This is a genomic window from Paenibacillus taichungensis, from assembly GCF_047302525.1.
GTDB classification, from domain to species: Bacteria; Bacillota; Bacilli; order Paenibacillales; family Paenibacillaceae; genus Paenibacillus; species Paenibacillus taichungensis_B.
In genome coordinates, this window is the sequence record NZ_CP168020.1 from 4,204,933 (window position 1) to 4,262,603 (window position 57,671).

Annotated in this window: 60 protein-coding genes, 1 riboswitch and 1 other annotated feature (2 of these 62 only partly in view); of the genes, 5 read left to right on the top strand and 55 right to left on the bottom strand. The window is 46.9% G+C overall.

Annotated elements, in window-relative coordinates; translation table 11 throughout:
* From rpsA to ACDJ58_RS18795, 10 genes are all read right to left on the bottom strand, one after another.
* Nucleotides 1-415: the 5' end (the start) of a 30S ribosomal protein S1 gene (gene rpsA / locus ACDJ58_RS18750; RefSeq protein ID WP_413372360.1), read on the bottom strand. 800 nt of this gene lie to the left of the window's left edge; only the first 415 of its 1,215 coding nucleotides appear in the window; it begins with the start codon at nucleotides 413-415; its stop codon lies off the left edge, out of view.
* A 144-nt stretch (nucleotides 416-559) separates the two neighbouring features.
* Complete coding sequence (locus ACDJ58_RS18755) at nucleotides 560-1,147, bottom strand: lysophospholipid acyltransferase family protein (protein ID WP_090807401.1); 588 nt, start codon at nucleotides 1,145-1,147, stop codon at nucleotides 560-562.
* Nucleotides 1,144-1,848 (bottom strand): (d)CMP kinase, encoded by a 705-nt coding sequence (gene cmk / locus ACDJ58_RS18760; protein ID WP_063566751.1) that lies wholly within the window; start codon nucleotides 1,846-1,848, stop codon nucleotides 1,144-1,146. The genes ACDJ58_RS18755 and cmk overlap by 4 nt, the downstream gene beginning before the upstream one ends.
* 112 nt (nucleotides 1,849-1,960) lie before the next feature.
* The gene (locus ACDJ58_RS18765; RefSeq protein WP_413372361.1) at nucleotides 1,961-2,176 is read right to left on the bottom strand and encodes a hypothetical protein; all 216 of its coding nucleotides are present in this window, start codon (nucleotides 2,174-2,176) and stop codon (nucleotides 1,961-1,963) included.
* Nucleotides 2,177-2,245: 69 nt separating this feature from the next.
* Nucleotides 2,246-2,899, bottom strand: a complete 654-nt coding sequence (locus tag ACDJ58_RS18770; RefSeq protein WP_413372362.1) for a flagellar brake protein — start codon at nucleotides 2,897-2,899, stop codon at nucleotides 2,246-2,248.
* A gap of 154 nt (nucleotides 2,900-3,053) precedes the next feature.
* Nucleotides 3,054-4,400 carry a germination protein YpeB gene (gene ypeB, locus ACDJ58_RS18775; RefSeq protein ID WP_413372363.1) on the bottom strand — a complete coding sequence of 449 codons (1,347 nt, stop codon included), beginning with the start codon at nucleotides 4,398-4,400 and terminating at the stop codon, nucleotides 3,054-3,056.
* A gap of 121 nt (nucleotides 4,401-4,521) precedes the next feature.
* Nucleotides 4,522-4,692, bottom strand: coding sequence for a hypothetical protein (locus ACDJ58_RS18780; protein WP_167666101.1), 171 nt, complete (start codon nucleotides 4,690-4,692; stop codon nucleotides 4,522-4,524).
* A gap of 117 nt (nucleotides 4,693-4,809) precedes the next feature.
* Nucleotides 4,810-5,505 (bottom strand): glutamic-type intramembrane protease PrsW, encoded by a 696-nt coding sequence (gene prsW, locus ACDJ58_RS18785; RefSeq protein ID WP_413372364.1) that lies wholly within the window; start codon nucleotides 5,503-5,505, stop codon nucleotides 4,810-4,812.
* Nucleotides 5,506-5,548: 43 nt separating this feature from the next.
* Nucleotides 5,549-6,163: a genetic competence negative regulator gene (locus tag ACDJ58_RS18790; protein ID WP_413372365.1), complete on the bottom strand. Its 615-nt coding sequence runs from the start codon at nucleotides 6,161-6,163 to the stop codon at nucleotides 5,549-5,551.
* A gap of 186 nt (nucleotides 6,164-6,349) precedes the next feature.
* Entirely contained in the window at nucleotides 6,350-6,706 is a 357-nt protein-coding gene (locus tag ACDJ58_RS18795; RefSeq protein ID WP_413372366.1) for a hypothetical protein, read from the bottom strand.
* A gap of 94 nt (nucleotides 6,707-6,800) precedes the next feature.
* On the opposite strand from ACDJ58_RS18795, the gene ACDJ58_RS18800 reads away from it, so the two are divergent.
* Nucleotides 6,801-7,736 (top strand): polysaccharide deacetylase family protein, encoded by a 936-nt coding sequence (locus tag ACDJ58_RS18800; protein ID WP_413372367.1) that lies wholly within the window; start codon nucleotides 6,801-6,803, stop codon nucleotides 7,734-7,736.
* Nucleotides 7,737-7,858: 122 nt separating this feature from the next.
* Here the strand turns inward: ACDJ58_RS18800 and ACDJ58_RS18805 are convergent, their stop codons facing one another.
* Genes ACDJ58_RS18805 through ACDJ58_RS18815 form a run of 3 tightly spaced genes read right to left on the bottom strand, consistent with a single transcriptional unit; the run spans nucleotide 7,859 to nucleotide 9,698 of the window.
* Complete coding sequence (locus ACDJ58_RS18805) at nucleotides 7,859-8,668, bottom strand: metallophosphoesterase (protein ID WP_413372368.1); 810 nt, start codon at nucleotides 8,666-8,668, stop codon at nucleotides 7,859-7,861.
* Entirely contained in the window at nucleotides 8,656-9,108 is a 453-nt protein-coding gene (locus ACDJ58_RS18810; RefSeq protein WP_413372369.1) for a hypothetical protein, read from the bottom strand. The genes ACDJ58_RS18805 and ACDJ58_RS18810 overlap by 13 nt, the downstream gene beginning before the upstream one ends.
* Nucleotides 9,105-9,698 carry a CPBP family intramembrane glutamic endopeptidase gene (locus ACDJ58_RS18815; RefSeq protein WP_064636826.1) on the bottom strand — a complete coding sequence of 198 codons (594 nt, stop codon included), beginning with the start codon at nucleotides 9,696-9,698 and terminating at the stop codon, nucleotides 9,105-9,107. Before ACDJ58_RS18815 ends, ACDJ58_RS18810 begins: the two co-directional genes overlap by 4 nt.
* Nucleotides 9,699-10,044: 346 nt before the next feature.
* Nucleotides 10,045-10,275 (top strand) — a binding site (T-box leader).
* Nucleotides 10,276-10,475: 200 nt separating this feature from the next.
* Here ACDJ58_RS18815 and serA point away from each other — a divergent pair.
* A complete protein-coding gene (serA, locus tag ACDJ58_RS18820; RefSeq protein ID WP_413372370.1) occupies nucleotides 10,476-12,071 on the top strand; it encodes a phosphoglycerate dehydrogenase in 1,596 nt (531 codons plus the stop codon).
* Between the two features lie 103 nt (nucleotides 12,072-12,174).
* Here the strand turns inward: serA and ACDJ58_RS18825 are convergent, their stop codons facing one another.
* The 25 genes from ACDJ58_RS18825 to ACDJ58_RS18945 form a co-directional block, all read right to left on the bottom strand.
* Nucleotides 12,175-16,596: a BclA C-terminal domain-containing protein gene (locus ACDJ58_RS18825; RefSeq protein WP_413372371.1), complete on the bottom strand. Its 4,422-nt coding sequence runs from the start codon at nucleotides 16,594-16,596 to the stop codon at nucleotides 12,175-12,177.
* A gap of 196 nt (nucleotides 16,597-16,792) precedes the next feature.
* On the bottom strand, nucleotides 16,793-18,190 hold the full coding sequence (locus tag ACDJ58_RS18830; protein ID WP_413379737.1) for an ATP-binding protein: 1,398 nt from the start codon (nucleotides 18,188-18,190) through the stop codon (nucleotides 16,793-16,795).
* A 55-nt stretch (nucleotides 18,191-18,245) separates the two neighbouring features.
* The gene (locus ACDJ58_RS18835) at nucleotides 18,246-18,962 is read right to left on the bottom strand and encodes a response regulator transcription factor (protein WP_017687664.1); all 717 of its coding nucleotides are present in this window, start codon (nucleotides 18,960-18,962) and stop codon (nucleotides 18,246-18,248) included.
* 143 nt (nucleotides 18,963-19,105) lie between these two features.
* Nucleotides 19,106-20,368 (bottom strand): cytochrome c biogenesis protein CcsA, encoded by a 1,263-nt coding sequence (gene ccsA, locus ACDJ58_RS18840; RefSeq protein WP_413372372.1) that lies wholly within the window; start codon nucleotides 20,366-20,368, stop codon nucleotides 19,106-19,108.
* A complete protein-coding gene (locus tag ACDJ58_RS18845) occupies nucleotides 20,365-22,038 on the bottom strand; it encodes a cytochrome c biogenesis protein ResB (RefSeq protein WP_413372373.1) in 1,674 nt (557 codons plus the stop codon). Before ACDJ58_RS18845 ends, ccsA begins: the two co-directional genes overlap by 4 nt.
* A gap of 14 nt (nucleotides 22,039-22,052) precedes the next feature.
* Entirely contained in the window at nucleotides 22,053-22,580 is a 528-nt protein-coding gene (locus ACDJ58_RS18850) for a redoxin domain-containing protein (RefSeq protein ID WP_063568320.1), read from the bottom strand.
* A gap of 131 nt (nucleotides 22,581-22,711) precedes the next feature.
* Entirely contained in the window at nucleotides 22,712-23,461 is a 750-nt protein-coding gene (locus tag ACDJ58_RS18855) for a pseudouridine synthase (protein ID WP_413372374.1), read from the bottom strand.
* 221 nt (nucleotides 23,462-23,682) lie between these two features.
* Nucleotides 23,683-24,501 (bottom strand): S1 family peptidase, encoded by an 819-nt coding sequence (locus ACDJ58_RS18860; protein ID WP_413372375.1) that lies wholly within the window; start codon nucleotides 24,499-24,501, stop codon nucleotides 23,683-23,685.
* Between the two features lie 64 nt (nucleotides 24,502-24,565).
* Nucleotides 24,566-25,099 carry a spore maturation protein gene (locus ACDJ58_RS18865; protein ID WP_413372376.1) on the bottom strand — a complete coding sequence of 178 codons (534 nt, stop codon included), beginning with the start codon at nucleotides 25,097-25,099 and terminating at the stop codon, nucleotides 24,566-24,568.
* Nucleotides 25,100-25,105: 6 nt separating this feature from the next.
* Nucleotides 25,106-25,732 (bottom strand): nucleoside recognition domain-containing protein, encoded by a 627-nt coding sequence (locus ACDJ58_RS18870; RefSeq protein WP_063568316.1) that lies wholly within the window; start codon nucleotides 25,730-25,732, stop codon nucleotides 25,106-25,108.
* Nucleotides 25,733-25,750: 18 nt separating this feature from the next.
* Nucleotides 25,751-26,938, bottom strand: coding sequence for a D-alanyl-D-alanine carboxypeptidase family protein (locus ACDJ58_RS18875; protein ID WP_413372377.1), 1,188 nt, complete (start codon nucleotides 26,936-26,938; stop codon nucleotides 25,751-25,753).
* A gap of 132 nt (nucleotides 26,939-27,070) precedes the next feature.
* Entirely contained in the window at nucleotides 27,071-27,556 is a 486-nt protein-coding gene (ytfJ, locus tag ACDJ58_RS18880) for a GerW family sporulation protein (protein WP_413372378.1), read from the bottom strand.
* A 278-nt stretch (nucleotides 27,557-27,834) separates the two neighbouring features.
* Entirely contained in the window at nucleotides 27,835-28,566 is a 732-nt protein-coding gene (locus tag ACDJ58_RS18885) for a DUF2953 domain-containing protein (protein WP_413372379.1), read from the bottom strand.
* A gap of 187 nt (nucleotides 28,567-28,753) precedes the next feature.
* Entirely contained in the window at nucleotides 28,754-29,416 is a 663-nt protein-coding gene (gene scpB / locus ACDJ58_RS18890; RefSeq protein ID WP_413372380.1) for an SMC-Scp complex subunit ScpB, read from the bottom strand.
* Nucleotides 29,385-30,185 (bottom strand): segregation and condensation protein A, encoded by an 801-nt coding sequence (locus ACDJ58_RS18895; protein WP_024630942.1) that lies wholly within the window; start codon nucleotides 30,183-30,185, stop codon nucleotides 29,385-29,387. The genes scpB and ACDJ58_RS18895 overlap by 32 nt, the downstream gene beginning before the upstream one ends.
* A 102-nt stretch (nucleotides 30,186-30,287) precedes the next feature.
* Complete coding sequence (gene ribE / locus ACDJ58_RS18900) at nucleotides 30,288-30,755, bottom strand: 6,7-dimethyl-8-ribityllumazine synthase (RefSeq protein ID WP_062324408.1); 468 nt, start codon at nucleotides 30,753-30,755, stop codon at nucleotides 30,288-30,290.
* A gap of 86 nt (nucleotides 30,756-30,841) precedes the next feature.
* Nucleotides 30,842-32,083, bottom strand: a complete 1,242-nt coding sequence (locus ACDJ58_RS18905; protein ID WP_413372381.1) for a bifunctional 3,4-dihydroxy-2-butanone-4-phosphate synthase/GTP cyclohydrolase II — start codon at nucleotides 32,081-32,083, stop codon at nucleotides 30,842-30,844.
* 51 nt (nucleotides 32,084-32,134) lie between these two features.
* On the bottom strand, nucleotides 32,135-32,803 hold the full coding sequence (gene ribE / locus ACDJ58_RS18910) for a riboflavin synthase (protein WP_413372382.1): 669 nt from the start codon (nucleotides 32,801-32,803) through the stop codon (nucleotides 32,135-32,137).
* Nucleotides 32,804-32,843: 40 nt separating this feature from the next.
* Nucleotides 32,844-33,947 (bottom strand): bifunctional diaminohydroxyphosphoribosylaminopyrimidine deaminase/5-amino-6-(5-phosphoribosylamino)uracil reductase RibD, encoded by a 1,104-nt coding sequence (gene ribD / locus ACDJ58_RS18915; protein ID WP_063565740.1) that lies wholly within the window; start codon nucleotides 33,945-33,947, stop codon nucleotides 32,844-32,846.
* Nucleotides 33,948-34,305: 358 nt separating this feature from the next.
* Nucleotides 34,306-34,469, bottom strand: a riboswitch (FMN riboswitch).
* 146 nt (nucleotides 34,470-34,615) lie between these two features.
* The gene (locus tag ACDJ58_RS18920; protein WP_301246431.1) at nucleotides 34,616-35,047 is read right to left on the bottom strand and encodes a peptidylprolyl isomerase; all 432 of its coding nucleotides are present in this window, start codon (nucleotides 35,045-35,047) and stop codon (nucleotides 34,616-34,618) included.
* Between the two features lie 222 nt (nucleotides 35,048-35,269).
* The gene (gene lysA, locus ACDJ58_RS18925) at nucleotides 35,270-36,601 is read right to left on the bottom strand and encodes a diaminopimelate decarboxylase (RefSeq protein WP_063565739.1); all 1,332 of its coding nucleotides are present in this window, start codon (nucleotides 36,599-36,601) and stop codon (nucleotides 35,270-35,272) included.
* 104 nt (nucleotides 36,602-36,705) lie between these two features.
* Nucleotides 36,706-38,316, bottom strand: coding sequence for a spore germination protein (locus ACDJ58_RS18930; protein WP_413379739.1), 1,611 nt, complete (start codon nucleotides 38,314-38,316; stop codon nucleotides 36,706-36,708).
* A gap of 82 nt (nucleotides 38,317-38,398) precedes the next feature.
* Nucleotides 38,399-38,821 carry a stage V sporulation protein AB gene (locus tag ACDJ58_RS18935; RefSeq protein WP_024630950.1) on the bottom strand — a complete coding sequence of 141 codons (423 nt, stop codon included), beginning with the start codon at nucleotides 38,819-38,821 and terminating at the stop codon, nucleotides 38,399-38,401.
* Nucleotides 38,808-39,464, bottom strand: coding sequence for a stage V sporulation protein AA (locus ACDJ58_RS18940; protein ID WP_413372384.1), 657 nt, complete (start codon nucleotides 39,462-39,464; stop codon nucleotides 38,808-38,810). The genes ACDJ58_RS18935 and ACDJ58_RS18940 overlap by 14 nt, the downstream gene beginning before the upstream one ends.
* A gap of 519 nt (nucleotides 39,465-39,983) precedes the next feature.
* Nucleotides 39,984-40,895 carry an AraC family transcriptional regulator gene (locus ACDJ58_RS18945; RefSeq protein WP_413372385.1) on the bottom strand — a complete coding sequence of 304 codons (912 nt, stop codon included), beginning with the start codon at nucleotides 40,893-40,895 and terminating at the stop codon, nucleotides 39,984-39,986.
* A gap of 110 nt (nucleotides 40,896-41,005) precedes the next feature.
* On the opposite strand from ACDJ58_RS18945, the gene ACDJ58_RS18950 reads away from it, so the two are divergent.
* Nucleotides 41,006-41,938, top strand: a complete 933-nt coding sequence (locus ACDJ58_RS18950; RefSeq protein ID WP_413372386.1) for a DMT family transporter — start codon at nucleotides 41,006-41,008, stop codon at nucleotides 41,936-41,938.
* 88 nt (nucleotides 41,939-42,026) lie between these two features.
* Here ACDJ58_RS18950 and sigF read toward each other — a convergent pair whose 3' ends face one another.
* The 11 genes from sigF to ACDJ58_RS19005 all read right to left on the bottom strand — a co-directional run bounded on the left by sigF (nucleotide 42,027) and on the right by ACDJ58_RS19005 (nucleotide 50,729).
* Nucleotides 42,027-42,782, bottom strand: a complete 756-nt coding sequence (gene sigF / locus ACDJ58_RS18955) for an RNA polymerase sporulation sigma factor SigF (RefSeq protein ID WP_024630954.1) — start codon at nucleotides 42,780-42,782, stop codon at nucleotides 42,027-42,029.
* Between the two features lie 14 nt (nucleotides 42,783-42,796).
* The gene (gene spoIIAB / locus ACDJ58_RS18960; RefSeq protein ID WP_053784445.1) at nucleotides 42,797-43,252 is read right to left on the bottom strand and encodes an anti-sigma F factor; all 456 of its coding nucleotides are present in this window, start codon (nucleotides 43,250-43,252) and stop codon (nucleotides 42,797-42,799) included.
* Nucleotides 43,249-43,602 (bottom strand): anti-sigma F factor antagonist, encoded by a 354-nt coding sequence (gene spoIIAA, locus ACDJ58_RS18965; protein ID WP_036663380.1) that lies wholly within the window; start codon nucleotides 43,600-43,602, stop codon nucleotides 43,249-43,251. The genes spoIIAB and spoIIAA overlap by 4 nt, the downstream gene beginning before the upstream one ends.
* A gap of 143 nt (nucleotides 43,603-43,745) precedes the next feature.
* Nucleotides 43,746-44,867 (bottom strand): D-alanyl-D-alanine carboxypeptidase family protein, encoded by a 1,122-nt coding sequence (locus tag ACDJ58_RS18970; protein ID WP_413379741.1) that lies wholly within the window; start codon nucleotides 44,865-44,867, stop codon nucleotides 43,746-43,748.
* A 304-nt stretch (nucleotides 44,868-45,171) separates the two neighbouring features.
* Nucleotides 45,172-45,996 (bottom strand): purine-nucleoside phosphorylase, encoded by an 825-nt coding sequence (locus tag ACDJ58_RS18975; RefSeq protein ID WP_090900713.1) that lies wholly within the window; start codon nucleotides 45,994-45,996, stop codon nucleotides 45,172-45,174.
* Between the two features lie 179 nt (nucleotides 45,997-46,175).
* Complete coding sequence (locus ACDJ58_RS18980; protein ID WP_413372387.1) at nucleotides 46,176-47,066, bottom strand: tyrosine recombinase; 891 nt, start codon at nucleotides 47,064-47,066, stop codon at nucleotides 46,176-46,178.
* Nucleotides 47,067-47,140: 74 nt separating this feature from the next.
* Nucleotides 47,141-47,383 carry a DUF4227 family protein gene (locus ACDJ58_RS18985; protein WP_024630960.1) on the bottom strand — a complete coding sequence of 81 codons (243 nt, stop codon included), beginning with the start codon at nucleotides 47,381-47,383 and terminating at the stop codon, nucleotides 47,141-47,143.
* 157 nt (nucleotides 47,384-47,540) lie between these two features.
* Nucleotides 47,541-48,008 (bottom strand): Fur family transcriptional regulator, encoded by a 468-nt coding sequence (locus ACDJ58_RS18990; RefSeq protein ID WP_063565729.1) that lies wholly within the window; start codon nucleotides 48,006-48,008, stop codon nucleotides 47,541-47,543.
* A 108-nt stretch (nucleotides 48,009-48,116) separates the two neighbouring features.
* The gene (spoIIM, locus tag ACDJ58_RS18995) at nucleotides 48,117-48,746 is read right to left on the bottom strand and encodes a stage II sporulation protein M (protein WP_076291903.1); all 630 of its coding nucleotides are present in this window, start codon (nucleotides 48,744-48,746) and stop codon (nucleotides 48,117-48,119) included.
* A 187-nt stretch (nucleotides 48,747-48,933) separates the two neighbouring features.
* Complete coding sequence (locus tag ACDJ58_RS19000; RefSeq protein ID WP_413372388.1) at nucleotides 48,934-50,154, bottom strand: endonuclease Q family protein; 1,221 nt, start codon at nucleotides 50,152-50,154, stop codon at nucleotides 48,934-48,936.
* Entirely contained in the window at nucleotides 50,154-50,729 is a 576-nt protein-coding gene (locus ACDJ58_RS19005; RefSeq protein WP_413372389.1) for an NUDIX domain-containing protein, read from the bottom strand. Before ACDJ58_RS19005 ends, ACDJ58_RS19000 begins: the two co-directional genes overlap by 1 nt.
* A gap of 121 nt (nucleotides 50,730-50,850) precedes the next feature.
* On the opposite strand from ACDJ58_RS19005, the gene ACDJ58_RS19010 reads away from it, so the two are divergent.
* Nucleotides 50,851-50,985, top strand: coding sequence for a Z-ring formation inhibitor MciZ (locus tag ACDJ58_RS19010; protein ID WP_090810664.1), 135 nt, complete (start codon nucleotides 50,851-50,853; stop codon nucleotides 50,983-50,985).
* Nucleotides 50,986-51,112: 127 nt separating this feature from the next.
* Here ACDJ58_RS19010 and ACDJ58_RS19015 read toward each other — a convergent pair whose 3' ends face one another.
* Entirely contained in the window at nucleotides 51,113-52,246 is a 1,134-nt protein-coding gene (locus tag ACDJ58_RS19015; protein WP_413372390.1) for a M20/M25/M40 family metallo-hydrolase, read from the bottom strand.
* 83 nt (nucleotides 52,247-52,329) lie between these two features.
* On the opposite strand from ACDJ58_RS19015, the gene prli42 reads away from it, so the two are divergent.
* Entirely contained in the window at nucleotides 52,330-52,431 is a 102-nt protein-coding gene (prli42, locus tag ACDJ58_RS19020; RefSeq protein WP_090810668.1) for a stressosome-associated protein Prli42, read from the top strand.
* Nucleotides 52,432-52,458: 27 nt separating this feature from the next.
* Here prli42 and lipB read toward each other — a convergent pair whose 3' ends face one another.
* From lipB to lpdA, 5 genes are all read right to left on the bottom strand, one after another.
* Nucleotides 52,459-53,166 (bottom strand): lipoyl(octanoyl) transferase LipB, encoded by a 708-nt coding sequence (gene lipB, locus ACDJ58_RS19025; RefSeq protein WP_413372391.1) that lies wholly within the window; start codon nucleotides 53,164-53,166, stop codon nucleotides 52,459-52,461.
* 160 nt (nucleotides 53,167-53,326) lie between these two features.
* On the bottom strand, nucleotides 53,327-54,781 hold the full coding sequence (locus ACDJ58_RS19030) for a dihydrolipoamide acetyltransferase family protein (RefSeq protein ID WP_413372392.1): 1,455 nt from the start codon (nucleotides 54,779-54,781) through the stop codon (nucleotides 53,327-53,329).
* A gap of 316 nt (nucleotides 54,782-55,097) precedes the next feature.
* Nucleotides 55,098-56,084, bottom strand: a complete 987-nt coding sequence (locus ACDJ58_RS19035) for an alpha-ketoacid dehydrogenase subunit beta (protein ID WP_024630968.1) — start codon at nucleotides 56,082-56,084, stop codon at nucleotides 55,098-55,100.
* Between the two features lie 2 nt (nucleotides 56,085-56,086).
* Nucleotides 56,087-57,115, bottom strand: coding sequence for a thiamine pyrophosphate-dependent dehydrogenase E1 component subunit alpha (locus tag ACDJ58_RS19040; protein ID WP_413372393.1), 1,029 nt, complete (start codon nucleotides 57,113-57,115; stop codon nucleotides 56,087-56,089).
* 140 nt (nucleotides 57,116-57,255) lie between these two features.
* On the bottom strand, nucleotides 57,256-57,671 hold the 3' portion of the coding sequence (gene lpdA, locus ACDJ58_RS19045; RefSeq protein WP_413372394.1) for a dihydrolipoyl dehydrogenase. The gene runs 1,009 nt beyond the window's last position; the window shows 416 of its 1,425 coding nt (coding positions 1,010-1,425); its start codon lies beyond the right edge, outside the window; its stop codon occupies nucleotides 57,256-57,258.

Sequence of the window (57,671 nt, forward strand, 5' to 3'; positions counted from 1 at the left end):
AAGCCGGGATAAATCCGCGTACGCCCACGTCTGCTACCAGACCGCCTTTAACAACGTCAGCTACAACAACTTCGAATACGTCTTGGTCTTCAAAATGCTTTTGCAATTGATCCCAAGCGTTTTCGCTGTCGATTGCACGTTTGGACAGAACGAGTTTTTCTTTCTCGTCGTCGATGCTAAGTACTTTAGCTTCAACTTCTTGTCCAACTTCAACTGCATCAGACGCGCTGTCTACGTGTAGGGAAGACAGTTCACGAATTGGAATTACACCGTCATATTTATATCCAATGCTCACATAGGCTTGGTTATCTTCCAATTTGACGATGGTTCCTTTTACGGTATCTCCTTTTTTCAAGGAAACGAATTGATCCAACTCATCTTGGGTTGCTTCTTGATTTTTCATTTCTTCCGACATGTCAAATACCCTCCTCAATTCAAAAACCCCATTATATTCAAACCTGCCTGTAGCAGAGTTCAAAACACTTTCAGAACTGAATGCATAGCTTAGCTTCCCTCAAAAAAATGGAAACATGCACTCAGTTGTCCGACGCCACCTTACTCACTTGCTCGGTACGCCTGTTTGCACCATTTCATTAATTTTGGACATAATCTTCTCCGTCGCTCTTTCCAGCGCATCGCCGGAAGGATCTTCCTTGAATTCGTCCAAATTCACTGGTGCTCCATACACAACTTTCATCTTACGAAAAACCTTGTAGTTACCGATAATAGCAGTAGGAATAACTGTAGCACCACTTCGGAGAGCGAAGCTCGCTGCTCCTTTTTTGCCGATGCCACCATCATTGTGTCGGCTTCCCGAAGGAAAAATGCCAAGCACTTCACCACCACGCAAAATGTTGAGTGAGGTCTTGATGGATTCCTTGCTGACGCCTCCACGTTTAACGGGGAAAGCGCCTACGGCTTTGATAATTCGGCCTAAGACCGGAATATCAAACAATTCGCTTTTGGCCATGAAACGCACCTGACGACGAATCTTGATACCAACCGTTGGAGGATCAAAGTTACTGATATGATTAGAACATAAAAGTACGCCGCCTTCTTTCGGGATGTTCTCCCGTCCAACTGCCTCCAGGCGGAAAAGAATGGTGTAAATGATCCGCAGTAATGTGCTGCAAAATGTGTAAATCATAGACCGATCTCTCCTCTGACCATTGTGCAATAAGACACGATTTTGTCAACCACTTCATGGATGCTCATCTCGGTTGTATCGAGCACAGTAGCGTCCTCAGCACAACGAAGCGGGGATATTTCCCGACTTTCATCCAGTTTGTCACGGGTGGCAATGTCTCGCTCAAGTTGCTGCAACGTCAGTCCTTCTGAGGGGTCCAGTTCTTTGAAGCGGCGAAGTGCACGCTCTTCCACACTGGCAGTCATGAAGATTTTCACTTCCGCGTCGGGCAATACTGTCGTTCCGATATCGCGTCCATCCATGACGACGCCCTTGCGCAAAGCCATTTGCCGCTGTGTATCCACCAATTGCGTACGCAGCCCCTCGATTTGCGCATATCGGGACACGATTCCCGTCACTTCACGGGAGCGGATTTCCGAGGTTACATCTTCCCCATTACAGAACACTTTCTGTCCGTCGGGATCCGGTTGTAAATCAATGACCAGCTTTTGGGTTTCCTGAAGCACCTCTGGCACATCTTCCGGTGAAATACCTTTTCGAAGCATATGCAAGGTTACCGCACGGTACATTGCGCCTGTATCGACGTATATATACGCGAGCGCCTCTGCAACCAATCGGGCCACCGTGCTTTTCCCGGCACCGGCAGGTCCGTCAATTGCGACGTTCATCTTCCCGTTCTCTGATGTGTTCTGGCTTGCCAACGGGGCATTCCTCCTCAAACGATAAGCCTCAATAAAAAAACAGGCATTGCCTGCATCGTCAAAATTATACCACACTATACACATGGATGCAAAAACAGACAAATCAGTGATGCTATTGTTCGTGTACCGTTTGCATCTGAATTGGTGTTCCTTCCAGACGATCAATGAAGGTCATATTCTTTTTCATATCAGGTACAAGAAGTAATAACTGATAGGTCACAAGCAGAATAAGAAGAACTGTAATCAGCATCAAAGCTCTTCTTTCCATTCGCTTGGATAAAACATAATATAGTCGCTCGTATCTGCGGGATGCATGGCGATTGTTCACAACCTAAACCTCCGTTTTTCCATTACAGTGCCCACCATTGTCCCTTTCTATCCCAGACAATCACCATCTTTATTTCGTTCGATAATCCAATTGCCTTTCAAAACAAAACTTGATGATCTTCTGTCGTTCCGAATCCGTAATCTGCACAAACTTTAACATGCATAGCTGTCTGCCTGTTTCCAGTGTTTTGATCCGTACCACTTCAGCTTCAAAATTCGCATGTTCAATCGCTGCATTCCGATAAGGAATAAGCAACCAGCATTTCAGCTTCTGTCCTTCCGCAATAGCAAAACTGGGTTCCCCATAAATGGACAATCCCCCGCCGCCAATATCTTCAGTCAAGCCCACAGCACGGGTCAAATCTTCACCCTGGATGGCCATTTCAAGGTTTGCATGAACACGCAGAAAACTGCGACGCTGGATTTTGGTAATGTCGTCCGGCAAGGGCTTGCGAATTCGTACAAGCCGAACTACATCTTCTTCAAATCCGGTCACATACGTGTTGAAATAATGACGAACCCCGTCTTCCGTAATATAAGAAATGGACAATTCCTCACCAAAAAACAACCTTTTCAACCGACTGCTTCCCTGTTGCATCGGAACTTCGATCAGGAAACTATTGTCATCCACATCCGCTATGCGTGATTTATATTCTTTGCTTTCCTCTTTTTCATCTGCAGAGGCAATCTGGATGTATAAAACTTCATTTATTTTGGGAAACAAGCTGTTCACCGCCACCTTAGCTTTTTATCTTCGTATCGTATGTACAAGGACTATTATACCATGACCTTTCTCATAGTGGACAACAAAAAACAGACCACTGCGTGGCCTGTTCAGTTAACTATTTGCAATTTAACAGCCTACCGGTTTCTTGATGTTATGTGGTCTCATTCACCGGTTTGATTTCCTCAACGGCTTCTTCCATACCTGTATCGGCGTTGATGTAAATTTTATATTTTGCACCATTGATGCGTCCACCGAATTCGTAACACAGAACTTCTTTGCTGTAATCATTCTTAATGAGTGATTTGCGAGCATAGCTCTCCTTGAATTCCGGATTCAGCTTTTTGCGGGCCTGTTCAACAGTGAGCGCAGCTTTTGGAATCTCCCGCTTCTTTTGATGCTCATATACAAAATCACTTGCCTGGAAGCCGGTAACATCCCCATTATCGAGGCCCACTCGAACAGACATTTTTTCTGGATAAATCAGTGTATCGCCTTGTTTGCGCACATAGGTCAGGTTACCGAGATTGCCAAACTCATCATAATTGACTGCCTTCATATCTTTGTAACCCTTATTGGAAAGGAATCGATCCGCTTTTGACATGGCTTCCTTACGTGTTACTTTCTTCGTCCCGATTGGGCGAGTGTCACTGTAAGAGATGAGCAGACCGCCATTACGGGTGAAGTCCATACTCAATTTACTGTCTTTGGATTGATCAATCGTGGCTGTGTACGATTCCCAATCTGTACCTTTACCATTTTCCTGTATTTGAATCTTGCCGTGTTCAGCATTGGAAAACTTTGCAGCTTTAGTTTGGATCTGGTCTTTGGTCATCGGTAAGCCATCCAGCTTTTTCACCGAACGTTTGGCATAAATACTGGAGACTGAAGGACCCCAGTCAAGTTCAGGGTATTCCTGTACTTTTTTGTTGACTGTACGGAATCCATCCACGATGGTGTTGTCCATCGTTTGCTCTTCCGTTGCCATAGCTGACTCGGCATCCATCCAGCGTAAACGGTCAGAAATGACTTTCTGCTGTACATCCTGCAGATTTTTAGTGATCTCGGATGAATTCGCATACAGTTTTTTCAAGTTGCCCATTTCTTTTTCACTTAAAGGTTCGTTCGTCAGATCACGCATGGACGCCTGATAAGCAAAGTTGGAGATGCGGGAGAGAAAATCTTCCGTCTCATTGAAGGGCAGCATCGTAAGCGGCAATTGGTTAATTTCATTCTGCGCTTCACTGGTAAGTCGCCATACATTCATCAGACCTTTGCGATGCATCCCTTGGGACGTAGCATGAACTGCCAGTGTATTCCCAATCTCCGAGTGCAATTTGTCCATATGAAAAGATAAATCGTGAAAAGCACGCTGATATTGATTCTCTGCCTTGATCAGAATGGCATTTTTCTCCTGGTTCTCTTGGTATCCCCATACGAGAGCACCGACTAGCAGAACTGCAAATATCGGAAACATAACTGAACTTAAACGTTTATACATCGGTTGAGTCTCCTTTCTTCTAAGCCACTACCTCTATTGTGGATCGAAGAAAGACCTCTTATGCATGCGATTTCCAGTCTGTCCAATGACGGGCTTATCAGGCATGGTCCAAATCGCTTGTTTAATTCAATTGCACCCAGGTTGTGCCGCCATCTTCCTCAATTTCGAACTGATCCCGGTTATCACACAAACACTGTTTAAAACCAGTCTCAATTCTCCCTCGTTCCTTCTTGCCTCGCAGCGTAAAACGTTCTCCACATTGTTTGCATCTGATTTTAATTTTGATTCTCATCACGCTTTCCCCGTTTCTATTTGTCTTTCCCCGGGAATTTTTATTGTTGCAACAAAAAAAACACACCGGGGCATCAGGCGCAGGTCGCGCTCCATGTCCACCAGTGTGTCCGTATTTTTATAATTTAATCTCTTCCTCACGCTTCACAAAACGAAAAGGAGAACGATTGTTGGCCCTTGTAATCTTGCCCATCGCTCCGTACCATAATCCTGCCATTAACGGCGCAATGAACCATAACCAATGATTCACCATGGTATTCATAATGACATCGTAAAGTGCATGCCAGAAGAACGGCAAAACGAGTGAAAGCGTAAGAAACCAACGTTTTTTCTTGCCATCTGTGAACTTGGCCCGCCCCATGTAATAACCCATAATTACTGCAAACATGGCGTGACCCGATACAGGAAGCAAAGCACGAATGAACATAGCTGAGACAGAAGCGTTCCCCGCAAAGGCATACAACACATTCTCAACCGTAGCAAATCCGAGTGAAACAGCAACGGAGTATAGAATCCCATCATAAGGTTCGTCAAATTCGGTATGGTTATAGATAATATGGTATATCACAAACCATTTGACGAACTCTTCAACCCCACCTGAAATCAGGATGGCTTCAACATAAGGATTATCTCCAAGCCAGATCATCATGCCACGCTGAATAATCATCACAGGCAATACCATCAGAATCCCCATGAGGAAGACTCGAAATACCATGTGAAGAGGTTCAGAGTCATAACGGTCTTTCAGATAAAAGTATGTTAACAAGGCGAGACCCGGAGCTACTGCTGCCGCTAAAACCGAAAACAAAAGCACCGAAATTCCCTCCTCTGACTAAAGGCGCGATTACAACTAGAGCTTACTCCTGACGCTTGAAGTGGGTGCAAATAACCTCAACCGCTTGCTCAGGCATAACAACCTTTCCGTACTCTTCCATGACGGCAGGGGTAACCGAAGATCCTTCACCGAATTCAGCAAGCAACGCAATCAATGCTGCATGTTTGGTGGAATCCAAGTCATCCGGTTCAAAATGCAAAAACCACTTGTCTTTATAGGAATAGAGTCTTCCAGCATCCGTTACGTGCTGACGCAACATATGTGCAGCCTCAATTAGCACTTCAAAATCTTTGAATGCATAGACAATGGAATCGCTTTGCTCAAGTGTAACTTCCATCTCATATACTTCTTCAGGCAGATCATCCTCATTACCTGAACCATATTGTTGCGGATCATATTTCCCCCGGGTGACAATGACAACCATCCCTTGAGCGGGAAGTGCGAATACTTCGACAGCAAGTGGACCTGTAGCATCAAATCCAAGTTCGGAATAGGCCTGGTCCATCATTTCAGTGAACAGTTCATGAACTCTAGGTATTTCCTGCCACATATCTTCTTTTTGTATTCCGCGCTCGCTCAGATCGTCAAAGGTCAGGAAAATCCGTATCTTATCGTGACTTAATCGTTCTATTTTCATACAGGATCTCCCCTTTATAAGCAAGTCTTATAACAGATTATGAAGCACAAAACAATATGTGCTGAAAATAAATCTATGTAGTTATGTTATCATTTTATACCTGCAAATGCACGAAGTAAAATCGACAAAAAAAGAATCATTCCACATCAAACAGGACTGTGGATGATTCTAATGGGGAGTTTGTGTTTATAAACCCGGTACTGTTGTGTTTGTTTGAGTTAAAATTTGCTCAACTTCATGTTTAACATCCGGATTGGTGCGAATAAAATCTTTGAGCATGTTCATATTCTCTTCTTTTTCCTGCGGAGTGATCGGCTTTGCATTTTTTTTATGCGTGCTTTTGTGGGAATCTCCGCTCTGTTCGTTTGGCTTGGAGCTGAATCCGTCCATGCCTGGGAACGTCATCTCCATCATTTTGTGTTTGGCCTGATTCATCATGTTGCGGGATGAACCGGAAGACAGCATTGACATTTTACCTTTGGACAGCCAAGAACTGGCTGCTACGCCAATTACAACACCCCAGAAAAAGGATGACGCCTTCATTACACCAACCTCCTTTTAATGTTAAAATCACAACTAGTGTTTGCGGGAGTGCCTCATCTCATTCCGCATAAATACAGGAAAGCGAGTTGAAAGCATGATTAGACACACCACCGCCTTAATTATGATCGCATGCATGCTGTTGTCAGCTTGTGGAACCAAGGTCGAAACAACACCTGAATCCACGAAGTCCAGCAATGAATCGGATACTTCAACGCAGGAGCAGCAGAACGAGCCAACTTCCACTGGCACAAGCGAAAAGCAAACCACGGAATCCCCATCCTCAACGGACTCGAATTCGGATCAAGAATCACCAAGTGATGACGAAACATCTTCGACAGAAAAAGAAGAAACTGATATCACTTCCGGGTCACAAGCAGCCGAAGTTAATATTGAAAAAACTTATCATATGAACGCCAATTACTACATCAAACCCAACGATAAAACAAGCGAAAGCAATGTTGTTTTGTTGACATTTGATGATGGGCCCAAAGAAGAAAAAATGATTAACGGATTAATCGACACCTTGGACAAACATGACGCGAAAGCGATTTTTTTTGTTAACGGATACCGCGTGAAAAGTCATCCCGAGTTGCTCAAGATCATCCATGAACGTGGTCAGGTGGTAGGAAATCATGCGTGGGATCATGAAGATCTGAAAAAAATGTCCACCACGGCAGCCGCCAAACAGGTAACCGATGTGCAAAAGATTGTGAAAGACACGATTGGCGTGGAACCTCAGTTCTTCCGCCCGCCGTTCGGTTCTGGAAATGATGCACTAAAGGCCACAGTCAAGAAAAACGGCATGTTATATATGACATGGTCCAATGGCTCTCTGGATTGGGATAAGAGCACCAAAAACAAACCGGATAAAGTTATTCAGAATGTGCTAGATCAATTAAATCCCGGTAGTAATATTTTGATGCATGAGTTGCCATGGACGGTTGAAGCGTTGGATGAGTTATTAACCAAACTCGAAAAGAAAGGCTACACATTTGTCGACCCTCGCTCCATTGAACTAGATGCACGTTGAAATTTCATTATTTTCCTGATATTCGGCTTAATCTCAATAATTGATGAGTTGGAATTGACATAAAAGAACACACAAAGTTAAAACAAACAGCCTTGATCCGAATAGGATCAAGGCTGTTTGTTTTAGAGCATTCGCAAAGTGATGATATGCATTTCCGCGGGACAACAAAGTCTGAACGGCAAATGATTTGTTCCGTATCCTTTGCTAACCAGCATTTTGCCTTCTTGCTCGGTATCATTACCATCCTTTTTCAGAGAGAACCACCCGCTAGACACGGAGCGGTACGCTTTGTTAAGAAAGACGGGGCCGAAGCCCGGAAATACCAATTGTCCACCGTGGGTGTGACCACTCAATATCAGATCAACAGGTTCATTCAAGTGAAGAGCCTCTAAGGGATCGTGCACGATGGCAATCTTGCAATCTTTGGTGTTCAATTCTGCAAGCAGCGAATCCCCTCGCCGTGAACGATAATCAACTCCGACCAGACACAATTTGCTTTTGCCTTTACGAAGGTAGGCGGTAGAATCCTGTAAAAGTTGAACGCCCGTATCTCGGAATATACGTTCGAGATGCACAGTCCCTGCTCTTTTATCATGGTTACCGTACACCGTAAAGGTAGGTGCAATATACGATAATAAGCTCATATTATGTCTGACGATGGGCCATGAAATTCCTTTTTCCGCCACATCTCCCCCAATGATAACCCAGTCCACCTGATTTCGAAGATGTTCCAGATCATTCTTTTTCAGCTTGCGTTTATGGATATCAGATAAATACAGGATTTTGCTGCCATCAAAAGAAGAGGGCAAATTCGGAACTTCAACCTCTTCTGAAACAATGTGATGGAGATGCGCCTCACGCCACATATGAACCAGCAAGGCAATCCCGGCCAAAATAACGGCAACGAACCAGGCCAGTATTACCATGGCCATGGAAGGAAAGTATCCAGAGGAGGCGCTCCTTTTATTCCCCACCAAACCAGACTGATTGTGAGCAAAACAAATATAAAAATGAGCGAATTAACAAATCGTTTACTTAGACGTAAACGGCGAGAAGGATGAAGCTCAGTCCGCGTAGGGAGTGTGCCCGCTTCGGAAACGGATTCTTCGGCTGACTTTTCTGCTTTATTGGCACGTGCTGGAGCCCGCCGGGGAAGTACCGGACTTTCTAGCGATGATGTAAAAGACTTGCGTTGTGATCTTGGTATGGAGACAGAGGTAATTGGTGTGAGTCCTCCCACCTCTGAGGCAGCAGCTGGTTCAACAACCAGATTTACTTGAGAAGTTTCAGGACGCTCAGATGTCTCTGTCTTATCCGAGTGACGATGGCGCTGACTGCCGTATGTCTTCATTCTACTTAATTGCTGATTCATGATCCCCTCCGAAAACGTATCGCTAATCCAGACACCAAATCAATAATAAAATGACATAATATAGGCGCCCATAATGTGCCGGATTGCATATAAATCCAACCCAATCCATAGCTCGAAACAAATACCCAACCAGTCGGAATCCAGTGCCGCAAATAGCGTATATGGATGACCGCAAATAAAATACTTGTCCAGTAAGGACCTAACGCATGCTGTATGGCTCCACGAAATAACAATTCTTCACAAACAGCAACGATGGCTGCTATGCATACAATGTGCCAGATTGGACGCTTGCGAAACAGCATCTCGTTAATTCCCCCATCGTCCATGCTTTCTTGAGGAATAACATAAGAAAGAACCAAGTCCATAACAAGCATAATGCCAGCAAGACCAAGCCCCCACCAAATAAACTGGTAACTGTCAGGCCACGCAAGCACATCAAAAAGATTTCTCTTCTGCAATAAAATCCATACAACCCCAATGATCAAAGTTAACCCTTGTGTAAAGTATAGATTGATCAGAAGCAAACGCTCGGTAAGTTGCTGTGGTTCAGCCTTCTGAATCTTGAACTTGGGAAACTTTAATTTTTTCATCGCCTGTGTCTGTCCTCTTGACTTATATTTGATGGATAACAAGTTCGTTCTCCAATCGGATAGTATACTAAATGATAGCCAAAAAACCAAATAGGTTCAAGGCCTGCCCCAAGTCCCGGTTTTTCAGCGAAGCCATATCCAATGAATTAGTTCATTAATGTGTTAAAATCCAGTTCACAAAACAGCTTGTAATCGAGCTATTTTAATTGATCAAGGAAGTCAATTCTTAACATCTATACGCCTTCTCCTCCACTGAAGAAAATGACATTAGTAAATCGAATTAAAACATTTAAGCCTATTGACATGCTCATGTCAGCCATGATACATTATGAAAAAATTAGTCACGTTAAACACGATGATGGAAAAAAGATGTTGCTTTGTCTTACAGAGAGCCGATGGATGGTGTAAATCGGTGGCAGGCAGATGATCTTGAGCGCTCCTGAGTTATTGCATTGAAATTGGAGTAGGTGCAATCGGTTTAGACCCGTTATCCTCTTCGGTCTTCATTGACCGCTAAGACTGTCGTTGCGAAACGGCGGTGAATTAGGGTGGTACCACGACAACTCTCGTCCCTTATTGCGCAAGCAGTATGTGGATTGAGAGTTTTTTGATTTATTTTAGAGTACAAACGTGGGAATCGCCCTATTTGTTACACCCTCCTCCTCTGCTGCGACACCGCGTTGTTGGGAGGAAGAGTTTCAACGGTTTTAAGGAATGCCTCTTTCGTGAGGTGAGACCTTGACGATATAGATACACATACCTAAGGAGGAAGAAACCATGTACAAAGTGTTAGTGTCGGACCCCATTAGTGATCTGGGAATCCAGCAACTGGTGGATGCAAATGATGTTGTAGTTGAGAAGAAAACAGGTCTTAGCGAAGATGAGCTTGTTGCAATTATCGGCGATTATGATGCCCTTCTAGTTCGAAGTCAGACTCGTGTAACGGATCGTATTATGAAGGCAGGTACAAACCTTAAAGTCATCGGACGTGCTGGCGTAGGCGTAGATAACATTGATTTGGAAGCTGCTACCCAACGCGGTATCATCGTTATTAACGCCCCTGACGGTAACACGATTACGACATGTGAGCATACATTTGCCATGATGATGGCACTGGCACGACATATTCCTCAGGCATATGCCAAAACGATTCAAGGTACTTGGGATCGTAAAACCTTCCTGGGTGTGGAGTTAAGAAATAAAACGCTGGGTGTGCTCGGTATGGGACGAATCGGTAGCGAAGTAGCTAAACGTGCCAAAGCATTCGGAATGGATATTCTAGCTTATGACCCGTTCCTCACTCAAGATCGAGCAGAAAAACTTCAAGTTAAGCTGGCTAGTGTGGATGACATCATTCGCAATGCCGACTTCATGACCGTTCATACACCATTAACACCTGAGACACGCCATATGATTTCCCGTCCACAATTCGAAGTGATGAAAAAAGGCATGCGTATTATCAACTGTGCCCGCGGTGGAGTCGTTGACGAAATGGCACTTGTAGAAGCAATTGATGAAGGTATCGTTGCTGGTGCAGCATTTGACGTATTCGAGAGCGAACCACCAGCTGCTGATCACCCGTTCCTGAATCATCCTAGCATTATTGTAACGCCTCATCTTGGTGCATCCACAGTAGAAGCACAAGAAAATGTAGCGATCGACGTATCCGAGCAAGTCCTGCATATTCTGCGCAATGAACCGTTCAAAAACGCAGTTAACATGCCTGCAGTAGCCCCAACTGTAATGAACAAATTGCAGCCGTACTTTAAACTGGGTGAAACACTGGGTAGCTTTGCAGCTCAGATTACTCAAAATGCAGTTCAGGAAATTCGGATCGACTACGCTGGAGATCTGTCTGAAGTGGATACTTCTCCTTTGACTCGTTACATTGTAAAGGGTATTCTGGCAAGACATTTAGGCGGAGAAGCCAATATTGTCAACTCCATGCATTTGGCTAAAGTGCGGGATCTCAACGTAGTGGTTAGCCAAACATCGGCCACTAAAGGATTTACAAATCTGATTACCGTCACACTTGTGACGACTCAGGATGCCGAGGAACGTCGTGTTGCGGGCACACTGCTTGCAGGTTATGGAGAGCGGATCGTGCGTCTGGACAAATTCCCAGTGGATATTGCTCCAGAAAGTCACCAAGTTCTGATTTCTCATAATGATAAACCGGGTATTATCGGACGTGTTGGGACTTTGCTTGGAGAGAACGAAGTTAACATCGCCTCTATGCAGGTTGGACGTAAAATCATTGGTGGAGCAGCTATCATGATTCTGACTGTTGACAAAGAAGTTCCAAAAGATGTGCTTGTGCAACTCGCAGCTCTTCAAGAAATAAATACAGCCGTTGAAATTGTATTGAATTAACTGACGGACTAATCACTTATAAGATAAAAAGAGGCGAACCCTTATCGGATTCGTCTCTTTTTTTATAAAATCAAAATTCCTTTTTAATAGCGTAATTCATGCATTAAGCTAATTGAATAATGTTTATTGTAGCGCCTGGTGGAGAAAGGACAGCTGTAGCAACAAGCCCAAATAATTGGAACTGGATTGTTGATCCAGCAGTTACCGTCACAATAAAGTCAGACTGCAACTGACTGAGGGAAAGTAATGGTGAAACTACACTCGCCGGAATTGCTGTTCCGTTAAGTAAAATACGGGATTGAATAGCAAGTGCGGCTGTCAGATTTATTTTGTAAGAGATATAGTAACGCCCTGCATTGGCTAGAGTGAAGGTGTCATTCGTTCCATTGATGGTTATGCCTGTGCCTATATTTTGGTTATTTGGCAATGGAATTAGTGTTCCGCCCAAAATAACAACGATGGTTCCACTTGTGTTCTCACCGTAAGCCGAGTTAGATGTTACAGAGGTTCCTGTTGCACCCGTTGCACCTGTACCCCCGGTGACTCCTGTCACGCCTGTTGCTCCTGTAATGCTCACCCCAGTGGCACCCGTTACTCCAGTTGCCCCGCTTGCTCCAGTAACTCCTGTTGCCCCGGTAACCCCAGTTGTTCCGCTTGCTCCCGTAGTCCCTGTAATTCCCGTCACACCCGTGGCTCCGGTGATTCCAATTGCTACGCCCGTTGCACCCGTTATTCCGGTAGCTCCTGTTGATCCAGTGACACCGACTCCTGTTGCACCTATTATTCCTGTAACCCCGGTGCTTCCAGTTATTCCCGTTGCTCCCGTTATTCCGGTGGCTCCCGTTGTTCCAGTGACTCCGATTCCGGTTTCACCCGTTACTCCAGTGACACCGGTGGCCCCAGTTATTCCTGTTGCTCCAGTTACTCCCGTAACCCCGGTTGTTCCGGTTATTCCCGTCGCTCCGGTGAATCCCGTTATTCCGGTGGCCCCTGTCGATCCTGTAACACCGATCCCTGTGGCTCCAGTTAATCCCGTAACCCCGGTGACCCCGGTTATTCCCGTCGCTCCGGTGACTCCAGTTATTCCGGTGGCCCCTGTCGATCCTGTAACACCGATCCCTGTGGCTCCCGTTAATCCCGTAACCCCGGTGACCCCAGTTATTCCCGTCGCTCCGGTGAATCCCGTTATTCCGGTGGCCCCTGTCGATCCTGTAACACCGATCCCTGTGGCTCCAGTTAATCCCGTAACCCCGGTGGCCCCAGTTATTCCTGTCGCTCCGGTGAATCCCGTTATTCCGGTGGCCCCTGTCGATCCTGTAACACCGATCCCTGTGGCTCCCGTTAATCCCGTAACCCCGGTGACCCCGGTTATTCCCGTCGCTCCGGTGACTCCAGTTATTCCGGTGGCCCCTGTCGATCCTGTAACACCGATCCCTGTGGCTCCCGTTAATCCCGTAACCCCGGTGGCCCCAGTTATTCCCGTCGCTCCGGTGAATCCCGTTATTCCGGTGGCCCCTGTCGATCCTGTAACACCGATCCCTGTGGCTCCAGTTAATCCCGTAACCCCGGTGGCCCCAGTTATTCCTGTCGCTCCGGTGAATCCCGTTATTCCGGTGGCCCCTGTCGATCCTGTAACACCGATCCCTGTGGCTCCCGTTAATCCCGTAACCCCGGTGACCCCGGTTATTCCCGTCGCTCCGGTGACTCCCGTTATTCCGGTGGCCCCTGTCGATCCTGTAACACCGATCCCTGTGGCCCCAGTTATTCCTGTCTCTCCCGTCACTCCTGTTATTCCGGTTTCTCCTGTTGCACCGGTGACACTGACACCCGTGGCTCCAGTTACTCCTGCAGCTCCTGTATCGCCGGTAACCCCAGTGACTCCCGTTACACCCGTATCACCTGTCGCTCCGGTACTTCCCGTTATACTGACACCCGTGGCTCCAGTTACTCCCGCAGCTCCTGTATCGCCGGTAACCCCAGTGACTCCCGTTACACCCGTATCACCTGTCGCTCCGGTACTTCCCGTTATACTGACACCCGTGGCTCCAGTTACTCCCGCAGCTCCTGTATCGCCGGTAACCCCAGTGACTCCCGTTACACCCGTATCACCTGTCGCTCCGGTACTTCCCGTTACACTGACACCCGTGGCACCGGTAACTCCTGTATCTCCGGTGGCTCCGGTACTTCCAGTTACACCAACTCCGGTTGCTCCTGTTTCTCCTGTTGCTCCCGTAGCTCCTGCACCTGCCAATAATGTGTAATCCGGGGATGTTCCCGGCGTTCCTGTTGGCGATGCCACGTTCGCTATATACGTACTGCCTCCAAACGTCACCACTTGACCCGCTGGATACGTTGGCGCTACCGCTGGATCGAACGGTACAATCCCACTCAGGCCTGCGCCTGTTGCTCCCGTGGCTCCCGCGCCAGCCAACAACGTGTAATCCGGTGACGTGCCTGGGGTGCCTGTTGGTGATGCCACATTTGCAATATACGTGCTGCCATCAAACGTAACGACTTGACCCGCTGGGTATGTTGGGGCTACTGCCGGATCGAATGGGACGACGCCCGTCAGGCCTGCACCCGTGGCTCCCGCGCCTGCCAACAACGTATAATCCGGGGATGTGCCTGGTGTTCCCGTTGGTGATGCGACATTCGCAATATACGTACTGCCGTCAAACGTCACCACTTGACCCGCTGGATACGTTGGTGCTACCGCTGGATCGAATGGTACAATCCCACTTAAACCTACTCCAGTCGCTCCCGTTACACCCGTAGACCCTGTTGGTCCTGCGCCTGCAAGCAATGTATAATCCGGAGATGTTCCCGGCGTTCCCGTTGGCGATGCCACATTTGTTATATAAGTACTTCCGTTAAATGTCACGACCTGACCAGCCGGATACGTTGGTGCTACTGCTGGGTCAAACGGAACTGCTCCATTCAAGCCCACGCCTGTTGCTCCGGTTGCACCTGTAACACCTGCACCCGCAAGCAAAGTGTAGTCTGGTGAAGTACCTGGTGTTCCCGTTGGTGATGCCACATTCGCAATATACGTGCTGCCGTCAAACGTCACCACTTGACCCGCTGGATACGTTGGTGCTACCGCTGGATTGAATGGGACGATCCCACTCAAACCTACTCCAGTCGCTCCCGTTACACCCGTAGGTCCCGTTGGTCCTGCGCCTGCAAGCAATGTATAATCCGGGGATGTTCCCGGCGTTCCCGTTGGCGATGCCACATTTGTAATATACGTACTGCCATCGAAAGTTACGACTTGACCGGCCGGGTATGTTGGGGCCACTGCTGGGTCAAATGGAACTGCTCCATTCAAGCCCACGCCTGTTGCTCCGGTTGCACCGGTAGCTCCTGCACCAGCAAGCAAGGTGTAGTCTGGTGATGTACCTGGGGTTCCAGTGGGTGAAGCTACATTGGTAATATAGGTACTACCGTCAAATGTCACAACTTGACCCGCTGGATAGGTTGGTGCTACCGTCGGATCAAACGGTAATATTCCACTTAAACCTATTCCGGTGGCTCCGGCCGCTGCTAGCAAAGTATAATCCGGTGAACTACCAGGTGTTCCCGTTGGCGATGCCACATTAGTAATGTAGGTACTACCGCCAAATGTTATAATTTGTCCTGCCGGATAACCTGGTGCAAGCGCCGGATCGAATGGAACAGAGCCCGTTAAACCTGCCCCTGTTACTCCGGTTGTTCCGCCTGACAAAAACAACGTGTAGTCTGGAGAACTCCCCGGTACACCCGTGGCTCCATTCACATTAACAACATAAAGACTGCCGTTATACGAAACTACTTGACCTTGCACATAGCTAGGTGCCTGAGTGGGATCAAAAACGGAAATATCATTCAGTCCAACTCCCGGCACCCCCTGCGGGCCTTGTACGCCTTGGGGCCCTAGAGGCCCTAGAGGACCTACTGGACCTAGAGGACCTACTGGACCTACTGGCCCAACTGCTCCTCCTGGCCCGGCTGGACCTGGCACTCCGGGTACACCCGGAACCCCTGGTACTCCCGGGGGGCCTGGAGGGCCTGGAGTTCCCGATGTACCGAACGAACTTGTAGCTCGACTCAATGATACGGATATGGATCGAATCAACCCTATAAGTTTATCTTTTTCTGGTGGTGGAACCTCCAAAAGCAATGTCACACTTAACAAATCATCCAGTAAGTTTTGCAGATTTCCCGCCAAATTAATTAAGGCCGTAGGCACAACCTCAGATCCGGCAATGGTTAGCTCCAGAACCCCTTGCAGTTCTGCTTTCACCCCAGCTCGGAAACCGGAAGTATTAACGAAATGGAGTAAATTCCGTAAACTGTTTTGCAAAGCCAAAATATTGGCCGCAGTAGGCTGGCTGACTGCTGCGGGAATAGTCACTGCGAGAGAGTTCAAAGTAGACTGAAACTGCTCCACTTCACTTGATGTTATTGGAATAAACGGTGATCCCGCTCGAAAAGATCTTCCTTCCAGAAAGGCCTTAATATTGACCCGTTTTCTTTCATCAGACATGCCTAATCCACTCCTCCTTTAACCTCTTCGCTTTTCAAGCTTATGTTTCATGAGAGGCAAAATTATCTTGGACACATTATTTGATGCAAAAAATGTGAACATACTGTTCCACGTTGAACAAGATTAAACGGTACTGTTCAACAAAAAAAGCACCCTCAGCATGAGGGTGCTTTCGCACTTTTTGTATGAAATCGGGCTATTTCGAAGAATCCACAGGAAATTGTAAAATAAACTCTGTACCTTCGCCAAGTACACTATTAACGATAATGGTACCATGATGGGCATCAACAATATTTTTTACAATTGCGAGCCCAAGTCCTGTACCGACACTTTCACCCCTAACGCGAGCCTTATCTGCTTTGTAGAATCGTTCAAAGATGAAAGGCAAATCAGAAGACGGAATGCCTACGCCCTCATCTTTTACAGTCACTTTAGCTACAGGTGTCCGGATATCGGTTAACAGCTCTGCCAATATGACAACATTTTTGCCTGATGGAGTGTGCCGAAACGCATTATCCAGCAAATTTGTAAATACCTGTTCAAGCCGGTCCTCATCAGCCTGGTGAAGTTCAATCGAAGTCTGTCTGCACTCAAACCGAAGGTGGATACCCTGTTCTTTGGAACGTACCGAGAACTTTCTGTATACTCGTTCCAATAGTTCAACAAGGTCCACTTCCTTCACAGCCATATCCGTATGACCCGCTTCCATTCGGGCAAGATCAAGCAGATCTTTAACCAATCTGCCCATACGCAAAGACTCATCATGAATCACTTGAATTAATTCTTCACTTTCTTCTGGAGAAGCCGCCATCCCATCCAAAAGAGCTTCACTATACCCTTGCATCATGGATAGCGGAGTACGTATTTCGTGAGAGACGTTTGCGACAAAATCACGACGCATCTTCTCCAGTCGTACTTCCTCCGTTACGTCACGAAGCACAGCTACAGCACCCCGTACGACACTATCTGCGTATAAAGGCGCCATCTGAACAGACCAGACTCCCTGCTGCACATGCACGTTAGAGTTCTGATCGCCGCCTTGCTCCATCACCATTTTGAACAAAGGAACGAGTGGTTCCGGCACATCTCGTGAAGAACTCACTGAACTCTCTGAATCCTGTCCCTCGCCCATCTGTGCCCAGTCCAAATCACACCAAGCCTGCATGATTTTCTCTCCAGGGGGGTTCGTCAAAATAACTTTCCCCTCACCGTCGAATGTAACTACCGCATCAGTCATGCTTCGGAGCACGCTCGCCAAATGTTCTTTCTCATGGTTAAGGTTGCGAATGTTATCTTCCAGCTGTGCAGCCATATGGTTAAATGTATTACCTAATTCTCCAATCTCATCGCTCGTTACAAGGGAGAGACGCGTACCGTAGTTTCCTTTCCGAATCGCATTGGCTGCCTGAATTAACTGCTGCATCGGCTGCGTAATTTTCGTAAAAAGAAACAGCGCAAAAAAGGTCGTCAAACTGAATCCGATAATACAAACATACGTGAACAAACGTTTGATATCTCTTGACTCAGACTCCGCAAAATTCGTATCAATATACGGCAGCAAAAAAAGACCCAATGCTATGAGTACACAGCCCACAAGGCAAATAATCGTAATCCATAACTTCCCGACCAGCGATCTCCAGAAACTAAAACTACTTCGGTACTTCCAGTTTATAACCCACACCCCACACCGTCGTAATCATCGCCGCTGATTCTGGCGAAACCTTGTTTAACTTCTCGCGAAGACGCTTCACATGTGTATCCACAGTACGAAGATCACCAAAGAATTCATAATTCCATACATCCTTCAGCAGCTCTTCTCTTGAGAAAACTTTATCTGGAGATGTCGCGAGATAATGCAACAGTTCATATTCTTTCGGTGTTAAACTGATTTCTTCCCCACCTGCGGTTACACGGTGAGCATCATGTTCGATGACCAAATGAGGGAATACGATATTGTTGCTTGAATTACTCTCCTTGGACAGATACGCTGTCGCAGAAGAACGGCGCAGAATCGCCTTCACCCGGTAAATCACTTCACGTGGACTGAACGGTTTAACGACATAGTCATCTGCTCCAACTTCAAAGCCCTGAACGCGGTTAATTTCTTCGCCTTTTGCAGTAAGCATCAAAACCGGAGTTGATTTCACCTGACGCAAACGGGTACATACTTCAACGCCGTCCATGCCCGGCAACATCACATCAAGCAAAATCAGACCATAGTCACCTGCAGTTGCTTTTCGCAGCGCAGTTTCCCCATCCTCTGCTTCATCGATTTCATAACCTTCTTTTTCGAGATACATTTTCAAAAGCCGTCGGATTCTTTCCTCGTCATCCACGACTAGTATACGGTTCTCATGTTCAGCCATTCCACTCCAGCCCCTTTGCAATAACTCCTCATCACTTCTATTATGTTCGATCTGGCGAACAATATTTGAATGCCCCATTGGACGTAGGGGCTTACGTATGTGTTTCATGGATTTCTCTCGGGAACTTCACGAAACTACCTATCCTAGTCTGCCCCTGCGTAAGAATGCAACCCGGCAATGATCAAATTCACACCAACGAGCGTAAACATAACGACCAAAAATCCAAGTACTGCAAGCCATGCAGACTTGCGGCCTTGCCAGCCTCTGGACAAACGCAAATGCAGGTACACACTATAATATAACCATGTTATCAAAGCCCACACCTCTTTGGGGTCCCATCCCCAGAAGCGGCTCCAGGCAATCTGGGCCCAGATCATAGCGAAAATTAATGCTCCCAATGTAAATATAGGAAATCCGATAGCAATTGCCCGATAACTAATCTCATCGAGATCATCGGCATCAATGCCATCCAGCATTGGTTGCAGAGCTTGTCCAAGCGGTCTTCTTACAATTAAACGAATAAGTCCATATAAGATCAACCCTACAATCAAAGACCAGACTACCGTATTCAGTTTACGTCCAGCATTAACTCCGTTCATCCAGGAAGGTGTCTCAAGCAAAGGTTCCTTCATGCCAAGAAACGGTTTTATGCTCTCCACTTCGCTATTATAAGGTGCAAATATAGGAGGCATGCGATAAATCACTTTCTCTATTGTACTATTTTCCTGTACCTCTGTGTCAATGCTAGCGATTTTATGAACAAAAACCGCCTCATATCCGGATGCACGGAAGGCAAAAACCGACCCGATAAACCCAACCACAACGACGATAGTGATTAATGTAAACTCAACCCATCCGCGCTGGCGTCTGGATGACTTATCCTTGCCACTGAAATCGACTGTGCGTAGCAAGTACATGAATCCCGCCGCAAAGCCTACGGCGAAGAATGCCTCGCCAAGTGCAGCCAACGTCACGTGGATTTTGAGCCATATCGATTGCAGAGCAGGGATCAGCGGCTGTACTTCCTGAGGAAATACGGCTGCATATGCCATAATAATGATGGTTAGTGGCAATGCAAATAGTCCTAGCAACGACTTGCGATATATGGCGTAAACTACAATAAATGCCACCATAATCATCATGGAAAGAAAACTCATAAACTCATACATATTACTTACTGGTATATGGCCTGCTCCAGCCCAACGTGTACCAAAAAAGATGAGATGTGCAGCTAGTGCAACAGTTGATGCAATAAAGGCTCGTTTCCCCCATCGTTCTACATGAGCTTGCGGGTCACGATTACTCCATTTCTTGCCCATGACGGCAACGCCATATAACATAAATGCAGCACAATATAGAAAAAAAGATACGATAAATGCGTCGCTGCTGAAATCCAATAAACTCATGTTTGGTTCCCCCCGTTATCCAACGACTTCTCATCCACTTCCACATTCATATGTTTTAACACAGCTGCAATCTCACGCCTAAAACCAAACCAGTTTTTGTTCGTATGGCCGCCTAGGGTGAGCTGTCCATCATCAATTCGAATCCAAATACGTCGGTGGTGCCAGTAAAAGCCCATAACCAGACCCAACATAACGATTCCTGCACCAACCCATACAAAAGGCATGGCCTTATCAATACGGATATTGAGGTAACTCACGGATTGAATGATGTCCACCTTATCCATGCTGTCAACCTCTAGCTGCAAAGGAATTTCTCCTCCATTCAGCTGTTTGTTAATTGCGTCCTGTTGAAAACGCTGTTTATCTATCTGCTTCGCAAAATACAAATACTGCATTCCCGCTTCAGGTAAATTGGGTCCCTTGATGTTAAAAAGAAAGGCAGGCGCATTCGGTGAAGGAGATTTTGATTTGGGTTCTCCATTTTCATCCAGCCCAAAATCCATATATTTTTCTTTAACACTCAGACTATAGGGTCCAGCTTCAAACGTTCGCTGCGTATCCACCATAGCAATTTGGATTGCTCCATACTTCTCACCCGTCTGGGCATTGACCAAATCAGGCGTTACCGAACGAATCGTTGGTGTCAGATCATAATCAAATTGATATGCTTTTAATCCGTGGTAATTCAGTGGATGGTTCACTCGAACATCATGTCGGTCCACCTCGGTCAATTGAGGTTTTTTCGAAGGATCCGAGCAATCTGCCGTACATTCGTACAATACCACTTTGGTTTCAAATAGTTTTGGAACGGTTTTGTTCAAATTACGGAACTGTTCTGGAACCTCATCTTCATTGTAAAATTCAACATTAAACCGTTCATTTTTCAAATACATGGAGGTATTCGGTATTTTTTTGATTTCCCCTTGGGGAAAAGCAACATGCTCATCCAGATTCAGCCCGGGAAGTCCTCGAGCAAGTACTGCGAGCAGAAAGATAATCAATCCGATATGGATAACATATGGCCCCCAGCGACTGAATCGATGTTTCTCAGCCAGCAATGCAGTACCCTCGGTATGCACGCGATAACCTTTCTTTTTAAGCGGCGTAACCGCTTTCTTAATCCAGTCTTCTGATGCCTCAGCTATGGAACCTTGGTACACCAGTCGCTGGCGTGTAAGAAACTGCATGTGTTTGCGTATTTTCTGTTTATTCAGCGCTTTGTATAGTGGAAGTACCCGGTCAAGACTGCATATGACCAGTGAGGCACCGATCAGCACCAGTAGCAAAATAAACCACCAGGATTCGTATGTATGGGACAGACCCAGCAGATAATAGATGTGACCCAATTGACCGTATGTGTCCTTGTAATATACGGATGGATCAATATTCAGAAATGTACTTTCTTGTGGATAGATCGTGCCCAACATGGAACCTACAAGTGTAAACACAATCATGTAAACAGCAATTTTGACCGATGAGAAAAAGTTCCATATGCGGTCAATAATTTTGGGATTCAAACGCTGCGAACGACGCGCCATGCCATCATAACGCATTTCCAATACTTCATCCGATTTGACCTCGGCCTCCAGCAGCGGCTTGCCGCATGCTTCACACAGCACAGTGCCCACCGGATTCTGGTGTCCGCACTCACACTTCGTATTTTGGAACACGACTAGACCTCCTGTCAGGGCTGTTTCGCCAGTTGTGAAATTTGAGCGTCAAGTGTGTCCAAATCAAGTTGACCGATATGAATGGTGGAGATTTTGCCCGTATCGGAGACAAAAAATGTCGTTGGCATCGGAGATATGCCAAAATCCCGGATCGAGTTTTTGTCACGGTCGAGCATAATCGGAAACGTAACGCCCACTTGTCGAACAAAATTTTCCACGGTCATCTGGTCTTCCCCAACATTGATACCTACAAATTGCACACCCTGGTCCTTCCATTTGTCTGCTTGCGCTTGTAGCGCAGGCATCTCTTTGACACAAGGCTCACACCATGTTCCCCAGAAGTTGATCACCATGGCTTTGCCTTTGTATTCCTCAGACGTATGAACTTGTCCATCCAGGCCCAGCAGTTCAAAAGAAGGAGCCTTGTCCCCTTCTTTTGGCTTGCCATTCGAGCCGGATACCGATGTAGTAATCGCATATCCGCCCAACACCAGGATCAATAACAAAATGACGATTTGCACCGCTCTTCTTGATTTCCCCATGTGCTGCTCCCCTTTTAAGTGACTAGCATTCGCATATAACGGTCTTGGACAACTGTGAACATCCTATGAACAATTATAGCGAATTTCGTCACAAAACTGCGGCGCTTTTATGAAAATTATGTGTCCTCACATTACCTTTTTTTCATTTTTTTGGCGGGTTCTGATTTTGCGAGCGTAATCAGGTTGTTGACTTCTTCTTTGGTTAGATTGCGTGTGAGTCCCCGTTTCAGGTTTTGAAGCAAAATACCACCAAACGAAATCCGTTTCAGACGTGTTACCGGATGGTTAATCGCTTCGAACATACGTCTAACCTGACGGTTACGCCCTTCGTAAATCGTAATAGAGATAACAGATTCATTTGCTGCAGTATCCACATCTTTGTACTCAATCTCTGCCGGAGCTGTCATACCGTCGTCCAGCATAATGCCAGTCTTTAATTTCTCCAGAGCCGTACCATGTGGAACACCTTTAACGGTTGCTTGATACGTTTTGGGTACGTGATGCTTCGGATGCGTCAACAAATGCGCAAACTCGCCATCATTGGTCAGAATGAGCAATCCTTCTGTGTCATAATCCAGACGACCCACTGGGTATACCCGTTCCTTGACACCTTTAAGATAGTCGGATACAATTTTCCGACCTTCCGGGTCTGAAGCACTTGTGATAACACCCTTCGGTTTGTTCAACATCATGTACACTTTCTTTTCACTGCGGATCGGTTTACCATTAACCGTAATCATATCCTCTTCGGGGTTCGCTTTCGTACCCAGTTCGGTTACGACCTCCCCGTTAACTTCTACTTTGCCGGACAGGATCAGTTCCTCGCTCTTGCGGCGGGATGCAATGCCTGCCTGTGCGATAATTTTTTGTAATCTTTCCATGTTTGTCATGTCACCTCACACTAATGATACCCATCAAGGCCGGAAATCACAAGGATAATCCATCGATTTTGTTAACGCAGAGGTTGTAAACACCTTTTGAGCTGCATTTATCTATGAATTTAGACCAAAAAAGCTCACCCTCTCAATGCCGGTATGCGACAGGAGCGTTAAGGTGAGCCGTTCAATTTCAACCATATGTAACCACTGCAACATGAATAAGTTTAATTGGCTACTTTACCAGCAACAACGACCTGTTTTTTCGTAGGGGTTGCACTTTCTTTAATGAAGGATTGCAACGTTTTGGAAGTAATATAATAAGTACGTCCTCCGTATACAAAGGTCATCATGCCAATAACCCGATTGTTCTGGTCCAGAACAGGGCCACCTGAATTGCCTTGTGCCACTGATTTTACGATACTGCCAATGCCCTTCTTGCCTGGAACATCAGAATCTTGTGAATTAAATACTCGGCTCTTGGCGATTGTATTATAAGTTGAAGGGAAATCTTCGTCCAACAGCACAAGTTCCCCGGCGGAATTTTTAGGAAAACCGATGGTATAGACGATTTGATTATCTTTCGCATTTGCAAACGTCACCGGTTGTGCGTCGATTTCTTTGTCCAGCTTCAGCAATGCCATATCTGTCACCGGATCTGTTTTAACGATTTTCGCTTTAACCGGCTTGTCCAGATGACCTGGGCTTGCTACAGTAAGTGTGCCTTCATCCCCATCAGACAGTTCAGCATAATCCTGAACGACATGATAGTTGGTTAGCACCTCATCCTTGGCGATCAGTATGGATGTACCTACATCATAATATACTGTATCGGGTTCATCCTGTTTGACAAGACGTACGTTCACAACTGGAAAAGAATCCGCTGTAACGGCCAACTGAGCACGTAGTTGTTTATCGAAATAACCCGTAAAATGAATCGTATTAATGGCTTGAGCCGCAGCCAGTCCCGTCTGTCCTGCAAGCAACGCAATGGCAAGCATACCTGACATACCAAAGCGGAGCATTCTTTTCCAACTCTTTTGCATGGTTCTCACTCTCCTCCGCTATCATTCTAGCATAATTCGTATATCGGAAGGAGAGGGCATATTTTTAACCAAATACAATTAAACAAATGACCAAGGCAGCAACGAAACCAACCACATCGGAAAACAACCCCACTTTGAGCGCATATCGACCATTACGTATACCTACCGCTCCAAAATAAACAGTCAATACATATAGGGTTGTATCCGTACTTCCTTGAATCGTGGAAGCCATGCGGCCAATCATCGAGTCGGGACCATAGGTTTTGATTAGGTCAGTCGTAAAGGCAAGCGAGCCTGTCCCGGTCAAAGGACGCAAAATACCGAGTGGCAATACTTCTCCCGGAACCCCCATCCAGGACACGAGTGGTGCGAATAGACTGATCACATAATCCAATGCACCGGAAGCACGGAATACACTGATCGCTACCATCATGCCAACCAGATGAGGAATAATGCTGATTGCCGTGGAGAATCCATCTTTGGCCCCATCAACAAAGGATTCGTAGACTGGGACCTTTTTGGTAAACGCATATAATGGAACAAACGCGATAATAACCGGAATGGCCCAGACGGAAATCCAGTTGATGAAGGTTAACAACGCTGCTCATCCTTTCATACCGGGATTGTCACTTTTATGTACACGCGGCGGCCTGTGAAGTGCCCTGTTTCGGTACCAGCGATCGGCTACGATGGCTGCAAATGTCGCAATAATGGTTGCCATTAGTGTTGTGCCTACAATTTCCGTGGCATTCGCGGAATGATAATTAAGTCGAATGGCTATCAGGGTTGTCGGAATAATGGTGATACTCGCTGTATTCAGAGCCAGCAAAGTGCACATGGCAGGGGACGCAGTTTGTTTATCCGGATTCAGCTCTTGCAGTTGCTGCATGGCTTTGATCCCCATTGGGGTTGCCGCGTTGCCTAGGCCGAGCAGATTGGCACTCATGTTCGATAAAATGTAGCCCATGGCTGGATGATTCCGCGGAACATCCGGGAACAAAAAGCCAACAACCGGACCCAGCAGCTTCGCGATTCGTCCCAGCAGCCCGGCATCCTCAGCCATTTTCATCATACCCATCCAAAACACGAGCACACTGATCAGCCCAAAACATACCGTTACTCCGGTTGCTGCTCCATCAAAAGCCGCTTGCGTAACGACTTCAATTTTGCCTTGTGCTGCTGCAAAAGCAAATCCGGTTACGATCATGAGAAGCCAGATTAAATTGATCAAAGGATAACCCTCCCCTCATTATGGAGATAACAAATGGCTTAATACTGCGCGCCATGCGGAAGCCCAGGTAGAAATTTCACCGATCCCTCCCAGAGTTGCATCCTCTGTCTTCGGATCTGGCGGAATATAACTTCCTTTGCGATACACAGGAATTGAACCCACAAGTTTCCCGTCAAGCTGCATATCAATTCGGCCGGCCAGTCCAAAAGAAGGATCTGTCTTTTTTGCATCTCCCTCTGTATTCTCCTGTGCACGGTTTTCGAGTAAAATCAGCTTTTTCGTCAACGAGGATGTCTCACTCTTCGCCAGTGGATAGGTGAACCCGCGGCCTGTGACCACATCCGTGTTTTGTACAAGCTGTTCTTTTTTTGCAATTTCCACCAAAGGGAAGTTTTCAAAACCGAAATCCAGCATACGTGCATGGTCATTCCAGTCATCGCCGTCATTCAGGGTTACTGCAGCAAGCTGTTGCCCATTGCGAGTAGCAGAGCTGACCAGACAACGGAACGCCTTTTTGGTATATCCGGTCTTCACGCCATCGGCTCCCTCGTACAACCGCAGCATTTTATTTTTGTTTTGCCAGGAGTACTCCCAGCTCTCATTCGGATTTGGAGCCGACTTGTTCTCTGTAGCTACAATACGTTTGAATACCGGATTCTTGAGCGCGTACGCGGTTAAGCGTGCCAGATCATTGGCGGTGGAGTAATGACCGTCTGCGTCAAGTCCATGGGGATTCATAAAATGGGAATGGGTCAGACCAATTTGCTCTGCCTTTTTGTTCATTAACAGGACAAAACCTTCTTCAGATCCACCGACATGTTCAGCAATCGCTGAGGCCGCATCGTTGCCTGATCGCAACATCAGTCCATACAGCATGTTTTCCAGCGTCATTTCTTCACCCAGTTTGAGATAGATGGACGAGCCTTCTTTGGCAAAAGCCGAAGAAGTTACCTTTACTTTGTCGTCCAGTTTACTGTGTTCAATCGCTACAATCGCCGTCATGATTTTGGTCAAGCTGGCAATTCTCAGTTCCTTATCCCCATCTTTGCTGTACAATATTCGGCCCGACGTCACATCAATGAGAGCAGCGCTTTGCGCATGGGTTGAGGGGCCAGGTATGGTTCCCTGGGCTTCAGCAAGCCCAAATGAGGGGAATAGAAACAAAGGTACAAGCATACATGCCATAAATTTCATTAATTTTCGCATCGATTCATTCCTCCGGGTCACTTGGAATCTTGTACTAGCTTATGACAGGACAACCCGAAGTATGTCCCAGTGTTAGAAAACAGCAAAAATCCCTCTCGCATGTGCACTGCGGAAGGGATTTAACCGAATCATTTAGCTGTACGTAGAAGGATCAGGTGTAACAGGAATGCCGGACTCCGCAGGTTGTGCTGTATTACGATTGCGGAACATGTCCTGGATTCTATCCATCACATACGGTGTGGAATCAATCAATTTCTCGAAAAGATGAGTTGAGTTGTCAAGCGGCACGATGTGAACACCCTGTTTGCCAACTACCAGGAACGCGATAGGACGAATGGATACGCCGCCCCCGCTTCCGCCTCCAAATGGTGAAGCAACCGATGAGGAGCTGGCATGTTCAGTGGTACTACTTCCGCCGCTTCCACCTTTGCTGCTTCCATCACTTACATGAAAATCACTGCCACCCGCAGCGAATCCGAATCCCACTTTACTGATCGGCAAAATCACGGTACCATCAGGTGTTTCAACCGCATCGCCTACGATTGTATTGACATCCACCATGGCCTTGATATTTTCCATTGCGGTTTCCATTAAGCCTTGAATTGGATGATCTGACATTTATATTCCCTCCAGTTTCATTTTAAGCTAGGTTTGATCTAACCATATCATCCCCAAACTTGAAGGGACTTATGTAAGCCAGCCATTTAACTAAACCTCAATACTTCAAACCGCTGACTTGGCAAAATAAAACCCGCAGTTGCAAAAAAACTGTAGAAAATCCCCGTATACTCGGTGTCTTCTTAATTACCGAATAGATCCAGGTAAGGCGCATAGTTCCACCCGCCACCCGCAGTCATCTTCATGAAATCAATATAACATGGGGACAATACATACACTTATATTTGCGATTTACTGTGTTGTTTCTTGAGCTTTAGCTTGCGTCTGCGCCGTTGTTCTTGTAAGAGTTTGAACCACATCCGCCATCCTCCCTCTACTTGGAGCACACGTGTTAACAACATAAATCCTGCAACCATGACTGCTGTAGTCCGGATTTTTATTTTCCAATCCAGCTCGGTTTGGAACTCCATCTCGTCTTCCCACACCGGCACAACTTGCAGGACAGGCGTTCGTTCAAGATGGATCTGATAAGAAAGATATCCAACAATGATCGACTTGATACTCCACACCCAGCCGATGAGAACAGCCGTATACGCCGCGTCGCCTACGCCAACACGGGTAGACCAGGACAAATGAGTCATATGTATACGAGTGAGTGTTTGCTTGATCCAGAGCTTTAATGCTTCCGTTGCCCTGAGCATGATTTTTACATCCTTAGCCCATTTTTTGACTTTACGTTTGTTAACACGCTCGCTGCTCTGGGCTTCTCCCCTCGAATGATTCATTCGCTGCTCCGTTTTCACCAGAAAACCTTCCTTTATATTACGAAAGACAATACTAGGAATTTCATAGTTAATACGCACAATGCCATATAGCAGCCGAACCGTAATCTTGGCATAATCATCATGATTTTGTTTCCTGAATGTAAAATGCACATGAACATACGAGATGAGGACTGCGACAAGAAGCAGTGCGATCAACAAGCCGATTCCTCCAAGCCAAATCCACACAGGCCTTACCTCCAAGCCCTCAATTCTTTTCTCGTCTAGTATGGCACTCTATATAGGAAAAAATTCACGTCTGACCTGAAAATTCCATTTAATCTTTGGACCACTCCATTGCAATCCATTCTGCTACGACGTCAAAAAACCGGCACCCTGACGGGGTACCGGTTTGGGATCGATCCAGACTCCAAAGTTATGAATTCAAAGGATCATCTTCATTATTTATATCGTTTGCATTTGCATCGTCTTCGAGATTTGTAACGTCCAGGTCCAGGTCCACATGTTGCACATCCAATTTTTCAAAGAGCAACTGTGTTTCTTCCTCCAGGTTTTCGGAATCTTCAAACAACCCTGGCTCAGGCAGATCTTTGAGCGAAGCCAGACCAAAGTAGTCCAAGAAAGACTTGGTAGTCCCATATAGAATTGGGCGTCCAATCGCCTCAGCTCGTCCCACTTCCTGAATGAGATCCTTATTCACAAGCGTATGGAGGGCACGTTCAGACTTTACGCCACGGATCTCCTCAATCTCCACCCGCGTGATGGGCTGACGATACGCCACAATAGCGAGTGTCTCCAGAGCCGCCTGGGATAAAGAGGTCCGTGCTGGTGAATAAGCCAATTTCTCAAAATAAGCCGCATGTTCCGGCAAGGTACCCAGTTGGACTACCCCCGCAATTTTAAGAATTTGTACGCCTCGTCCCTGCTTGGCAAATTCAGCGATCATTTCCTCAATCGCATCCGACACCAGTTCGGTTCGCTGATCCAAGATTTCGGCGATTTGTTTGATGCTCAGACCTTCTTCTCCGGACAAAAACAGCAGGCCTTCAATAATCGATTTCAATTTCGGAAAATCCATGATTCTTTGTTTCCCCTCTCCACTCCATAACGATATCCTCAAACATCCGCTCCTGATAACAAACAATCTGCTTCATCTTCATCAGCTCCAGCACCGCCAGAAAAGTTACAACAATCTCGTGCCGATAAATTTGGTTATCAAGCAGCTTGGAGAATAACAGCCTGCCTCCCGGTCCCATACTTTCCAACGCGCCGATGACATCGCGAATACGATCCTTAACCGAGATTTCATCCCGCTGGATCCGAGTTACGGTTGTCCGCTTCTCCGCCTTGCGCAGCGCCTTCTGGAAGGCAGCAATCAGATCCGAGGTATGCAATCCTTCGACCGGATTCGATTGTGCTTCTACAGGCATATACGGTCGTAAATCCTCGGGCTCTTTAGAGAAAATAAGGCTGCGTTCCCACTCCCGTTCGTGTAAGTGACGCGCAATTCCTTTGTATTTGCGATATTCAATCAGACGTGCAATCAGTTCTGCACGTGGATCATAATCTTCATCTTCCATATATGCATAATCCTCAAAATCCTCGATTACCGGTGGTTTGGGCAGTAATAGTTTGCTCTTGATCGACAGAAGTGTTGCCGCCATTACCAGAAATTCACTTGTAATATCCAGCTCCAGCTCCTGCATCGAATGCAGATACGCCATATATTGATCGGTAATATCGCTGATGGGAATATCCTGGATATGAATCTCTGCCTTATCGATCAGATGAAGCAGCAGATCCAAAGGCCCTTCAAAAGTCTCCAGTTTGTATGTAACTACCGTCACTAGACGAATCCTCCCGCCAGAAAAATAAAAACCCCCGCTAAGCCGCCGAATCCGGTCTCCCGTTTTCGTCTGCGCTGAGCAGGGCACTATATTAAATAAGCACTATTTTAGCTGTTTCGTCAAGTTCGCCATTTCAATAGCGGCAGTAGCTGCATCCCAGCCTTTGTTTCCTGCCTTTGTTCCAGCACGCTCAATAGCCTGTTCAATATTCTCTGTAGTAACCAGGCCGAAGATTGTAGGTACGCCTGTTTTAAGGTTAATTGCGGCTACACCCTTAGCCATCTCATTACACACATAATCATAATGTGTTGTTGAACCACGGATAACCGTCCCCAACGTAATGACAGCATCGTATTTTCCACTTTCAGCCATTTTTTGGGCAATCAACGGGATCTCAAAGGCTCCTGGAACCCAGGCTACATCCACTTCATTATCTTGTACACCGTGACGTTTGAACGCATCCAGTGCTCCGCTGAGCAATTTACTTGTAATGAATTCGTTAAAACGTCCTACAACCACTCCATATTTTAATCCTTCTGATACCAAATGTCCTTCAAAAAAGTGTGGCATTCAAGTCATCTCCCTAATTGTATTATATGATGTACGCAGCTGATCTTCGGCGAATATATCATCCTGTTCAACCTCAGAAAAGCTACTCAGTTTTTTTCTTCATTCTGCTCGATATCGTCGAACTTTAACATATGGCCGAGCTTCGCCTGCTTCGTGTGCAAGTAGACCGTATTATCCTCGTTCTCTTCCATCTGAATCGGAACTCGTTCCACCACTTCAAGTCCGTAGCCTTCAAGCCCTTTAATTTTGCGTGGATTATTGGTTAACAACCGGATTTGACGAACGCCAAGATCTTTGAGAATTTGGGCACCAATGCCGTAATCTCGAAGATCGGCAGCAAACCCAAGCTTCAGATTGGCATCCACGGTGTCCAGACCTTCCTCTTGCAGTTTGTAGGCTTTTAGCTTGTTGATCAGTCCAATGCCTCGTCCTTCCTGTCTCATATAGAGCAGGACGCCATTGCCTTCGTCATGGATCTGTTTCAATGCTGCATCGAATTGTGGACCACAGTCGCATCGATGAGAATGGAATACATCCCCTGTGAGACATTCGGAGTGTACGCGGACCAATACAGGCTTCGATCCGTCAATTTCGCCTTTAACCAAAGCGACATGCTCCTTGTTGTCCACTGCATTTGTGTATGCCACCGCCTGGAATTCACCAAAGTCCGTTGGCATACGTACAGCTACTTCGCGTTTAACCAACTGTTCCTTCTCATTCCGGTACCGAATCATGTCCTGAATGCTGATCAGCTTCAGATCATGCTTGCGGGCAATCTCCTGCAGATCCGGAAGTCTGGCCATCGTGCCATCTTCCTTAATCACTTCACAGATTACACCTGCCGGATAGGAACCGCACATAATAGCGAGATCTACAGCCGCTTCCGTGTGGCCCGCGCGTCGTAGCACACCGCCATCTTTAGCGATAAGTGGGAACATGTGGCCCGGCTTGCGGAAATCTCCGCTTTTCGCTTCGGGATCGATTAGACCCTTAACTGTAATGGAGCGTTCATGAGCCGAGATGCCCGTTGTGGTATCTTTATGATCTACAGAGACGGTAAAGGCCGTCCCATGAAAGTCCGTATTTTGCTGAACCATAGGTTTCAGGTTGAGTTCATCGGCACGTTGCTGCGTAATGGGAACACATACCAGACCTCTGCCTTCGGTAATCATGAAATTGATCACTTCAGGTGTAGCCTTTTCCGCCAAAGCGATAAAGTCGCCTTCATTCTCCCGATCCTCATCATCCACCACAATGACGGGTTTACCCTGCATAAGATCGTAGATGGCTTCCTCAATAGGATTCAGAATGGATTGCTCTGCTGACATAGGTCCCCCTCCAGTTTCCATTTCAATTTATATTTATGGTTATTCAATTAGTTAAGCAAATCCGTGATTAGCGAGGAAATCCTCACTGATACTTCTCGGCTTGCCCGCACCGGTCTCCTGATGTCCTTTACCATAGTGCAGCAGATGATCCACATATTTGCCCAAAATATCACACTCAATATTGATGGTATCTCCCGTCTTTTTCACATTTAATACGGTCTCACCAATGGTATGTGGAATAATGGATACAGTAAATGCGGTCTGTGAAGAATGCACAACGGTCAGACTAATTCCGTCCAGGGTTACAGACCCTTTGGGTATCAGATATTTGAACAGCTGCGTATCATCAGGTTTGATCTCGAAAACAATTGCATTCTGGTCACGTGTAATGCTGCCAATGACCCCAGTGCCATCGACATGGCCCTGAACGATATGCCCGCCAAAACGTCCACCTGACAGCATGGCTCGCTCCAGATTAACTTTACTGCCGGATTGCAATTGACTAAGATTGGTATGTCGATATGTCTCGGGCATCACATCGGCAGTAAATCCGCCACCCTCCAGGGTTGTCGCAGTTAAGCATACCCCGTTTACAGCCACACTATCGCCAATCTTCAAGTCGTTCATGATGGCGGAAGCTCCGATATTCAGGACCATCGCTTCGCCTTTCCGACCTATCCGCCGGATCTGACCGACTTCTTCCACCAAACCGGTAAACATGCTACCGCCTCCTTTATTTATTTCGTTATCGTTAATTCATTTATTCAGGCCAAACCGGAATTCCGCCAATGCTGATATTATCTCCAACTTGCTCAATTTCCAGCTGATGTAATTGAATCGCCTGACTCATGCGCTCTACACCCTCAAAGCGGAAACTGCCTGGTGTTTCGTATCCTCCGACAATTTTCGGAGCAATGAACATGAGCAGCCGATCTACCAACCGTGCTTCCAGCATGGACCCATTCAGTGTGCCCCCACCTTCAAGCAGAATCGAACCAATCTCACGCTCACCGAGCTTGCTGAGTGCACTCAGTAGATCAACACGTGGTCCTGGACCACAACGTATAATCTCCACCCCATAGGCTTCTAGCCGCTCAGCCGCTTCAGGGCTCGCCTCATCCGTTGTAAGCACCCAGGTTGGGGCAAGGCCATCCTTGACCATTTTGGCGCCTACAGGCAGACGTAGCTTGGAATCGACCACGATTCGTACCGGGCTGATCCCTTCCACTTGCAAGCGAGTCGTGAGTTCGGGATTGTCTGCAATGACCGTTTCCACACCAACCATAATTCCTTGATGGCGATGGCGAAGCGCGTGTACGATCTCGCGAGCTGACTCGTTAGAGATCCATTTGCTGTCACCGCTACGCGTAGCGATTTTGCCATCCAGTGTAGAGGCCGTCTTTAAAGTTACAAAGGGGAGACCTGTTGTGATGTATTTAATGAATTTCTCGTTCATCCGTCTTCCGCGCTCGCGCAACACTCCAACCTCAACTTCGATCCCTTGTTGACGCAGCATGCTGATACCTCTGCCGGAGACTTGCGGATTCGGATCTTCGCAGCATACGACGACACGTTTCACTTTCTCATGAATGAGACGTTCGCTGCATGGTGGGGTCTTTCCATAATGACTACAGGGTTCGAGCGTAACGTACACTGTACTGCCTTCAGCATCACTGCCTGCCATGTTCAGCGCATGAACCTCTGCATGACCGGTTCCACGTTTGAGATGACTTCCGAGGCCCACGATACGTCCTTCTTTTACCACGACACAACCTACTACCGGATTGATTCCGGTCTGTCCTTGTGCCCGCTCTGCCATATCCAGTGCCAGCGCCATATAAAATTCATCATTAATCATTTCCAAGTCCGTTCACCCCACGGTTAAAATCTTAGTTATATACCTCCCTTCCAACAGAGAGGCATGTTCCATATCCAATAAAAAATCCCCGTCGAACAAACCGTTCGATGGGGATGATGAGAGACATGTGTCACCAGCAGTACTATTGATACATTGCCAACAACACATCGCCCAAAACTTCATTTCAGGCAAGTGAAAGCAGACACATACCTTAATGAACTTCAATTACAGGTAAAGAGCTTCTATGATGTGGCATATGTATGAAGATTGCCGGAAGTAACCGGATTTCTCCCTGCACAGGAAATGAATTCGTCAAAAACTGTACAGCAACACTACTGCGGAATGCGGCCCCTAAGGACTGCACCCTCTCCTTCTCCCATCCAGACTATACTGTCGGTTCTGGAATTACACCAGATCAGCCATCTGCCACAGGCAGACGGGTCACGGACTTTGCATCAATGCTGGATAGATATCCTCACATACTGCATCACCGCCGGTAGGGAATTACACCCTGCCCTGAAGGATTCGTTGCGTTATTAATTGGATGTTAGCACTTTAATGCCAAAAAATCAATTGTTTTTTGTTCCTTTTTGTCACATACTAACTTTTAATAAGCTTAAGTGTAATAAAAAACCGCTTCGCTAATTGCGAAACGGTTTACATACGGTTACTGATTAAGCTTCTACAACTTCAACAGTCTCCATTTTGTCTTTACCTTCGAAAGCGTCCACGAACTCCATACCTTTGGTTACTTTACCAAATACAGTATGTTGTCCATCCAAATGTGGTTGCGGTTGGTAGCAGATGTAGAACTGGCTTCCGCCTGTGTTACGGCCTGCATGTGCCATAGCCAATGTTCCACGCTCATGTTTGTTCGGGTTGATTTCACAGTTGATTGTGTAACCAGGACCGCCTGCACCGGAACCGTTAGGGCATCCGCCTTGAGCTACAAAGCCCGGAATAACACGGTGGAATACAAGACCGTTGTAGAAACCGGAGTTAGCCAGTTTCTCAAAGTTTGCTACTGTGTTTGGAGCTTCTTGATCGAACAAATCGATTACAACTTCTCCGCCGTTTGCCATTTTGATTTTCGCTTGTTTCGCCATATGTAAATGACTCCTTTCGTATTGACCATCGTTAATGGTGCCAGAACGCATGACCCTGGGCCAAGCTTTATAGCACTTTTCTTAGTGTACACCGAAAATGGATTGATCGCAAAATAATCAGCAAGATTTTTTCAAAATCCAGCCCTAAAGATGCAAAAGAAGACAAAAAAGGAGTGTCCTTTTTTGTCTTCTTCATATAGAGCTCAGCTAGATGTCCTTAAATTAACGGGTAACCGGCTGTTTAGCAATGCGTTCAGGCACCAGATCATTCTGGATAATGTCCTGATACGTCTCACGGCGTACGACAACATCCCCTTGACCGTCTTTGACAAATACAACTGCCGGACGACGAATCCGGTTGTAGTTGCTTGCCATGGAGTAGTTGTACGCGCCTGTGCAAGCTACTGCGAGCAGATCGCCGCTTTGCACTTTAGGCAGGTCCAGATCCCAAATCAGCATATCGCCGCTCTCACAGCATTTACCAGCAACAGATACCGTTTCCTGAGCAGCCTCATTTGCACGGTTTGCCAATACAGCTTCATATTTCGACTCATACAGTGCTGGACGCGGATTGTCTGTCATTCCACCATCCACAGCTACGTATTTACGAACTCCTGGAATATCTTTGCTTGTTCCAACAGTGTAGAGCGTTGTTCCTGCTTCACCTACGATGCTGCGGCCTGGTTCAACCCAGATCTCAGGCACAGCATAGCCGATTTGAGCAAAGTGATTTTTCACCGCATCCGTGATGGCTTTCACGTATTGTGAAACTTCAAGCGGTGTATCTCCATCAATATAGCGGATACCGAAGCCACCGCCCAGATTAACCACTTTGAATGCCACGTTAAGACGCTCATACACATCTGCTGCAAACTCAGCAACGCGTTGAACTGCCATTTGGAATCCTTCAACTTCAAAAATTTGTGATCCGATGTGTGAATGCACACCGAGTAAAACTAAGTTCGACTGCTTGGAAGCCAATTCAATGGCTTCAAATGCCGTTCCGTTTCCGATATCGAATCCAAATTTGGAATCCGTTTGTCCTGTCGAGATATATTCATGCGTATGCGCTTCAACACCAGGCGTCACACGCAGCAAAATGTTAACTTTGCGATTTTTGTCTGCGGCTACAGCTTGCAGCAAGTGCAATTCATTGAAGTTATCCACAACAAAGCAGCCAATCTCTGCATCAAGCGCCATTTCGATCTCTTCCAGCGTTTTGTTGTTGCCGTGGAAATGAATACGCTCTGCCGGGAACCCGGCTTGCAGTGCCGTGAACAATTCACCATCGGATACAACATCCAGGGAAAGTCCTTCTTCCGCAGCAAGGGCACACATGGCCATTACGCAGAATGCTTTACTTGCATAAGCAACCTGGAAACCCAGGCCTGAAGCACGGAACGCTTCCATGTACTCTCTGCAGCGCTCACGAACCAATTGCTCGTCCACAACATACAGGGGAGTTCCAAATTGTTCTTTCAAGTCGGTTGTATCGACTCCGCCAATTTCCAGATGTCCCTGTGCATTTATTTTACTTGTACCATGTAAATACATAATCTGCATTCCTCACTTTTTTATATACTGGAACAACTGTTATTCCAATGATTTTACACCAGTATATCAAATTAGAAAATGAGAAGAATGGATTTTTCGGCAGATCATTTGTGTTTTTTACTTTTTTGCAGTTCACCATCCGGGTCTTCATCCATTTTGGTATTGTCACGCGTTTTGTTGATCGAAGGACGTTTTTTATTTTCCAACAGTGGCAAACGGAACAAAAAGTTACCCAAAGCCTTTGCATTAAACGGTATGAATGGCCAGAGATACGAAGAGTTGTAGGAGCGATGCAAGGTAAGCGCCACTATAATGAACGTCGTCCCAACAACGAAGCCGGGAACCTTGAATATCGCCACAGCAACCAACAAAAACAACCTGACCAATCGATTCGCCAAACCAAGCTCATAACTGGGTGTTGCAAACATACCAATCGCGGCAATCGCCATGTAAAGTACAACTTCATTCACAAAATAGCCTGTTTTCACGGCGATATCCCCGACCAAAATGGCTGCAATCAAACCCATGGCCGAAGCGAGTGGCGTCGGAGTATGGACTGCTGCCATCCGCAATAAATCGACCCCGAATTCAATAAGCAGGAACTGCAGAATCAGCGGAAGCTGGGCATTCTCGTGAGGACCGATGAACTCCATTCCTGCTGGCTTAATGGCAGGGTCAATAACCATCAACAACCACAGCGGCAACAGGAAAAGCGAAATCAGAATACCCCCAAATCGTACCCAGCGCAGATAGGTTCCCATAAAGGCGGTCTGTCTGTTCTCTTCCGCATGCTCACACAGATCAAAAAAGGTCGTGGGCAGAATCATCACACTGGGTGAAGTGTCTACAAAAACAACAACCCGTCCGTCCATCAGATGGGAAGCTGTCACATCCGGTCGTTCCGAATAACGAACCAACGGATATGGGTGCCAGCCCTTGTTAATAATCGCTTCTTCAAGCTGCTTATCGGCAGCAGGGATACCGTCGATATTTACTCGTTTAATTTTTTCACGAACGGAATCCACCTGAACCTTGTCCACGATATCGTCAATGTATACAACACAGACATCCGTTTGAGATCTCCGTCCGACCTGCATAATTTCAAACTTTAATCCTGGGTCCCGTATTCTTCGGCGCACTAACGCCACGTTGGTCAGAAGTGTCTCCGTGAATCCGTCTCTTGAACCACGCACCACTCTCTCCAGCGAAGGTTCCTCTGGGGAACGTACCGGATAGCTACGGGTATCCATAATAATAACGGAACGATCCCCTTCGACAAACATGGCACTCATGCCTGTGAGGACCTTGTTGATAACGGCGCTCATTTTCTCCACTCGCTCAACTTGAATATGAGGAATGTAACATTCGAAATACGACTTCAACGCATGTCCGGACACTTGCTCCGGTGTAAGATAGGTTAACCTTTTTAACACTTCAAGCAGAATCTCATCCTTGGCAAATCCAGTTAGCAGCAACAATCCAACGTGTTTGCCGCCCAAGACCATCTCCCTCATATTCACATCAAAGGACTCCCCAAGTCCCAACACTTGCTGAAGCGTATATTTGTTATCACTCATGCGAGGGGATATATCGTCGTTTTCCTGCCAATATTCTACCGATTCCTCAATACTGTCAGACATTTCATTTTGCTTCTTTTTTTCGTAAGCCTTCTTTTCTTCTTCCTCCTGAATCTCATAAGGAGATTTATGCATCATCTCTTCGGATGTTGCTTCGCTGGATTCATGCCCGTCGTTGTCCGATCTTACGTCCATTTCCATCCTCCTTAGGCCTAACGTTTTAACGCTGGTATACAAAGAAGTCAAACAGAGAGCCTGTCATCTTCCCCAAAATCATGGCAAGCAGCAATCCAAATAAATAAGATTTCATTCCAAGTCGTTTCGCCAGCACTGGCAGTACATTCAGCACTTCAGTCAGTGCCGCAGCAAGCAGACCGATGAACACACCGCAAAACAGTCCGATGATCGGGCTGAGCAACAGCACTCCATGCACTTTCCAGTGCCAAAAATCCGCAACGGTACCGAGCAGCGAACCTCCGATCAATGCCCCTTCATACCAATGTGTTTTGTCATAGGTTCGCGTAAGCTGAGCTAGTCTGGGAATCATATCAAGCACGAGAATAAGCGCAATCACACCGCTTCCAACGGCGATTCCCCCCGCAATGCCCAGCACAATGCTGATTGCTCCGTTAAGAACGCTCATCCGCATTCATCTCCCTGCGTTCCTCTTCATGCATACGTTCGGTTTCTTCTATCACCACATACTTGTCTACATTTTGCTGATATAGGAACATTTCCACTTCCAAAGGGGTAGGTTCTTCATTCCACTTTTTCTTGAATAAATGATTGAAGAACACGGCCATGCCAAACCCGATCCCGATGGAATACGCCACCTGAAACAGATACGGATGCTCATCCCGGCGACCTGTAATCATCTCAACAATTCGAATCTGAACTTCCTGCATGTTTACGTCCGCATGAAAATTCATAATGGTCAATGCTGATCCAAAGAAAAGCAGCAGCCACACCAGGATGAACAGAGATTTGGAAGGCTTGCCACTTCCCACAACCACCTCAACAAGCGTGTGACCCGATCCGATCAATTCAACAGTGACACCTGGCAAGGCCCGACGGATCTGGGGAATGATCTGCAATATATCAACGAGGATCAGATTGCCGTCCTCCGGTCCGGGGCGCAGCAATTCAAGCTCAAGCAACCTGCCTTCCTGTTCCTCGGGAGAGGTGAGCAAGTGAGCTACATCCCCAAGCTTGACACTTCGGCCCCTTTGGATACGAATACGGCTGCGCAAACGAACATAGACCGTTGGAGTGGGTGTCAGGGACATCCGAAACACTCCTTTACTGCGTAATTTAGGTTAGTATTTGAAGAATGTGCAAATTTATTACATTATGGTTGGAAAAAGGTTGTGTGGGCCCTGCTGGCGCTTCGGGATGGATCGGCCATCGGTCGCTGTTATCCCCGGATTTCTTGAATCTCCTTTATCAAGGAGGAAATCCGGGGATAAAGGCGAACGCTTCGCTCCTTTGTCCGATTCCATCCCTCCGCTGCACGGGTCCCTTTTTTCCAAAGGCCTGCAATAAATGTGCAGGGAGGCGGTAGTAGGAGATTTAATAGCTGGCTTAATTACAGCTTTTTCTCTATTACATTTCTTTTATGACTAATGCACAAAAACAAAAAAAGCCGCTAATATAGCGACTTATTGAGAAGAGAAAATCTTATGGATTGACTGGTAAGTAACTTGGGGATTAGGTATCTTTGGAGAACGGATGGAAATAACGCATGTACACAAAAACAAAAGCGGTGATCATCAGCAGGACGGATACCAATACCTTCATTTTTTTGTTCAATGTTCAATACCCTCCTTATTCCTGAACTCCATTTCTCTTCTGAACTTTAGCGGGGTAATTTGCATGGTTTTGCGAAACTGATTAATAAAATAACTCGTACTATTAAAACCAACTTCATAAGCAATCTCGGTAATGCTGCGTTCCTGGAGTTGCAACAGATCCACACTCTTTTGGATGCGATAATCGATAACATACTGCATGGGTGTTGTCTTCAACATTTGCTTGAAATAACGGCAGGTCTCTGATCGACTTAACTGACCGGCCCTTGCAATGTCCTCCAATTTGATTGGTTCAGCAAAGTGCAGGTGAATCCATTCGACCATGTCCTTCATTCGCCTGCTTCTGATGATTTCTGATGGATCATATTCCAGCGCGTATCCGCTTGTAATCAGTTGTTTCCATATCGTCAAAAGGCTTGAAGCCACATTCACTTCGTAAAATGGAGGCTGCTCATCCAGATCCTTTTTAACATGCCGGATGGCGTCAAGGACTTGAGCTCCCCAGGAAATTTCCCCTTTGATATGAAGATAAGGTAAATTGGTCGCTGAGATATAGGGATGAACATACTTTAAATATAACTCGGAAGGCACAACAAAATGAGGAGAGATATTCAGACAGAGATAAATACAATTATCGTTCTTACCCTGTTCCTCCGCCATATGCATGCAACCACTGTTGATAAACAACCCGTCACCTTGTGGCACAACGACCTTTAGATCATTCACATGAAAAAGAGCTTCTCCCTGGATAACCAAAACAAACTGCAATTCATCATGCCAGTGTAAAGGAATATGCCCATGAACATTGCGTACAATTGTGGTTTCATAACAAGCAATAGGTAATGTAACCGTACGATGCTCCGTCAGTTCCCTCCCGTTTTGATCAATCCTAAATTCTGTCTTAAGCATATTTTCACATCTCAATATAATTATATTTATCTGTGCGATATTGATATTATTATAGCCTATTTCATTTTAATATAGCACTATTCTTATATTTAAGGTGAGGGCCGCTATCCATGAAAACATCTATTCAAAGATCTAGAAAATCAGGCATATTCTTCGTTCTTACAGGAGCGATATGCTGGGGCATTGGCGGAACGGTTTCACAAAAACTGTTTCAACAATACGGAATCGAAGTCAACTGGTTTGTAACGGTACGATTGCTGATTGCCGGCATACTGCTTCTTGGAGTGCAATCCTTCACAACAAGGCGCTCGCAAATTTTTGATATATGGAAGAGCAAAAAAACAGCCTTGCAACTAATCATTTTCGGACTATTCGGGATGCTGGCTGTTCAGTATACGTACATGGCGTCCATTCAACATGGCAACTCCGCGGTAGCCACACTACTTCAATATCTTTCACCAGTCATGATCATGGTCTATATGATCTGGCGAAAACAGGCTGTTCTGACCAGAAAGGATGTTACATCGGCAATTTTGGCTCTGAGCGGGTGTTTTCTCTTGCTTACAAATGGTTCCCTCTCCCAATTGTCTGTGGCGTTACCCGCAGTATTGTGGGGGCTGTTATCCGGAGTTGCCGCTGCCTTCTATACCCTTTACGCCGTGAAACTGATTGAGAATAATGATTCACTCGTTGTAGTAGGTTGGGCAATGATTATCGGAGGGGCTGCACTGAGTATCATCCACCCACCATGGAAAATGGACTTTGCCAGCTTGCGTTTGGAAACCTACGGATATTTGGCATTTACCATTATTTTAGGGACGATGATTGCATTCTGGTTCTATATCGAAAGTTTAAAAAGCCTGACAGCAAAGGAAACGAGTCTAATGGGAAGTGCGGAGCCTCTTGCTGCCGTTGGCACCACTGTTATCTGGTTGCATGAACCCTTTGGTTTATTTCAATGGCTGGGAACCGCGTGTATCATTGGATTGATATTATTGTTGCAGTCGAATCGCCCCAAACCCATCCAGGTTAACGACAAATAACCTTCTTCGCATATTAAGGCGCGATAGAAGGTTGTTAGTTGTCGTATATTGTTGGTTTAGCACCAATATTGTTGTCTGCAATCCAAAATCACTGTGCGATCTGGTCACGAATGGATTGAAGTATTTTTTTCTCCAGCCGTGACACCTGCACCTGGGATATGCCCAGCCTGCTGGCGACCTCGGACTGGGTCTGATCCCGATAATACCGGAGGTACACAATCAGCCGTTCCCGTTCACTGAGACCGCCAATCGCTTCGTTTAGCGCCAGTTTGTCGAACCACCGTTCCTGAGACTCGTCGGCAATCTGGTCCATAAGTGTAATCGGATCGCCGTCATTCTCAAACACCGTCTCATGTATGGAGGTCGGCGGTTTGTTGGCTTCCTGAGCAAATACAACTTCCTCCGGGGTTACCCCCAACTCCGCGGCTACTTCCTTAATCGTTGGAAGACGATCGAGGTGTTTGGAGAGTTCATCCCTTTTTTTGCGGACTTTATTCGCCATTTCCTTGAGTGAACGACTGACCTTAAGCGTGCCGTCATCCCGCAGGAAGCGCTGAATTTCTCCGATAATCATTGGGACAGCATAGGTGGAGAATTTCACATCATAACTGAGATCGAATTTATCCACCGATTTGAGCAGCCCGATACAACCAATCTGGAACAGATCTTCCGGCTCATATCCCCTGTTCATAAAACGTTGTACGACGGACCAGACGAGTCTGATGTTGCAGTTCACCAGCGTATCCCGTGCGACATGGTCACCCGACTGACTGAGCGCAATCAGCCGTTTGACCTCGGCATCGTCCAAATAGGTCTGTGAAGACTGTTTCACTTCAGCATCCATAAGACCACCAACCCCTAATTATACAATGCTTTCTTGGATTCAATCCTTTTCTTCATCTTGATGGAGGTGCCTCTGCCGGGCTCACTGCTGACTTCGAATTCATCCATGAAGTTTTCCATAATGGTGAAGCCCATGCCCGAGCGCTCAAGTTCGGGTTTGGACGTATACAGCGGCTGTTTGGCAAGTTCAAGATCTTCGATGCCTTCACCACGGTCTTCCACAATGATAGTAATCATGTCATCCCGAATCTCGGCTTGAATGGACACGACACCTTCCGCATTGTTGTTGTAACCGTGGATGATGCTGTTCGTTACGGCTTCCGAGATGACCGTCTTCAGATCGCTAAGCTCGTCCATCGTAGGATCAAGCTGGGAGATGAAGGCAGCAACCGTCACCCGTGCGAACGATTCGTTCTCCGACTTGGCCGCGAATTGCAGATTCATGAAATTTGTCCCCGTTCCTTCATTCATGAGACGACCTCCAGACCCGAGAGAGCAGTTCCCTCATTTTCGTAAATCGGCATAATCTTGAACAAACCTGACATTTCCAGCAAACGATACACTGGCGGATTGACATCACAGACAACCATCTTGCCGCCTTTATTCTTAATGAGCTTGTATCTTCCCAAAATGACACCCAGACCCGAACTATCCATGAATTGCAGATCTTTCAGGCTAAGTACCAGGTGCTCGCATTGTCTGCGCTGGATAGCTTCATCCATCTGCATCCGTACCATGTCAGCTGTATGGTGATCCAGCTCCCCGGATAATCGCACAATCAGAATCCCGCGGTGATGTTCCATTTCCACATGCAAGTTCACGTTTGCTCACTCTCCTCCCTGTCTTGAACAAGGATTTCTACGTTCCCGAAGGCTTTTCCTGCCCCCCGACAAAACTAGAAGAAAACCCCTATTTAACTACAAAATACGTTCAAAGAATGTACGCAACCTGCATAAATCGCCGTTTAATCGAACAGTTTGGAGGTTGTGCGTTTGAACAGCTTCCACCAGCCAGCCTTGTCCACATCCTGCGGAGCCTGAATGTCGAATTCCTTGATGACTTCATTGCCTTGGTAGACGACTAGCTTACCTACACTTTGACCTGCTTTAACCGGAGCTTTCACTTCTTTTGCCATCAGTAATTCATGACGGATCTCATCCGATTTCGCACCTTTGCGCATCAACACACTATAATTTTGTGTTGCATTCAGCGGCAATTCAGCAACTTCACCTTTTTCAATTTTCAGACTGCCCAGCAGGTCTCCTGACTTGTACAGAGCTTTCATCGTGTATTGTCCAAAAGCATAGTCAAACATCGAGGACACTTCGCTGTTCCGTGTTTTGGTATTTGGTTCTCCGAGTACTACCGCGACCGTACGCAGACCATCCTTCATCGCTGTAGCCGAGAGACAAAACTTGGCTTCGGAAGTATATCCTGTTTTCAACCCATCCGCACCGGAGTAGAAACGAACTAATTTGTTCGTATTCACCAGCCAGAATGGCTTCTCGCTATCTTTACGAAGGTAGTCCTGGTATGCACCGGTATATTTCGTAATCCCGGGATGCTTTAGCAGTTCACGGCTCATGACTGCAATGTCATAGGCGGAAGAATAATGGTTATCTACCGGAAGGCCGTTACAGTTGGCAAAATGAGTATCCTTCATGCCAAGCTCCTTCGCCCGCTCATTCATCAGTTGCACAAAGGCTTCCTCCGAACCGGCAATTTTCTCAGCCATTGCTACAGAAGCATCATTACCGGAAGCCATAGCAATCCCTTTTAACATATCGTCGACCGTCATCTCTTCCCCAGGTTCCAGAAAAATCTGTGATCCACCCATGGATGCGGCATATTCACTCGTTCTCACTTTATCCGTTAGCTTCAACTTGCCAGAGTCGACCGCTTCAATGGTGAGCAGCATGGTCATAATCTTCGTAATGCTCGCCGGAGGCAGCTGATCATGACTGTTTTTCTCAAAAATGACGGTGCCCGTATCAGCATCCATCAAAATAGCGGAGCGTGCCGACGGGGCCAAATCTGTTCCTCCCGCTGCTTTGGGAGTTTCTTCAGCCAGCGCGGTTGATGCCATCAGGGGCAGCAGGATACAAAGGGTCATGAACGATGCCATTATTCGTTTCTTCACTAGGGTTACCTCCTCAAATGACTTGCTTACTGCATGTTCCATGCATGTACTGCTAATCATTGTCGGCCCGATTGAAGTAAATTATTCCATGTAAAGAATGATTTCCCGAACTTTTTATGTAATCCGTGTGAAACACCAAAAAACGAGCCTGAACTACTGGATGAGTGAGCGGCCCGTTAAGGAAAATAAAAAAAAGACAACCTGCCCCAATGAATCACATTAGGGTAGATCGCCTCTTCTTATTGATCAGTTACATTTGTGGAATAACAGCCAGCACAAGGGCCAGGAATGATTCACGAACACGCTCTGTCGTCTCCATAACCTCATCATGCGACAACGGCTGGTCCAGAATGCCGGCAGCCATGTTGCTGATACAGGAGATACCAAGTACTTCCAGGCCAGCGTGGCGTGCCACGATTACTTCAGAAACGGTAGACATGCCGACAGCATCCGCACCCAACGTACGCAGCATCACGATCTCAGCCGGTGTCTCATAGTTTGGACCAAGCATACCTGCGTAAACACCTTCACGTACATCAAAACCTTGTGAAGCGGCCGTATCCTTCGCCAGCGCACGCAGACGGCGGCTATACGCTTCGGAGAGATCCGGGAAGCGCACACCAAGCGCGGAGTCATTCGGTCCGATTAAAGGATTCTTGCCCGTGAGATTCAGATGATCCGAGATCAGCATCAGGTCACCTGCCTCATAAGAGGTATTCACGCCACCTGCTGCGTTCGTTACGAGCAGGGAAGTTACGCCCAGCTCTTTCATAACACGTACCGGGAAGGCAGTCAGTTCCGGACCATATCCTTCGTACATGTGGAAACGACCTTTCATCATAACGACCGGACGGCCTTTGATGGTTCCCACCAGCAATTCGCCCTCATGTCCCTCTACTGTGGACACCGGAAAATGCGGAATATCCTGATAGGCGATGCTCACGCCATCTTCAATCAATTCTGCCAAAATGCCAAGTCCTGAACCTAAAATCAAACCGACTTCCGGTTTAATGGTACTTTTGCTTTGGATGTAAGATGCCGCTTCCAAAATCATCTGTTGGTTTAATGCTGTCATTAAGATGTTCCCCCTTGAGTTGAAACGATCCGTCTGTATCCGCAAATGGAATCAATCAAAACTACACGCTGAAATAATTCATTTGCTTATGTATAACGGCGTTTAAATGTGTTCAATTTATTTTATCCTAAATCGGACTATTGTTCCGCTTTTTTTTGCAGATTTTACGCATATACAAACTATTTAGCCCGCGGATGATGAGATTCATAAATCTCTTTCATCGTTTTGCGACCATGATGTCCATACTGTTGCCCAGGCTGCTCCACATGACCAAGCATGTCCTGCACCGCGCGCGTATCTGCCCCACTGGCAATCAGGTGAGCGGCAAAGGAATGACGCAGCGTATGTGGTGTGATTTCGCCCGAAATTCCCGCATCCATCGCTGCTTTTTTGAGCAGCTTCCAGAAGCCCTGCCGGGTTAATCGTCTGCCTGATACGTTGACAAAGAGAGCCTGCTCGTCCATGTCATTTTTAATTAGCAGGTTGCGATACTCGTTCACATAAACACTTGCCCACTCTGCTGCAGGCGCACCTATTGGCAAAATCCGTTCTTTACCGGCACCTCCACAGCGGATAAAGCGCATGCCTGGCTGTACATCACGAACATCCAGCGCAATCAGTTCGGATACACGAATGCCTGTCGCATACAATAGTTCCAGCATGGCCCGGTCACGCACCCCTTGCGGTGAACGGGTATCAGGGGACGCGAGCAGCAATTCAATCTCTTGAATGGTTAACACCTGCGGTGGTGTCTTGTCTGCTTTTGGAGCCTCCACGTCAAATGTGGGGTCCTGTAATATCTCACCACGCCGCATCAAAAAATGAAAATAGGAGCGCAGGGATACGACGCTGCGGGCGATGGTTGCATTCGCACGTCCTGCCTGTTTCTGCTGACCTACAAACAGGATAACATGCGTCCGGCGCACCTGCTCCGCTTCCCGGATACCGTATTCTTTATCCGCAAATTCGATGAACTTGTCCACGTCCCGAAGATACGATTCCAGCGTGCTGCTCGACATCCCTTTGTCCTCTTCCAAGTATAAGGCATAGGCGTGTATCGTCTGCTTCATGCACAACGCTCCTCATCTGACAGAATTGCCACATGGGCAACCTGCTTCCGTATTTGCATCCCTGGCTAGTCCAGCTACTCTCCGTACCAATAGAATAAACGGAGACGCTCTGCCATTGTAGGACGTCCTTCCCCGTTACTTGGCCAAACCGTTTCCTGAAATACTTTAACCGCATTTCCTGTTGGCATCTGATATTGGTCCACAGGTGAGATCCATCCGTTGAACAAATCCAGGACATGATAGAACAGATAAACTAATGCAGCAAAAAATACGATAAATCGAATAAAACGGAGTCCTCTCCGCAGCGATATAATCATGGGTTGTACCCCTTTCTGGTTCGAATCCGACTCGTCTAGAATCAGGGTATGTTAACGAACGCAGGAATATGACATTCAGGGTAAACCTCACATCACACGCTGGACCAAAAAAGCTCTCCCGTCAAAACCGCCGGTGAGAGCTTGAAGATATGCTATGTTATTCTTCATCTTTGGGCTTCTGGTCATTTTTAGCTTTGCAACGGTAACAAATCCCATGGAAATCCAGTCGGTGATCTACTACCGAAAAGTTAAATTCCCGCTCCAGTCGCTCTTCAAGCGGTCCAAGCCAGTCTTCACGTATTTCATCCATACTTCCGCATTGAACACAGATTAAGTGATGATGGTGATGCTTGGATGTATCTCCGCGTAGATCATAACGCGCTACACCGTCGCCGAAGTTGATTTTCTCTACAACATGCAGCTCACTCAGCAGTTCGAGGGTACGGTACACGGTTGCGAGACCGATTTCGGGAGCCTTTTCTTTCACGAGCATGAATACGTCTTCTGCGCTCAGATGATCTTCTTCATTCTCAAGAAGTACTCTTAAGGTTGCTTCCCGCTGGGGCGTTAATTTATATCCTTGGGACTGTAGTTGCTGCTTAATTTTATCGATCCGTGCTTCCATTTTCTCCCTCCCCCTAGGAAATCACTGCACACTGCAACTTAACCCACTTCTTTCATTATAGGGGGAGTACATAATTAAAGTCAACATTTTACACTATCACGCGCAAAGCTAAGCGGGTAGTAGCATCGGTGTGACCCAGCGCATCATCGCAGGTGTAACCCATGTTTCAAATGACGCAACACCTAACAGCAGCGCTGCCATAACGAGAGTTAACACCATATATGAAGCAAAAGGCTTCTGACGGCCTGGCGTCCGCTGCATCAGAACACGGTTCCGAATAATGTATAAGGAAAAGGTCATGGCCGACACACTGCAAATGAGCAGTACCGGAATCACGAATAAATTATGAGGCGCAACGGAAACCAGGGCAAACAACAGCCCTTTCCATGAATATTGTCCCACAAGGTAACCCACTGTAAAACCAATGAGCACACCTTTCAGAAAATCCAGAACCAATATGCCCGGCAGGCCGATGACCGATAAGCCCAGAATGAAGATCAGGCCAACCCACTTTAGATGAAGCATGGCAATGTCCCAATAGGTTCCGGTCTCAATCACTTGTCCGCTGTGCTGTACCGTCATGAAAAAGTTACCGAGGTATCCCTCCAGATCCTGGCGCTGTTCAAGGGATAGGGCATTAACCATCAGGGCGCCAAAAATGACACCCACTAGAAACAAGACAGCCACGAATACATATAAAGAGGTTTGGCCTTTGAATGTGAAGTAGGCAGAACGCATACAGGTACGGGTCCCCTTTCCGGTTATCATGCTGCAAGGATATCGAGTGAAATCCTTATAGTCATTCTTATGAACCGGAATGCATACGTATGACTTCTTGTCCAGATTCCAATTCCTTCACCATGACAAGTAGCCATTCCCGCACCAAATGATGCTAACTCACTTTATTCGCATACCGCAAACTTCTCTACTCTGATCTTTCCTTGCTGGACACCTTTCCGTAAGTGCCACCACCACCAGATGACAATTCCAGTTGACCATTCCGCGCCGCAACGATAAGGCCTGCGAGAACCGGTCCAACGACCCCTGCAAGTTCCTCCTCGCTAGTACGATGTAACACGTTCATTTCCGTACCAAAGCGGTCCAGCAACTGGCGCAGTTTGGCTTTTCCCAAACCCGGGATGAATTCCAACGGTACCTGATAGTGATAAGCAGGTCGGTTTGCTGGAACATGCGGACTCTCCCGATCCGCGATTGCCAGTATGCGATCGAGTACACCCTGCACAAGCTTCACACTGCCACAGTATGGACAACGTTCTGCCGACATCGCATATTCGTCCATAATGCTTCCACAGGATGCACAATAGGTACGGTGGTATTTGCCAAGTCTTGGATTCAAACCGTAATTAGCCGAAATGCTTCTGCCTGCCTGTCCTTTAAGTGCCATGTTGAATTCATCAAAGGAAGGCTTCGCGAGGTGCAACTCGTTGTACTCTCGTCCAATCTTGCCCAGAGAATGAGCATCCGAGTTGGTCAGAAAAGGAACTTGATCCAGTTCCCGAATATAACTGGCCATGGATGAATCGGAGCTTAGCCCAAGCTCAACGGCATCGATCAGGCTAGTATCCAGCACATCAGCCATACGAGGGGCCGTGCTGCCATATATGCCTTTATGCGGGGTAAACGCATGCGCTGGCACAATAAGCCCGCCACGCGCCTTTATCTCGGCCTGCATCTCAAGCGCGGGTACATACACCCGCTGTGAGCTCAGGTTCACATTTTTCATATAACGTTTCATCCAGTCCGTGAAGGACTTCATGGTTTTCAGATCACGGAAGTAGGCCAGCATATGGAACTCCCGCATCCCTGGCTCGCGCAGCTCCAATTCCGTACCCAGCACGATGGTTGTGTCCTGATACGCAATGCCCCCTCCATCAAGCTCGGACATCGTGCCGTTCTCGAGCAGCTGTTCAATATCCATCTGCACAGCCGGAGAGTGGCAATCAATGACGCCGAGTAGATGAATTCCTTTGCGATCCGAAGCTTCTCTAGCAATGTTCTCGAATGTCAGATCACGGCTGCCACTGATTTTAACAGCTTCACCGCGCGAAGTTCGTCCAATGTGAATATGAAGGTCTGCATAACAAGGCTCACACCCTGCAGACGCTGCCTGTTGCTCATTCATCATTAAAACCGTCCTGTCGTTCTGTAAAGATCCCATGCATACACTGCCATCATCGTTTTGGCATCACTGATCCGATTCTGATCCATTAACTGATAAGCCTCTTCAATTGTAATCTCAGACACTTCAAGAAATTCATCTTCGTCCAAAGACATGTCCCCTGCTTGGAGCTCCTCGGCGATATATAAATGGATGATCTCATCCGCAAATCCTGGCGAAGTGTAAAACGAACGCAGATGCCGCAGTGATTTAGCTACATAACCGGTCTCTTCGCGCAATTCACGCGCTGCTGCCAATTCAGGCTCTTCTCCCGGGTCCAGTTTGCCTGCCGGAATCTCGACTTCTGTTCGTCCCATGGCCTGACGATACTGATCAACGACCAGCATACGATCGCCATTCAGCGCGAGGACAGCTACCGCTCCAGGGTGACGGATGATCTCACGGGTAGCGGTCTGACCGTTAGGCAGCTTGACCGTGTCCACCTGAAGAGAAATGACTTTGCCCTCGAAGATGGGATTTGTAGATATCGTCTCTTCGTCAAGTTTTGGATTGGCAGGATGCTTATGATTGGTTGGGTTCATCTGTTCTTCAACTCCACTTCTTCGAATTTTGGTTCTCTCTATACGTATAAACCTCTGTTTTTTGGCATATGGTGAGCTTATAGCGATTTCAAATAAATATAGCGAATCAGGGGGACAACCAATGAACAGTTATTTAACACCGCAATCCGTACACGTGGTCGGACAAGCCAGACAAGTCCAGCTCATACTCAAACAATGGGTACGTGAGTGGGGTCCAGATGCCAAATTAATCGATATGCTCGCTGGACGTAAATGATTCTGTTCTTGGTCTGCAATACCCATGAAATATAACATGGTTTTGCCAAAAAGTCCGAACTCGGTTTGTACCGGATTCGGACTTTTCAGTTGAAGCATGGGGAAGTTTCACCCTCAGTCTCTTTGGATTACTTTTTACTTGCAGCCGTTTCCTGAATAATAGCCACAACCACTTCAGATAGTTTCACAATATCTTCGGCGCGGATGCGTTCTTTCGTCGTATGGATGTCCTCATAGCCTACAGCCAAGTTGACCGTAGGAATGTTAAACCCATTGAAGATGTTGGCATCACTGCCACCACCAGAGGCAAACGTGCTAGTCTCCAGCCCCAGGCTCCGAATGGCACGCTGTGCAAGCTGAACAACCTCGTGTTCATCATGGAAGCCAAATGCAGGATATAGAATCTCACTGCGGAATTCAGCGGTTGCACCATATTTGCGGCATGTCGTTTCCAGTGCTTCACGCATCTGGGCCACTTGAAGCTCTACCTTCTCCTGCACAATACTGCGGGCCTCAGCCTCAATCTGCACAAAATCGCAGACGACGTTCAGTGCTGATCCGCCCTGGAATTTGCCGATGTTCGCCGTAGTCTCATCGTCAATTCGTCCCAGCTTCATCGCCGCAATTGCTTTGGCCGCCACTTGAATGGCACTGATGCCGTCTTCCGGATTCACGCCCGCATGTGCGGATTTCCCATAGATGTTCATTTGAATTTCTGCTCTCGCCGGTGCTGCTACACAGATTGTACCCACAGCCCCGTTGGAATCCAGGGCATAACCGAACTCGGCTTCAATATCGTTCGGATTCATTGCACGTGCACCAACCAGACCCGACTCTTCACCTACGGTAATCACAAATTGAATTTTCCCATGAGGTATGTTGTTTTCTTGAATAGCTCGAATCGCTTCAAACAAAGCGGCAATCCCCGCCTTGTCATCTGCACCCAGAATCGTCGTGCCATCACTGCGGATCCAGCCGTCTTCACCCAGCTCAGGCTTAATCCCCTGTCCAGGCGTTACGGTATCCATATGACATGTGAAAAAGATTGGCGCCGCTTCTTCCGCACCCTCGGCTTCCCAGGTAATCACGAGATTACCAGCGCCATGTCCGGTTTTTTCCATCGTGTCGTCCTCATATACGCTGAGGCCCAGCTGAGTAAACTGTTCTTTTAACACTTTTGATATATTCTGTTCATGGGTTGTTTCACTATCAATCTGCACTAGTTCCATAAATTGATCAATAACACGCTGCTGTTTTATCATAGGACTTTCCTACCTTTCATCGATACGGTACAATACAATTACTATGGTCTGTTTATTCATTTGTTGAAAGGAGTTCTCTCATCATGCAAAAAAAGAAATGGTTCCGCATCATTATCTATCTCATGCTGCTCGCCATGATTGGGTCCACCCTTTTCATTGCGCTCGAACCTTTATTGTTCGGATAGAAACCTGAAGCCTTTTGACTGTCTGATTCACAGACGGGGAAGGGCTTCTTTTTCTGTAATCCAGGTAATCTCATACGGGAAAATCCGGTTAAAGTATGGAATGATCTCCTGCGCAACCTGTTCCACAGTGTAGGTCTTGCCTGTAATATCCTCCAGCGAGGTCACACCATACTGTTCAATTCCGCAAGGAATAATCCCCTGAAAACCCGCGTGCTGAATGCCGGAGGTGATATTAAAAGCAAATCCGTGACTCGTCACGAAGCCGCGCCGGTGTTTACACCGATTGAACTTTACGCCTATGGCAGCAATTTTCAGATCTCCGATCCATACACCCGTGTAAGCCTCTTTGCGTCCCGCTTCAATACCCTGATCAGCCAAATAATCAATAATCATCTGCTCCAGACAACGTAAATAGCCATGTAAATCCAAGGCTTCATCTCGTCCAAGCACAAGTAACGGGTACCCTACCAACTGGCCAGGGCCATGATAAGTAATATCACCGCCGCGGTCAATTTGAAACAAGGAGATGCCTTGCTCCCGCAGTTCGTCTTCACTGAGAAGCAGGTGCTCCGGGTGATTCTGTGAACCGATCGTATACGTCGGCGGATGCTGGAGCAACAGCATCTGCTCCGCTCCTTCTCCCTCATCCAGTTGCTGCACAATCGCTTTCTGGCGGTTCCAAGCCTCTTCATAATCAAGCATCGGTATGTACATAACATCCAGCGGCTTGCTCATGATTCCCCCACACCTTTCTGTTTCAATGTTCATTGTATGATGAGCATTCATTGAAGAAAACGGGAAAAGTGCACGGCCATTGGCACATACACTTTCCCATTATCCATCTATTCAGCGCTTGGCATCATTAGTACCTCATTGAAATGATGCACTTGCTCTCTTAATACACTTTCGATTCCATCGTGTATCCTTCAAGATTCTCTTTTACACGTTGCAGGAAACGTCCGCTGATGACCCCATCCAGAATACGATGATCCAGGGAAAGACAGAGATTCGCCATGGAACGGACAGCAATCATGTCATTGATGACCACGGGTTTCTTAACGATCGACTCAAATGTAAGAATCGCCGCCTGCGGGTAGTTAATAATAGGTTGCGACAGAATCGAACCAAATGACCCCGTATTGTTGACCGTGAACGTTCCGCCCTGCATATGGTCCAGCTTCAGAGTACCTTCACGTGTTTTACGTGCCAGTTCATCCACTTCCCGGGCCAGACCTGCAATATTTCGCTGATCGGCATGTTTGATCACCGGTGTCAGTACAGAGTCTTCTGTACCCACTGCCATGGACAGGTTGATATCCCGTTTGACAATAATTTTATCGACAGCCCAGACGGAGTTCATGATTGGATAGTCTTTAATGGCATTGACGACACCCTTCATCATGAAGGACAGGTACGTCAGGTTGATGCCTTCTTTGCGCTTGAACTCATCCTTGAGTTTGTTGCGCAGCATCACCAGATTTGTCACGTCCACTTCAATCATCGTCCACGCGTGAGGGATTTCCGATACGCTTTGACGCATATTACGAGCAATGGCATTGCGAACAGGAGTAACGTCGATGAAGTATTCGGATCTTCCCTGTCCGCCGCCCTCTACTTCGATTTGCGGGATTTTCGGACTTTCGGTCAGATGTATGCCTGAATGTCTCACAGGAACGCCTGCGTCGGCTGCTGGAACTGTTTCTCCCGCAGATGCGCCCAAGTCTGCATTCCCCCGATTCAATCCGCTGAAAGGAGAACCTGAAGGTACTCCCGAAGAGGCATGCTGTCCTGCTACAGTAGAAGACTGTGCAGACGCTGCGCCCGCGTTTCCACCCTGTGCAATCACTGCCAGTACATCCTTACGTGTAATCCGTCCCCCTGCTCCAGTGCCCTGAATGCTCTGCAAGTTCAGACCATGTTCGGCTGCAAGGGATTGAACCGCAGGAGAATAGCGGTTACGCATCGGCTGATTGGGATCATGGCCTGTTGTACTCGCTGCACCAGCAGCAGATGCGTAATTCGCACTTTGTTGCACATGCACATGATCACCATTCTGTTGCTGCGAAGCTTGTGTTACTTGCTCTGCTGCTTCCTCATCAGAAGCAGCAACCTGCATGCGACAGATGGCTTCGCCAACCGCAATGGTCGTACCTTCTTCGACCAACAGGTCACCCATAATTCCATCAACGGTTGATGGAATCTCTGCGTTGACTTTATCCGTAATTACTTCACAGATCGGTTCGTATTGTTCAACCCGGTCACCCGGTTTTTTCAACCATTTGGCAATGGTAGCCGAGACCAGCGATTCCGCCAGCTGCGGCATAATGACCTCGATCCATTTCATACTCATTGGTTATATCACTCCAAACTTTGCTTTTAACCTTTTATGGGGATTTACTTATAAAAACAACTAACGAAATAACACTCTACAACTACGATTGCAGCACCATCTTCCGATCGCTGTTATCCCCAGATTTTTTCAATCCCCTTTAATTAAAGGTAAAATCCGGTGATAAAGGCGAAGCATTTGCTTACGAAGCAGCTTTCTTCCAGAAAGCTTTTAACTTCGCTTCTTCAGATTGGTCCTGCACTCTCCGTTATCGTGTAATTCTAGATTTTTTATAAAAAATCAATTCCACAAAAGATACTTATACTATTTTAATAAATTAATACTCGGCGAGTGTACGCATCGCTTCCTTGGCTTTATCCTTGCTCAGCATATAGAATTTCTCCAATGTTGGGCTAATCGGCATTGCTGGTACATCCGGTCCGCAGAGACGCTGAATCGGCGCATCCAGTTCGAACAGACATTCTTCACTGATGATAGCCGCAACTTCCGCTCCTACACCACCAGTTTTATTGTCTTCATGCACGATCAGCACTTTGCCTGTCAGACGAGCGGATGCAATGATGGCTTCGCGATCAAGTGGCTGCAATGTGCGCAGATCCAGAACGTGGGCAGTAATGCCTTCTTCACGCTCCAGCTCCTCAGCAGCCTGCATGACAAAATGAAGTGGCTGGCTATAACCGATAACCGTAATATCTGCTCCTTCGCGAAGCACGTTAGCTTTACCGATTGGAACGATGTAATCATCCTCTGGCACATCTTCTTTGATCAGCTTGTAACATTTTTTATTTTCAAAAAAGAGAACCGGGTCCGGGTCGCGAATGGCTGCTTTGAGCAGTCCCTTCGCATCGTATGCTGAGTATGGAGCTATAATTTTCAGACCTGGTGTGCCAAAAAAGATCGATTCTGGACATTGGGAGTGATACAGCCCACCAAAAATACCGCCGCCAATCGGCGCACGAATAACAATCGGGCAACTCCAGTCATTGTTTGAGCGATAGCGAATTTTGGCCGCTTCACTAATAATCTGATTCGTTGCAGGCAGCATGAAATCCGAATATTGCATCTCGGCAATAGGTTTCATGCCATACATCGCAGCGCCAATGGCTACACCTGCAATGGCTGATTCGGACAAAGGTGTGTCCATGACACGCATTTCGCCGAACTGATCCTGCAACCCTTTGGTTGTAGTGAACACGCCGCCTTTGACTCCAACATCTTCACCAAGGATAAAAACATTTTCATCCCGCTCCATCTCTTCTTTCATCGCGAGACGGATTGCATCAATATATTCCATAACCGCCATGTTTACCGTCCCCCTTCTTCGCTGTCCGCATAAACGTGCGTCAGAGTGTCCTCAGGTTTCGGATATGGCGCGTTGTCTGCATATTCAGTTGCTTCTTTCATTTCCAGCGCAAGCTGGGAAGCCAAATCCGCATCCCGGGCTTCGTCCCAGATGCCACAATCGATCAAATAGTTTTTCATGCGAGGGACGCCATCTTTCTTCCAGTTCTCCTCAACTTCTTCTTTGGTCCGGTAAGCCAGATCATTGTCGGAAGTGGAATGAGGTGACAACCGATACATCATCGCTTCAATAAGTGTCGGGCCTTCCCCGGCTATGGCGCGGCGACGCGCTTCCTTCACCGCAGCGTATACTTCTAATGCATCGTTACCATCTACACGCAGTCCGGGGAACCCGTATCCCTGTGCACGATCGGATATTTTGCCGCTCAACTGTTTGTGAATTGGTACAGAAATCGCATACTGATTGTTCTCACACATAATGATCACAGGAAGTTTATGAACACCTGCGAAATTGGCACCTTCGTGGAAATCGCCCTGATTGCTTGACCCTTCGCCAAAAGTTACAAAAGAAACGAATTCTTTCTTCTTCATTTTGGCAGCCAGTGCAAATCCTACAGCGTGCGGAACCTGTGTGGTAACCGGGCTGGAGCCCGTTACAATCCGCAGCTTTTTGTGACCGAAGTGACCCGGCATTTGCCGGCCGCCACTATTCGGATCTTCCGCCTTCGCAAAAGCAGACAGCATCAGCTCACGTGGAGTCATGCCGACCGCCAGTACAAAGCCATAATCGCGATAATACGGTAAATAATAATCGTGATCCCGGTCCAGACCAAATGCAGCGCCTACTTGCGCAGCTTCCTGTCCTACACCAGATACGTGAAAGTTAATTTTGCCGGCCCGCTGTAAGAGCAAGCAACGCTCGTCAAACTTGCGTGCGAGCAGCATGTATTTGTACATATCCAATACTTCACCATCGCTAAGTCCCAGCTGTTCATGCCGATGGACCGCGTCTGCAGTACCTTTTGAACTCATATGAGGTACCTCCTTTTAATCAGAGCCTTGTGCCTGTCTTACTACCCGATCTTATAACCTGGTACTAAGACTTGGCTTAACCTTATTATAATCCCATTTGCCCAAAAAAGGAAAGGACCTTTCTCATAAGCCTGTCCGGCTTACATTCCAATCGATTTTCCGTCTACTGCCAACATGGCTTCACCCATGATTTCTGATAAAGAAGGGTGAGGATGGATCGTCTGTCCCACTTCCCAAGGTGTGGCATCCAGCATCTGAGCCAAGGAGGCCTCAGCGATCAGTTCCGTCACATGGGTACCGATCATATGTACTCCCAATATATCATTCGTCTTGGCATCCGCGATTACCTTCACGAATCCATCCCGACTTCCATGAACCAAAGATTTTCCAATGGCCTGAAACGGGAACTTACCTGTCTTCACTTCATAACCACGCTCTTTGGCCTCGCGCTCCGTAAATCCGATACTCGCTGCTTCCGGACGAGTATAGACACAGCGTGGGATTCGATGTGATTCGACGGCATGTACCGTTTCACCCGCCAGATGATTTACTGCCA

Bases quoted from the DNA above. Each gene is read 5' to 3' on its own strand.
- ACDJ58_RS18755 (WP_090807401.1), bottom strand. From the start codon at position 1,147: ATGATTTACACATTTTGCAGCACATTACTGCGGATCATTTACACCATT.
- ypeB (WP_413372363.1), bottom strand. From the start codon at position 4,400: ATGTATAAACGTTTAAGTTCAGTTATGTTTCCGATATTTGCAGTTCTG.
- ACDJ58_RS18780 (WP_167666101.1), bottom strand. From the start codon at position 4,692: ATGAGAATCAAAATTAAAATCAGATGCAAACAATGTGGAGAACGTTTT.
- ACDJ58_RS18790 (WP_413372365.1), bottom strand. From the start codon at position 6,163: ATGAAAATAGAACGATTAAGTCACGATAAGATACGGATTTTCCTGACC.
- ACDJ58_RS18795 (WP_413372366.1), bottom strand. From the start codon at position 6,706: ATGAAGGCGTCATCCTTTTTCTGGGGTGTTGTAATTGGCGTAGCAGCC.
- ACDJ58_RS18800 (WP_413372367.1), top strand. From the start codon at position 6,801: ATGATTAGACACACCACCGCCTTAATTATGATCGCATGCATGCTGTTG.
- ACDJ58_RS18805 (WP_413372368.1), bottom strand. From the start codon at position 8,668: ATGGCCATGGTAATACTGGCCTGGTTCGTTGCCGTTATTTTGGCCGGG.
- ACDJ58_RS18810 (WP_413372369.1), bottom strand. From the start codon at position 9,108: ATGAATCAGCAATTAAGTAGAATGAAGACATACGGCAGTCAGCGCCAT.
- ACDJ58_RS18815 (WP_064636826.1), bottom strand. From the start codon at position 9,698: ATGAAAAAATTAAAGTTTCCCAAGTTCAAGATTCAGAAGGCTGAACCA.
- serA (WP_413372370.1), top strand. From the start codon at position 10,476: ATGTACAAAGTGTTAGTGTCGGACCCCATTAGTGATCTGGGAATCCAG.
- ACDJ58_RS18825 (WP_413372371.1), bottom strand. From the start codon at position 16,596: ATGTCTGATGAAAGAAAACGGGTCAATATTAAGGCCTTTCTGGAAGGA.
- ACDJ58_RS18835 (WP_017687664.1), bottom strand. From the start codon at position 18,962: ATGGCTGAACATGAGAACCGTATACTAGTCGTGGATGACGAGGAAAGA.
- ccsA (WP_413372372.1), bottom strand. From the start codon at position 20,368: ATGAGTTTATTGGATTTCAGCAGCGACGCATTTATCGTATCTTTTTTT.
- ACDJ58_RS18850 (WP_063568320.1), bottom strand. From the start codon at position 22,580: ATGGGGAAATCAAGAAGAGCGGTGCAAATCGTCATTTTGTTATTGATC.
- ACDJ58_RS18855 (WP_413372374.1), bottom strand. From the start codon at position 23,461: ATGGAAAGATTACAAAAAATTATCGCACAGGCAGGCATTGCATCCCGC.
- ACDJ58_RS18860 (WP_413372375.1), bottom strand. From the start codon at position 24,501: ATGCAAAAGAGTTGGAAAAGAATGCTCCGCTTTGGTATGTCAGGTATG.
- ACDJ58_RS18875 (WP_413372377.1), bottom strand. From the start codon at position 26,938: ATGCGAAAATTAATGAAATTTATGGCATGTATGCTTGTACCTTTGTTT.
- ytfJ (WP_413372378.1), bottom strand. From the start codon at position 27,556: ATGTCAGATCATCCAATTCAAGGCTTAATGGAAACCGCAATGGAAAAT.
- scpB (WP_413372380.1), bottom strand. From the start codon at position 29,416: ATGGATTTTCCGAAATTGAAATCGATTATTGAAGGCCTGCTGTTTTTG.
- ribE (WP_062324408.1), bottom strand. From the start codon at position 30,755: ATGCCACACTTTTTTGAAGGACATTTGGTATCAGAAGGATTAAAATAT.
- ACDJ58_RS18905 (WP_413372381.1), bottom strand. From the start codon at position 32,083: ATGTCAGCAGAGCAATCCATTCTGAATCCTATTGAGGAAGCCATCTAC.
- ribE (WP_413372382.1), bottom strand. From the start codon at position 32,803: ATGTTTACCGGTTTGGTGGAAGAAGTCGGTCAGATCCGGCGGATAGGT.
- ACDJ58_RS18920 (WP_301246431.1), bottom strand. From the start codon at position 35,047: ATGGCGAAACAAGCGAAAATCAAAATGGCAAACGGCGGAGAAGTTGTA.
- lysA (WP_063565739.1), bottom strand. From the start codon at position 36,601: ATGTATTTACATGGTACAAGTAAAATAAATGCACAGGGACATCTGGAA.
- ACDJ58_RS18930 (WP_413379739.1), bottom strand. From the start codon at position 38,316: ATGATGCATAAATCTCCTTATGAGATTCAGGAGGAAGAAGAAAAGAAG.
- ACDJ58_RS18935 (WP_024630950.1), bottom strand. From the start codon at position 38,821: ATGAGCGTTCTTAACGGAGCAATCAGCATTGTGCTGGGCATTGCGGGG.
- ACDJ58_RS18940 (WP_413372384.1), bottom strand. From the start codon at position 39,464: ATGTCCCTGACACCCACTCCAACGGTCTATGTTCGTTTGCGCAGCCGT.
- ACDJ58_RS18945 (WP_413372385.1), bottom strand. From the start codon at position 40,895: ATGCTTAAGACAGAATTTAGGATTGATCAAAACGGGAGGGAACTGACG.
- ACDJ58_RS18950 (WP_413372386.1), top strand. From the start codon at position 41,006: ATGAAAACATCTATTCAAAGATCTAGAAAATCAGGCATATTCTTCGTT.
- sigF (WP_024630954.1), bottom strand. From the start codon at position 42,782: ATGGATGCTGAAGTGAAACAGTCTTCACAGACCTATTTGGACGATGCC.
- spoIIAB (WP_053784445.1), bottom strand. From the start codon at position 43,252: ATGAATGAAGGAACGGGGACAAATTTCATGAATCTGCAATTCGCGGCC.
- ACDJ58_RS18970 (WP_413379741.1), bottom strand. From the start codon at position 44,867: ATGGCATCAACCGCGCTGGCTGAAGAAACTCCCAAAGCAGCGGGAGGA.
- ACDJ58_RS18975 (WP_090900713.1), bottom strand. From the start codon at position 45,996: ATGACAGCATTAAACCAACAGATGATTTTGGAAGCGGCATCTTACATC.
- ACDJ58_RS18980 (WP_413372387.1), bottom strand. From the start codon at position 47,066: ATGAAGCAGACGATACACGCCTATGCCTTATACTTGGAAGAGGACAAA.
- ACDJ58_RS18985 (WP_024630960.1), bottom strand. From the start codon at position 47,383: ATGATTATATCGCTGCGGAGAGGACTCCGTTTTATTCGATTTATCGTA.
- ACDJ58_RS18990 (WP_063565729.1), bottom strand. From the start codon at position 48,008: ATGGAAGCACGGATCGATAAAATTAAGCAGCAACTACAGTCCCAAGGA.
- spoIIM (WP_076291903.1), bottom strand. From the start codon at position 48,746: ATGCGTTCTGCCTACTTCACATTCAAAGGCCAAACCTCTTTATATGTA.
- ACDJ58_RS19000 (WP_413372388.1), bottom strand. From the start codon at position 50,154: ATGATGAATGAGCAACAGGCAGCGTCTGCAGGGTGTGAGCCTTGTTAT.
- ACDJ58_RS19005 (WP_413372389.1), bottom strand. From the start codon at position 50,729: ATGAACCCAACCAATCATAAGCATCCTGCCAATCCAAAACTTGACGAA.
- ACDJ58_RS19010 (WP_090810664.1), top strand. From the start codon at position 50,851: ATGAACAGTTATTTAACACCGCAATCCGTACACGTGGTCGGACAAGCC.
- ACDJ58_RS19015 (WP_413372390.1), bottom strand. From the start codon at position 52,246: ATGATAAAACAGCAGCGTGTTATTGATCAATTTATGGAACTAGTGCAG.
- prli42 (WP_090810668.1), top strand. From the start codon at position 52,330: ATGCAAAAAAAGAAATGGTTCCGCATCATTATCTATCTCATGCTGCTC.
- lipB (WP_413372391.1), bottom strand. From the start codon at position 53,166: ATGAGCAAGCCGCTGGATGTTATGTACATACCGATGCTTGATTATGAA.
- ACDJ58_RS19030 (WP_413372392.1), bottom strand. From the start codon at position 54,781: ATGAGTATGAAATGGATCGAGGTCATTATGCCGCAGCTGGCGGAATCG.
- ACDJ58_RS19035 (WP_024630968.1), bottom strand. From the start codon at position 56,084: ATGGCGGTTATGGAATATATTGATGCAATCCGTCTCGCGATGAAAGAA.
- ACDJ58_RS19040 (WP_413372393.1), bottom strand. From the start codon at position 57,115: ATGAGTTCAAAAGGTACTGCAGACGCGGTCCATCGGCATGAACAGCTG.